The sequence below is a fragment of the Ruegeria sp. YTSA064 genome (genome assembly GCF_059610325.1).
This window is the reverse complement of the sequence record NZ_JBXWNK010000002.1, coordinates 1-54,988: the sequence shown is the minus strand read 5'-3', so window position 1 is coordinate 54,988 and position 54,988 is coordinate 1. Positions and strand designations below refer to the sequence as shown.

Here is a 54,988-nt window from a genome sequence, read left to right as displayed (position 1 = left end):
AACATCGTCCCGTGATCCACGCGGGACATATCATCATCGGCCCAGGTGTCCGTATGCGCATCGAATTGCAGCAGCGACATCGGCCCATATTTCTCGGCATAAGCTTTGAGGATCGGGAAGCTGACATAATGATCCCCGCCCAGCGTGACCGAAGCGACATCGGCCTTCAGAATGGTACGGATGTGGTCGGTCAGCGTGTCAGGAAAAGCCGGGATATTGGCATAGTCATAGGCCATGTCGCCATAATCCACGATGGCCAGCTCACTCAGAGCATCAAAAGGCCAGCCATAAGGCGCATCAGGCGATTGCAACGCACTGGCCTCGCGGATCGCACGAGGGCCGAGCCGGGTTCCCGGGCGGTTGGTGACGGCCTGATCGAAAGGCACGCCTGTTACAGCGATATCTGCCCCGGTCAGGTCTTTGGTATAAAGCCGCCGCAGGAATGAGGTCGCGCCGCCAAAGGTGTTCTCATAGGACAGCCCCTTGAGATCGGGGTTGGTGAACGCCTCATCCACCTGGTTCTTTGCATCTTCCAGTGCCATGTCTTTTCCCTGTCAGCCCAACGGCTGTGCCTTTTCGACGATCCGCGCAAAGAAGGACGCTCCGATCGGCGCGACGTCGTCATTGAAGTTGTATTTCGGATGGTGCAGTCCTGCGCCCTCTCCTTGTCCCATGAACAGATAAGCACCGGGTCGGGCCTGCAGCATATATGAAAAATCCTCTGCCCCCATCTCGCGTCCAGCATTATCCTTCACACTTTCCGCACCGGAAACATCCCGCGCCACTTCGGCCGCAAACGCGGCCTTGTCGGCATCATTGATGGTGGCAGGATAACCCTCTTGATACTCCAGTTTGGCCTCAACACCGTACGAGGCCGCCTGCCCTGCCACAATCTGCGCCATCCGTTCTTTGACCATTTTCTGCACTACAGGATCAAAGGTGCGGACAGTGCCGTTCAAATAAGCGGTGTCGGGAATGACATTGTTCACCGTTCCGGTGTGAATCTGCGTCACCGATACCACCAGATCGTCAAGCGCATAGTGATTGCGACTGACAATTGTCTGGATTGCCTGCGCCATCCCGCAGGCCGCCATCACCGGGTCTTTCGTTTCGTGTGGCATGGCCCCGTGGCCGCCAACACCTTGAATATGAATCTCAAACGTATCCACCGCCGCCATCAAAGGCCCCGGCGTGGTTTCGAACAGACCCTCAGGCCGACCCGGAGTATTGTGGATGCCATAGACCTGAGAGATATCGAACCGATCCATAATGCCTTCTTCGACCATGACGCCCGCGCCGCCACCTTCTTCCTCGGCGGGCTGAAAGATCAGCGCAACGCGACCCGCAAAATTCCGCGTCTCAGCCAGATAGCGCGCTGCTCCTAACAGCATGGTGGTATGCCCGTCATGACCGCACGCATGCATCATGCCGGGGTTCTTCGAGACGTAGTCAACGCCCGTCTCCTCGGTAATCGGCAGCGCATCCATATCGGCACGCAGACCAATCGTCGGACCCTCGCCCTGCCCATTGATGATCGCGACCATGCCTGTTTTGGCGATCCCTTCGTGCAGTTCATCCACGCCAAACTCGCGCAGACGCTCGGCCACGAATGCAGCGGTCTCATAGCATTCGAATTCCAGTTCGGGGATGGTGTGAAGGTGTTGGCGCCACTTGGCCATATCGGCGGCGTAATCGGCAATTCGGTTGACGACGGGCATCTGGGGTGGACTCCTGATCCTGACTGCGGGATGGATGCATCTGACACCGGAACGAAAGGGTTCGCAATGGCCGAAAATCCTCTGATCCACGATACCGATGCGGGTATCGAGCGTTTGCTGGAAATCATGCGTCGTCTGCGCGATCCGGAAACCGGCTGCCCTTGGGATATCGAACAGGATTTCGCCACCATCGCGCCCTATACGATTGAAGAAGCCTATGAGGTCGCTGATGCCATCGAACGCAAGGCCTATGACGAGTTGAAAGGGGAGCTGGGTGACCTGCTGTTCCAATCCGTCTTCCACGCGCAAATGGCTGAAGAGGCTGGGCATTTCACCTTTCAGGACGTAGTGCGCACCATGTCGGACAAGATGGTTGACCGCCACCCGCATGTGTTCGGTGACGAATCCCGTGACAAGTCCGCCGACCAACAGACGAAGGATTGGGAGACCATCAAAGCCGCCGAACGCGCGGGCAAAGAACAGAAAGGCGCACTGGACGGCGTCGCCGCCAACCTGCCTGCTTTGCTACGTGCGCATAAACTGCAGAAACGTGCCGCGCGTGTGGGCTTTGACTGGCCCGACGCCAGCCATGTGCTGGCAAAGATCACCGAAGAGGCCGCCGAACTGGAAGAGGCGCGCGACAGCATGGATGCCGATGCGCTGGAAGATGAATTCGGTGATCTGCTGTTCGTTATCGTCAACCTCGGCCGCCACTTAGGCATCGAACCCGAGGCTGCCCTGCGCCGCACAAACGCGAAGTTTACCCGCCGTTTCGAGAAGGTCGAAGCCCGGCTGGCTAAACGCGGAAAAACGCCCACCCAAAGCGATCTGGCCGAAATGGATGCGCTGTGGGATGAGGTGAAATTCGAGGAGCACCGCGCCAATGGCAAACTCCCGCCGGTGAATGCTCCGGCAGACACGTAATTCGGCTAGACAAGTCCCGCGACACTTGCGAGTGTCCCACCTTCACGGCCCTCGGAGACCCCCATGCCCCGTAAAATCATCATCGATACCGATCCCGGTCAGGACGACGCCGTTGCGATACTTCTCGCCCTTGCCAGCCCTGAAGAGATCGAGGTTCTGGGCATCACCGCCGTCGCCGGAAACGTTCCGCTGGAACTAACCGCCAAGAATGCACGCATCGTGTGTGAATTGGCGGGCCATACCGATATCCCCGTCTATGCCGGATGCGACCGACCGCTGAAACGCCCGCTTGTCACTGCTGAACATGTTCATGGCAAAACCGGGCTCGACGGTCCTGTTCTCCCCGATCCTGAAATGCCTCTGGCCGAAGGACACGCGGTCGATTTCATCATCGAAACCCTGCGCGCGCATGAACCCGGCACGGTGACGCTCTGCCCTCTGGGGCCGCTGACGAACATCGCCACAGCGTTCCAGAAAGCACCCGACATCATCGACCGGGTGCAGGAAATCGTGCTGATGGGAGGTGCTTATTTCGAAGTTGGAAATATAACTCCAGCTGCGGAATTTAACATCTATGTCGACCCGGAAGCGGCTGATATCGTGTTTAAATCCGGCATCCACATCGTGGTGATTCCGCTCGACGTGACTCATGGCGCACTGGTCACGCCCCATCGCAACGATGCATTCCGAGCATTGGACAGCAAGGTCGGTCATGCGGTGGCAGAAATGACCGATTTCTTCGAACGCTTCGACAAAGAAAAATACGGCTCGGAAGGCGCGCCCCTGCACGACCCCTGCGTGACCGCCTATCTGATCCGGCCCAATCTGTTCTCGGGCCGCCACATCAATGTTGAGATCGAAACCCAATCAGAACTGACTTTGGGCATGACCGTGGCCGACTGGTGGCGAGTCACCGACCGCGCACCAAATGCCATGTTCATAGGCGACGTGGACGCTCAGGGTTTCTTCGACCTGCTTACAGAAAGGCTTGCCCGCCTATGACTGCCGCACTCCGCCTCGCCCGTCCCGACGATCTGGATCGCCTGATGGCACTGGTCGCAGCGTTTCATTCGGAATCCGGCATCGCGCAGGATGACGAGAAGCGCCGCAACGCGCTTGCCCCTTTGCTGGATGGCATACCGCATGGCTGCATCTACCTGATCGGGCCGGGCCGAGCGCCGCTGGGCTATGTCATCCTCACATTCGGCTGGTCGGTCGAGTTTGGTGGCATGGACGCATTTGTGGATGAGATTTACATCCGCCCTGCTGTCCGAGGCCGGGGTATCGCAACCGAAGTGCTACACGATCTCCCCAAAGCGCTAGCCGAAGCTGGCCTGACCGCCCTGCATCTTGAGGTCGACCGCACCAACGAAACCGCGCAGAAGCTTTATCTCCGGTCGGGTTTCAAACCGCGCGAGCGCTACATGCTGATGAGCAAATTGCTCTAGCGCGATTCACCCCGGAAGATCACAGCGGGATTCACCATGTCCTGCACCGGATCATCCTGCGAGACCTCCATCCCCGTGATCGGATAGGTCCCCGGCTCCGAGCAAGCGGCCAGAAGCCCGACGGAAAGCATTGAAATTACAAGAAAGATCTTTGAAGCAGACATATTGTCCCCCTTTCTACAATACAGGCAGAATATCGGGGCTTGTTCCGCCGCAATAGGAACAAGTTCACACATAATGATTTTTATGTCGGAATATTCTAGCTTAGAGGCAATTCTTGTTGAACGTCTGTTCCATGGTTTTCAGTTGCCTTGGCACCCGCTTGGGCTGCGGCAGCGCGTTGAGCTGCTCGGTTATGTTCTCGCCGGTGTACCAGGAGTCGAACAAAAGGGCTTTGATGTCATCGTCCAGCACCGTATCGGCGACGTTATAAGTACACAGACATTCCTCCATCGTGATCTGCCCGCTGGGATCGCCTTCCACCATCTTCTGACACACTGCCTCTGGCGGTAGATCAGCCAACACCAACTGAGGCGAGATCAACAGCGAAACTGCACCCACGATGAGTTTAAGATGGCTCATATGACGTCCTCTCCCATCGACCACCCCGTGATGGCCTATCTCACACAGATTAGACGGAACGACGACAAGACAAAGAAAAAAATAGCCCCGGCGATGACGCCGAGGCCCATTCAAGTCCAAATGTAGAGACGCAGATCAGCGTTTCAGGATAGACGAACCCGCATATTCCGCGACCTCGCCCAGCGATTCCTCAATACGGATCAACTGGTTATATTTCGCCAACCGGTCCGAGCGCGCCAGCGAGCCAGTTTTGATCTGGCCACAGTTTGTCGCGACCGCCAGATCGGCAATCGTGGCGTCTTCGGTCTCGCCCGAGCGGTGCGACATTACGTTGGTGTATCGCGCGCGGTGGGCCATATCGACGGCACGAAGGGTCTCGGTCAGCGAACCGATCTGGTTCACCTTGACCAGCATCGAGTTCGCACAGCCACGCTCGATTCCTTCGGCCAGACGCGCCGGATTGGTCACGAACAGATCGTCGCCGACCAGCTGCACCTTGTCACCGATGGCGTCGGTCAGGGCCTTCCAGCCATCCCAGTCATCTTCGGACATACCGTCTTCGATCGAGATGATCGGGTAATCGTTGACCAATGCGGCCAGATAAGCGGCGTTTTCGTCGGATGTCAGCGAGATGCCCTCGCCCGCCAGAACGTATTTACCGTCCTTGAAATACTCCGTGGCCGCGCAATCCAGCGCCAAATGGATTTCCTCACCCGGCTTGTAGCCCGCTTTTTCAATGGACTTGAGGATGAAATCCAACGCCTCACGGGTCGAGGCGATATTGGGCGCAAAACCGCCTTCATCACCCACGCCGGTGGCCAGACCAGCGGCCGACAGCTCTTTTTTAAGCGTATGGAACACTTCTGACCCCATGCGCACCGCCTCGCGGATATTTGCGGCCGAGGTCGGCATGATCATGAATTCCTGAATGTCGATCGGGTTATCGGCGTGTTCTCCACCATTGATGATGTTCATCATCGGCACTGGCAATACACGAGCCGAAGTACCGCCTACGTAGCGATACAGAGGCTGCGTAGTGAAATCCGCCGCCGCCTTGGCCGTCGCCAGAGAGACACCAAGAATGGCGTTCGCACCCAGACGGCCCTTGTTCTCTGTCCCGTCGAGTTCAATCATCGCCTGATCAATGGCCACCTGCTCAGTCGCATCAAAGCCCACCAGTTCTTCGGCTATCTCACCGTTAACGGCAGCGACCGCTTCCAGCACGCCCTTGCCCATATAGCGGGCCTTGTCGCCATCACGCTTTTCCACTGCCTCATAGGCACCGGTTGACGCGCCCGAGGGCACGGCAGCGCGGCCCATAGTGCCGTCTTCCAGAATCACGTCCACCTCGACCGTCGGGTTACCCCGGCTGTCCAGAATTTCGCGTGCGTGGATGTCGATGATCGTGCTCATGATATGGGTCCCGATGATGCCAACAGTTGCATGCCTCATAGCAGCACGCGGCAAAAAGTAAACCGTTTCCGTTATCGCTAACACGTATATTTTTCGGCCTTTAGGGCTAACAGTTTGCTGTTTGCGCCAACAGGTAGCGGGTGCTTAGGCCACTGCCAGTGCCCGCGCCAGCTGACGTTCTCGAATGAAGGTATACAAACCTGATCCGATAATCAGACCTGCACCGGCCAGCGTCATGCTGTCAGGGCGTTCGCCGAACATCAGCATCCCGGCCATGATCGAAAACACCAACCGGGTATACCGAAACGGCGTCAGCGCTGAAGCTTCACCAATCCGCATCGCGGTAACGATGCCATAATAGCCTAATACGCCGAACCCGATGGCACCCAGATAAGGCCCGATCTGCGCAGGCTGCAGCGGCACGATGGGCTGTGCTGTGAACACCATCAGGGCCGCACCAGCCAGCGCCACTCCGATATAGGCCTGCAATGCGACGACCGACGAGGCTACACGAACATCCAGCCTGCGAGTGATCAGATCACGCGCCGCGATCGCAACAACCGCAACCAAAACAAACAGAGATTCTGGCTGGAAACCTTCGAGCCCGGGGCGAATGATCATCAAGACGCCGACAAAGCCAATGCCGATGGCGCTCCAACGACGCCAGCCGACCTGCTCGCCCAGAAACAGCGCAGCCCCCATCGTGACGAATAGCGGCATCGCTTGAAAAACCGCAGCTACGGTCGACAGATCGACCAATGACAAAGCGGTCACAAAACTCAGCGCTCCAAAAGCCTCGGTCCCTGCCCGAAGCAGTGGCAGCGGTTCCCACGCGACAGGGTCGAAAATGCGTTTACGTGTCACCAACGACATGATTGCAAACACGGTTCCGCAGAACAGACCCAACACGATCATGATCTGCCCGGTTGAGGCACTAACCGAAAGGTACTTGATGAACATGTCCTCAAGCGCGAAGGCTGCCATCGAGCCGATGATCAGCAAAATGCCGTTTACGTTGTTCATGCGCGTTTCCATTGGAATTGACCGCTAACTTGCGAGTCCTTCCAGCACAAAAATCGTAACCTTCACGACGTCGCAAGCAGTATTGTGACATGTTCGATGATTTCCCGTACGCCGACCAATCGATTTTCGTGATGAGTTAGTCTTTTTCCAGCGGTACGCCGTACAATTCCAAGCGATGGCCTTTCAGCTTATACCCAAGCTTGGCCGCAATCTTTTCTTGCAGTGCTTCAATCTCGGGATCTACGAATTCGATCACCTCGCCTGACTGCATGTCGATCAGGTGATCGTGGTGATCGCGCTCTGCGTCCTCGTATCGCGCGCGGCCATCACCGAACTCCAATCGCTCCAATATCCCGGCCTCTTCGAACAGCTTAACGGTGCGATAGACCGTTGCGATCGAAATCCCCGAATCCTCTGCCGAGGCACGGGCATACAGCTCTTCCACATCCGGGTGATCCTCGCTCTGCTGCAATACCTGGGCGATGGTCCGGCGTTGACCGGTCATGCGCAGGCCCTTGGCTTCGCAACGAGCGATAATCGTATCGGACATGGTGACCCCCGGAACTGTTCGAAACTCTGTCATAGTATGTCTGAGTGCCTTGCGCCACACAGGATTTACGCATCAGGCAGCGCGTCGCAAATCGGCCCAAACCGGCAAATGGTCAGACGCGATGTGCGCCGGTCGCGCATCGTGCACCCCATGCAATGCTGCCTCAAGCCCCTGTCCCACTGCGATCCTGTCCAGCGCGCCCAATGGCTGTGCAGCCGGAAAGCTGGGTACGGGCGGCAAAAACCTCATGTCCGGAGCCAGATGATCCAGAACCGGTTGTCGCGACCATTCGTTGAAATCGCCGGCCCAGACGGTGGGCATATCCTCAAGATCGGAGTCACAGCGCTTGATATGGTTGATTTGCTGGCGTCGCGACGCGGGCAATAATCCCAGATGCATCCCCATCACCCGCAAGGGCCCGATCTGTGTATCAAACTCGACCCGCACAGCACCACGCGGCTCCAGCCCCGGCAACTCGTGATGCCCTGTCCGGCGCACCGCAATTGTGTCTCCACGCCAGATGACGGCGTTGCCGTGCCAACCCAGACTGCCCGCACCACCCAGATCGACAATCTGCCAGCCGGCTTCGTCCAACATGAAATGCGGCAACGCGGCAGGGCGCGGTGGCAAACGTTTATCGGCCTCCTGCAGCACAACAATATCCGCCTGCATACTCTCAATAACCTGCAATATCCGCTGCGGTTGCCGCCGGAAGTCGAGTCCCACACATTTCTGAATGTTGTAACTGGCTAGACGCAGTGTTGACTGAAGGACCATGGGATTCCGATGTTTACTCAAACACTAAGAGTGCCACGCTCAGCGCCTAGTGCAACATGAAATTCCTGCAGGAACCAGATAGATTGCTTTGGTTCAATCACCACCAATCAACTTAAAATTGCTTTTACCACAATGCGCTCCACCAAAACGCAAATATCGTGTACACGTGCATCTCTATGGGTAAAGTGCCCGTAAAGCCAAACTAAGGATCAAACGTGAATACAACATTCGCCACCCTGGTAATCGCAGACATTTCAGGGAGCACCCCATTGTACAAAGCAGTGGGCGAAGGCGAAGCGCAGCGCCTTATCCAAATGGAGCTTGATCGGCTACGTCGCGTACTTGCAACCCATGGCGGCACACAAGTTGGCCAGAAAGGGGATGATGTTCTAAGCTTTTTCCTGGATCCAAACGCGGCGTTGAATGCAGCGATGGGTCTGATCGAACAGTCCTCGGAAACCTCACTGTCGGTGCATGTTGGTGTACATTGCGGGCCGATCGTCATCGCCGAAAAAGGTGTTTATGGCGAAGCGGTGAATGTGACCGCCCGTCTTGCCACAGCCGCCAACCCAGGAGAAGCCTGTGTCAGCAATGGCGTCGCGACGATGCTACAGGAAAACTTGCGCCAGATTCTCAAACCGCTTGGGCAACTCAACCTCAAAGGTTTGACAGAGCGGTTCATGGTCTATTCCTTGATGAACCCGGACATGGACCCGTTCACGCAAACCAGATTGCCACTGTCCCATGGCCGGACCGAAGATCACTGGAAGCCAGCGGAACGTTTGACCCTTTTGCTTAGCCATGGGGAGCGCTCATGGCGCTGCCACGAGAACGGCGAGCTGGCAATTGGCCGGTCACAAGATTGCGACGTCGTGCTGTCCCAACCATGGGTGTCGCGCCTGCATGCTGTTCTCAGTATCAAGGATGGCAAGCTGATCCTGTCAGACCGCAGCACATCCGGTACCTATCTGAAATCTGAGGCAGGTCGTGAAATCCAGCTCAAGCGCGAATCCGTAATGTTGGCAGACAGCGGCTGGATTTCTCCAGCGCTGCCCATTGAACAGTCCGAAACCTGCCTGCAGTTCGAGCTTTTGGGCCGCAGTCAGGTACCACAGAACGTGGCATGAACCACTTCGCTCTCGGATGGAGGGCGTGTCAGATCAACCGCATCGGACTGATCCTCGTAGGGTCGTGACAAAACGTCGTTCAAACGATGGAATGGCGCGTAATCTCCCTGAACGGCCGACTGTATCATCTGCTCAATCCGGTGGTTGCGTGGAATGAAAGCCGGATTTGCAGCACTCATTACAACGTCAGGAGTATCTTCGCGCTGCAACCGCGCGCGCCATCCTTCAGCCCATTCGTCATACGCGACAGGATCAGTGAACTGATCCCGCGCATGATCACCGCCCAGCGCACGAAACGTGTTGGTAAAGTCCGCCTGATTCTGCGCCATCCGCACCAGCAGGTCCGAGATCAGTTCAAGGTCTCCGTCCTCAGCTCGAACCAATCCGATCTTGGTCCGGAACCGCTTCAACCAATGCTCTTGCATCAGGTCAGGCATGGCATGGACAATTTCGGTAGCTTCTTCAACCGCCGCGTCTTTGTCTTCGAACTGCTGGATCAATGCAGTCGCCAATTGCGCCAGATTCCAGACCGCAATCTCAGGCTGGTTCGAATAGGCATAACGCCCCATCCGGTCAATCGAGCTGAACACCGTATTCGGATGATAGGAATCCATAAAGGCGCAAGGTCCATAATCTATGGTTTCACCCGCGATCGAGCTGTTGTCCGTATTCATCACCCCGTGAATAAATCCAACGCTCATCCACTGGGCAATCAGTCGCGCCTGCGCATCGCGTACAGCACGCAGCAATCCCATCGGACCTTGTGCGTCCGGATAGTGACGCTGAATAGCATAGTCTGTCAGCTTTCGCAGATGGTCCAACTGTCCTCGGGCGGCAAAAACCTGAAAGGTACCCACGCGCAAATGGCTCTGCGCCACGCGCGTCAGGATCGCACCGGGCATCGGACCTTCCCGTAACACGATCTCACCGGTCTCGACCGCCGCCAGGGCGCGTGTCGTCGGAATGCCCAGCGCATGCATCGCCTCAGACACGACATATTCGCGCAACACCGGCCCCAGCCAGGCGCGCCCGTCGCCCCGGCGCGAAAACGGCGTCTGGCCCGAGCCTTTCAGCTGAATATCCCGCCTGACCCCATCTGCGCCGATGGTCTCGCCCAACAGGACTGCACGTCCATCCCCAAGCTGGGGGTTATAGGTACCGAACTGGTGCCCGGAATACAGCTGCGCCAAGGGTTCCGCACCTTCCGGAACGATATTTCCCGCAAACGCCCGCGCCATCTCTTCAGCCTCATCGGGCGTTATCCGCAATAGCTTTGCCAGATTGGTATTAAACGCGATCAAATTCGGCGCGCGGACCGGTACAGGAGCCTGCCGCGCAAAAAACCCCTCCGGCAGGCGGGCGTAACTATTGTCAAAAGGGATCATCATGGTCATGCGGCAAACATATGCGCTGGTTACACAATTGCCATAGCGGATCATGCGACGCCGTGCATAATCAGCGCAATCGAACCCGAGGCCGCCATGAACCCACAAGACATCATCAATCACCTTGATCTGCAACCGCACCCCGAAGGAGGTTGGTTCAAAGAAACCTGGCGGGCCGACAATTCCGGCCGTGCCACCGGTACCTGCATCTACTTTCTGCTGACCGAAGATCAAAGCAGCCATTGGCACAAAGTCGACGCGACCGAGATCTGGCTCTACCATTCAGGCGCACCGTTGACCTTGTCGCTCAGCGCAACCGATGCGGGTCCGGCAATCGCTTACACGCTCACCCCGGACTTGGCCAACGGCGCACCCCAGCTGATTGTTCCCAAGGGGTATTGGCAAGCAGCGCGCAGCACCGGAGCTTACACATTGGTCAGTTGCACGGTATCCCCAGGCTTTGAGTTTGAAGGTTTCGAGCTCGCAGAACCCGACTTCGATATTCCCGCAAAATAATAATCACTGGACCCACAGGATTACATCCCAAAGGTATCCGCTTCTTTATCTGGCTCAAAATATCCCGGGGGAGGAAGCGCAGCGACCGGGGGCAGAACCCCCTACCCGCCAACCACCTCACCCCGCGCTGGCGACGACACGACGCCGCCTCCAACCAATGCACTAACCCCGGTTGTACCCGGACCAGATGTCGGTAAGCCCCGCGCTACCCGAACCGCAAGATAGGCAAATGCTTGGGCTTCAAGCATATCGCCGTCCAGACCAACCGCCTCAACCGGCCCTACTGGGCAATCCAGCGATACGCGCAGCATTTCCATCAACACCGGGTTCTTGCGGCCACCCCCCGTCACCAGAATGCGCGAAGGTGGCTTGGGGCAATGCTCCATTCCCTGCACAACACCTGCTGCACTCATGCCCGTCAACGTGGCGACCGCATCTGCATCGTTCAGTTCTTTCACCAGATCGATCATTTCCGAGAAGTCATTCCGATCCAGCGACTTGGGTGGCATACGATTAAAGAAAGGTTCGGCCAGAAACAGCTCCAGCGCACCGGTTTCGACCGTCCCACCACGCGCCAGCTCGCCATCCTGGTCCATCGGCAGGCCCAATCGCGCCTGCATCAGGTCATCTACCGGCGCATTGGCTGGCCCGGTATCGAAAGCCAGCAACGCCCCAGGTGCTTCGGGTCCATCAAATGACGGATCGACATAAGTCAGGTTTCCCACACCTCCCAGGTTGAGGAAACACATCGGCTCTTGCGCCCCAATCCACTTGGCGCAGGCAAAGTGAAAGAACGGTGCCAACGGTGCCCCTTCGCCGCCCAGCGCCACATCGTCGCTGCGAAAGTCCCAAACCACTGGTAATCCAAGGGCCTGCGACAGGCCCAAACCGTCACCCACCTGCAAAGTCCCACGCCCACGTGGTTCATGCGCCAGCGTTTGGCCGTGGAAGCCGATCAGGTCAACTTCTTCGAATTCAGACAGAACCTCGGCATGCGCGCGAGTTACCAATTCAGCTGCAGTATCGACTTTGGAGCCATGCCACTGCCCGAGCGCTGAGCGCAAGGTCTCACGCTCTTCCTCTGAATACACCCGGTAGGCAATTGGTCCAAAATCAAAAATTTCCTGCCCATCGGTTTCGATCACTGCCGCGTCGACACCGTCCAGAGAGGTTCCTGACATGGCACCTAACGATCTGATCGCTCCCGATTTGCTGATGACCCTGCCCACATCGACCTCATTGTTCCGTTCAAACACCCGTTCGCCGGGTTCTGGGCACAACCTGCACGGTAACGCCAAGCCAAGGCAAGACACATCAGGCGCGAGCGGCACTTTTCTTGGAAATGGTGCCTTTTCCTTGCCTCTGACGCCGCCTATACAGTGCTCCGCAGTAGTAACCCCGAGGGCACGATATGACCTACCACCCCAAATCGGATTTCATCGCCACGATGATCGAGCGCGGCTTTCTCGCCGACTGCACCGATTATCAGGGCCTTGACGACGCGCTGATCTCTGGGGTGCAGACGGCATATATCGGCTATGACGCCACGGCGCAGTCTCTGCATGTGGGTCACTTGATGAACATCATGGTGTTGCGCTGGCTGCAAAAGACCGGTCACAAACCGATCACCCTGATGGGTGGCGGCACTACGAAAGTGGGTGATCCGTCATTCCGCTCGGACGAACGCCCATTGCTGGGCCCCGAACAAATCGACGCCAACATCGCGGGCATGAAACAGGTGTTCTCGAAATACCTGTCCTATGATGACAGCGAGACCGGCGCGCTGATGCTGAACAATGCCGAATGGCTGGACAGCCTGAACTACCTCGATTTCCTGCGCGATATCGGACGGCATTTCTCGGTCAATCGGATGCTGAGCTTTGAATCCGTGAAATCGCGCCTGGATCGCGAGCAATCGCTGTCGTTCCTCGAATTCAACTACATGATCCTGCAGGCCTATGATTTTCTCGAATTGAACCGCCGGTACAACTGCGTTTTGCAGATGGGCGGCTCGGACCAGTGGGGCAACATCGTGAACGGCATCGACTTGACCCGCCGCGTCCTGGATCACGAAATCTATGGCCTGACCACGCCTCTGCTGACCACAAGCGATGGCCGTAAAATGGGCAAGTCGCAGGGCGGTGCCGTGTGGCTAAACGGCGATATGCTGTCGCCCTACGAATTCTGGCAGTTCTGGCGGAACACCACCGACGCTGATGTGGGCCGGTTCCTGAAAATCTTTACCGAGCTTCCGGTAGACGAATGCGACCGCATGGGCGCGCTCGCGGGATCCGAGATCAACGAGGCAAAAGTGCGCCTTGCAAACGAAATCACCACCCTGCTTCACGGTGCCGAAGCTGCGGCAACGGCCGAGGCAACCGCGCGCGAAGTGTTCGAAAAAGGCGGCGTTGGCGGAGACCTCCCGACCCTGACCCTCAGCGCTTCGGAACTGGGTGACGGCATGTCCATCGTTCAGTTGATCGTCAAATCCGGCCTCGCCAAATCCGGCAAAGAGGCCAAACGCCTGATCGCCGAAAACGGCGCAAAGCTGGACGATGCCCCGCTGACTGACGCAGGCCTAATGATCGACGTAGGCGCACTGTCATCGCCCATCAAATTGAGCGCAGGTAAGAAGCGCCACGCGCTGGTGAAACTTGGTTAATCCAGTCAAAGAACTGCTATCACGCATTTGTCCTTTGAAGAAAATGTTGCAGATCGAGTAACTCGATCTGCAATTTTTTTGCATTCACCCGACGAAGATCGCTTTAGGTTCGAAAGAGAAGATCAATTGTCAGAAACTGCTATCAGGCTGTGCCATTTCTGGTCGTTCAGCTCTTGTTTGTGAACTGCGTTGCCCGAAATAGTTTCAAAGTCTACCATGAGTATTGACGCTCGAAATTAGGGATATTGTGATTGTGTCTGTTCAGACAGGTTACCTGCTAATCGCCGATATCACCGGTTACACAGGATACTTGACCCGGTCTGAGTTGGAGCATGCCAACCCAATCATCCATTCTTTGCTTGAGGCAATTGTGATGGAACTGAAAGACCCGATGAAGTTGCGAGGCCTCGAGGGTGACGCCGTTCTCGCTTATTCGAGTGGACCGTTCCCTTCAGGTGAAACTTTCCTCAACATCTGTGAAAGCCTTTATCGGGCGTTTGCCGAACGCCGTCGGAACATTGTGCAGAACACAACTTGTCCCTGCAATGCATGTCGCAATGTTGCTGATCTCGATCTGAAGATCCTTGCGCATCACGGGAAATTTGAAGAGCTTTCGATTGGCCCGATGAAAGATATTTCCGGTGCTGACGTCATACTCGTGCATCGGATGGCGAAAACCGATGTGAAAGAGGATACAGGTATCCTCAGCTACGCGCTGTTCTCAGAAGACGCGTTCGAGGCAATGGGCATCGAGTCTGATCTCATGCAATACAGCGCTCAGTTCGAGCACTTTGGCGACGTACCCATGCGGGTCTACGACCTTGCTGCAGCCTGGCAACGATACCGTGAAGTCGCCGGACCTGTCCGCATTACAGACGAAGATGCAGTATTCACAACTCGGCACATGCTGAACGCACCCCCGGGAGTGGCTTGGGAAATGCTTACAGATCCCCAGCTGAAGATGCGCTGGATGATGTTGAAGGACGCCTACCGCGAAGGAGATGCATCGCGCACATCGGTCGGCGTTCGCTTGCACTGCATTCATGAAGCCGCACATTTTCAGATGCTGATCGTCGACTGGCAGCCATTCGAATATGTAACCGACATTCTGCACAACTCCTCCATCGAAGGTCTTACGAATATTGAGACTTATGAATTGGTCCCGACTGAAGAAGGCACCGAAATTGTATTTCGTATGGGCCGACTAACAGACTCTGACGGAAAACATCATCCGGCGGAGGAAGCTGCGGTGATCGAATTATTCGAAAGTTTTTATCCGGTGGCTTTTGGCATTCTCGATGAGATGGCGCTGGAGTTTAATCAAAAGAAACAAGAGTGATAACGCTGAATCTTTGACGGCATCTACGCACCTTAATGGGCTGAGAATATCGTACCATCATCGAACAAGATGCTATCTTTGCAATCAGGGTTGTTCACCTAGAGCCAGATTGTACCGGTTGCCCGCAAGGTGGCAGATGCGGGCCTGATGGTCACCGCGTCGGTGCTGCCAACGCCGATCATACAAAGTGCAGAAAAAAGTGGAACGGTGGTGAAACTGGGTTGATCTAGGTAAACGGCCACCTTTGGGCTTCCACCGATCTGCAACTGGTATTTCGGATTGAACAATTCGAACTGAAATATATTAGCGCCCGACTGGCAGAGGTGCGCTTTGAGTTCTAACTGGGCATTTCCTCGCGTCTAAGTCCACCAAAGGTGATTGACGTTCAATCGATGCGATTACCGCGTCTATGCAATGCGAGTTCATCGATCCGAGCCTCGATCAGATTCAGCATTTTAAGATACTCGATGCTCTCGACATCTTTGTAGGTATTCTCAAATTCTTCTTCGGACATGATCTGGGGAATATCTTCGAATCCTATGATGACATCATTTTCCGACCGGATCCCATGTATGAGTTCAGCCCAATCAGGGGCTGGTGTAGACATAAATTTGTTCGACATCCGAATTCCAGAATTGTTCGCCGCCAAGTCAGTGAAGTCGAAACCTCCGGACTTAACGGTGTCGTAGAGTTCCTTGAATTCTCCTACTGATACGGCAAAGCCACGGTTGCTTGCAGCTTGCAACGCGGCGGCAGTTGTGAAGTGTCGGCGACTGTCAATGCGTCCATTCAGAGTCAATTCACCACAATCAGCTTTCCAGTTATTGTCCTCAGCAAATTCACTTCCGACCATACCACCAACAATCAAGGTAAAATCTTTCGCGCCACAAATCAGTGTAAGGGCAATAATCGAGGACGTGTAAGCGTTCGCCACACCCTCGGATTGGCTTCCTTCGTGAGCGGCCTCTAGCATAAGCAGCAAGTAGGGGAGGTAACTTCCACTTGTCGGCAGTTCGCCGAGATCCATTGCTGAACGAAACTTCAAATAATAGCGGTCAATGTCTCCTGAGTCGGGCATGTCGGAACCACGCAAGCTCCCAAAAATCCCTCGCATTAGTCCGTTACTACCCATTTCGTTCATCGTCAGACGGAAGGCCACGTTGCCATCATGAATATGCATGCTATCCGCGACGTTCAGAACGATATCACCGAACTGCTCTCCTACAATTACATTACCGCCTATTCGCGCAACGCTAATTGCGAGACTTGGAGGGACTGTAACGGGCCCTAGTTGAACGCTTGAAAGCACAAAGGGGCCTTCAAATTCAGGTACAGATGCGCGCAGGTTCATCCATTTGTTAGTGTACGGAACCGGGACTGAGGCAATTCCATAAACGCTCTTACCATCAACACTGAGTTCGCCGCGAAATCCGGGAACGAAGCGCCCTCCTAGCTTTAAAACACTATTGAGTTGATCCTCGTTCGTAGTGAATGAAGCCGTTTCTGATAACTTTGGCTGAATAGCGGACCTCAGGCCTCGTACGAATTCACGCGCTTCTGTCACATCTTTAGAAGAAGGTGGTGCTCCTGCTTCGACTAGTGGAGCGTCCTCGACGACGACCAGGACAAACACAATCAAAGCCATCAACACTGCGGCAAATGAAATTATCGATATCTTTAGAAACCTGCGCAACATGCATAATCCACTCGGCCAACAACACTATTTAAGTATGCAAGCCCTCAAAAAAGAAATCATCTGAAATCGATGAACGCCAACCTGTGAAACGAATTTGGATAATGCAGCCCAAGCATCGGAAAATGCCAATGCTTAATTGGTCATGAGACTGTCAAACCTGAGACAACAATACCAACATCAATAACCTTCTTCGGATTGCCGCATTATTGACGACTCCCGGCGTCGTATTTCGCAACAGACTTTCGCATTCCTGCATGTGAGCCCCACCCTTTCCGTTCCACTCTGAACCGGAAGGAGGCACCATATGACCAGAACTGCCACTGCCACACGTACCGGAGGGCGCTCTGCCCGACGCGCCATCCGCACCGCTCCAAATTTCGAGATGCTACCAGGGCTGACCCATGGCTTACCGCTCTGCGAAGTGATGGACGGAACTCAGGTTGAACGCATCGATGCGGCATCGATGGAAATTCTGGAAAACGTGGGTGTCCAGTTCCGCGACCCCATCGCGCTGGAAGACTGGAAAAAGGCCGGTGCCAAAGTTGAAGGTGAACTGGTCTATCTGGATCGCGGTCTGGTGCGCGAGTTGATCGCGACCATCCCGTCAGACTTCACCTACCACGCGCGCGATCCGAAAAAGAACGTTCGACTTGGTGGCAAACACTCGATTTTTGTACCGATGACCGGCGCGCCGTTCCTGCGCGATCTGGACGATGTGCGCCGCAACCCGACGCTGGACGATCTTGCGATGTTCCACAAGCTCAGCCACATGTTACCCGCGCTTCATTCGTCGGCCCATCATATAGTCGAACCCTATGACCACCCGATCAGCCAGCGACATCTGCGGATCACCTATTCGTCGATGAAACACTCGGACAAGACCTTCATGGGCATGACCACCAGTCCCAAGAATGCCGAAGATGTCATGGAGATGTGCGCGATCCTGTTTGGCGAGGAGTTCCTTGAGGATCACCCTGTCACCACCGGCAACTGCAACGGCAACTCCCCGCTGGTCTGGGATGAAACCATGTTGGGCGCGATGCGGGCATTCTGTCGCCGTAAGCAGCCCGTGCTGTGCTCGCCCTTCGTTCTAGGCGGGGCCAACACGCCTGCCAGTGTACCCGCCACCGTGGCGCAGCTGAACGCTGAAGCACTCAGCGCGTTGGCCTATACGCAGGTGATCCGCAATGGCGCACCTGCGATTTACGGGCATTACCTGTCGACTGTCTCGATGAAATCTGGTGCACCGATGGCCGGCACGCCTGAGATCAGCCTGATGAACTTCATGATCGGACAGATGGCCCGATACTATGACGTACCATGGCGCACTTCGAACACGCTGGGTGGGGCAAAAACCTTTGACGCACAGGCGGGGTATGAATCCGCGACCACTCTTCAGGCGGTGATCCATGCAGGGGCGAACTATATCTGGCATTCGGCAGGCTGGAACGAAGCCGGGATGCACTGCTCGACCGCGAAGTTCATCGTCGACGCGGAACAATGCGCCATGGCCTATCGCATGGCCGAGGGCCCAAAATGGCACGATTTCGATCAGGCGGTTTCCGCCGTTGGTGATATCGGCCCCGGCGGGCACTATCTGGGGCACCCCCACACGCAGGACAATTTCCAAAGCGCGTTCTTCATGCCCGATATGTTCGACAATAACTCGATCGAGCAATGGCAGGCCGAGGGCTGTGTCGAAATCACCGAACGCGCCCTCAAACACGCCCGCAAGCTGTTGGCTGAGTACCAAGAACCGACGCTCGATATCGCAAAGAACGAAGAGCTGCTGGACTACATCGCACGGCGTGAACGAGAAATTCCAGCAGCCGATGAGTTGAATCAAACATACTGAGATACACTCCCCTGAAACTCACCCGCCCGAACTATTGGGCGGGTCTTTTCCATTCAGAGACATCGGGAAACACAAAACGTGAGAATTTCTGAAATCTACATCTACGGCCTTGATCTACCGGTGAAAAATGGCCCATACACCATGGCCCGCGCCCAGGTCTGGGCTCTGGATACAACTCTGGTCAAACTGGTTGCTGATAATGGTCTAGTCGGATGGGGCGAGACCTGTCCGGTCGGTCCCACCTATGCCGAAGCACATGCGGCAGGCGCACGGGCCGCGCTAGCGCAAATGGCACCAGATCTGCTGGGCGCTGAGGTCTCGCCGCTTGGCTTGCATCGCCAAATGGACGGCCTTTTGAACGGTCATAACTACGCCAAAGCGGCAATTGATTTAGCGGCGCACGATCTGTTGGGCAAACACTACGGTGTAAGTGTATCGACCCTACTGGGAGGTGCTGTAACCGACAAAGTGCCCTCGTATTACGCAACCGGCGTGGGCGCACCGGATGACATCGCCCGGTTGGCTGCGGATAAGCAGTCCGAGGGCTATCCTCGCCTGCAGATCAAGGTCGGCGGTCGCCCGGTCGAACTGGATATCGAAACCATCCGCAAAGTTTGGGAGGTAATCAGCGGCTCGGGCATGCGCCTTGCCGTGGATGGCAACCGTGGCTGGACAACGCGCGACGCGCTGCGTGTCAGCCGCGAATGTCCCGACATTCCCTTCATCATGGAGCAGCCCTGCAACACGATCGAAGATCTGCAGAAAATCCGGCCACAGGTTGGTCACGCGATCTACATGGATGAAAACAGCACCAGCCTGAACACCGTCATTACCGCGGCGGGCACCGGGCTGGTGGACGGGTTCGGCATGAAGGTCACCCGTATAGGCGGCCTGCACCCGATGCGCGCCTTCCGCGATCTGTGCGAGGCCCGCAACCTGCCCCATACCTGTGACGATAGCTGGGGCGGCGACATTATCGCAGCGGCCTGCACCCATATCGGTGCTACGGTGAAGACCGAATTGCTCGAAGGTGTATGGCTCGCTGCACCCTATATCGAAGGCAATTACGATCCCGAAAACGGGATCCGGATTGAGGGCGGGCATATCCGCGTTCCCTCCGCACCGGGGCTCGGCGTATCACCTGACGAAAGCCGATTTGGCGCGCCAGTCGCATCCTTCTGATTGGAGGCAGACATGGATTTCACAGGAAAAACAGCCCTGGTGACCGGTGCCGCCGGGGGTATCGGAGCCTCTCTCGTGCAGCGCCTGCGCGCAGCGGGCGCGCAAGTGGCGGTGGCAGACCGCTCGCTGGAGGGGATCGAAGCAGAAGCGCATTTCCCCGGTGATCTTCTTGACACGAGCTATGCCGACGCACTGCCCGCAAAGACCGCAGATGCTCTGGGCAGTCTTGATATTGTGGTCAACAACGCGGGCGTCATCACGCGCGGGGCAGTGACCGAGACTTCGGATGAGGATTGGGCCCTGTCGTTGGGCGTGAATGTAGAGGCACCGTTCCGCATCTGCCGTGCCGCCATTCCAATCATGGCCGCGGCAGGTGGCGGAGCAATCGTGAACACCGCGTCCTGCTGGGGCCTCCGACCCGGCCCGGATCATGCGATCTACTGCATGACCAAAGCGGCCATTGCCAGTCTCACACAATGCATGGGGCAGGATCACGCGCATCAAGGCATCCGCATTAACGCCGTTTGCCCCAACGAGGTGAACACACCGATGCTGCGCTCGGGCTTTGCCAAACGCGGGTTCGATCCCGATAGTGCTGTTGCCGAGCTTGGAAAATCAGTGCCGTTGGGCCGGATTGCCGAACCCGAGGATATCGCGGACGTGATCCTGTTTCTGGCCTCGGACGCCGCGCGGTACATGTGCGGTGCGTTGGTTGAAGTGAACGGAGGCAAGCCGGTGCAATGAACAGATTCTCCGGAAAAACCGCTCTCGTGACCGGCGGACGCAGCGGTATCGGGCGCGCCATCGCCCAGCGTCTGCGCGACGAAGGGGCCGATGTCTACACCGCTCAACGTGGGCAAGACGACGACTTCCCCTCCTTCCATGCGGATTTTTCAGACCCCGACAGCCCCGCACAGATCATCGAGCAGGTCGTGTTCGATGCAGGCCAGCTTGATGTGTTGGTCAATAACGCAGGGATGATGCAAGAGGCATCGATCGACGACATGTCATTGGTCGACTGGCAACGTAACCTGACTGTCAACTTAACCGCCCCGTTCTTGCTGATTAAGGCCGCTCTACCTCACCTGCGCAAGACTAAGGGGAGCATCGTCAATATCGGCTCGATTGAGGGGTTTGGCAGCAATCCCGGTCATACCGCCTATTGCGCCTCAAAAGCCGGGCTGCACGGGCTGACCCGCGCGGTTGCCGTCGACCATGGCGCAGAGGGCATCCGCTGTAATGCGGTGGCACCGGGCTGGATCGACACCGATCTCAACCTCGATTTCATCGACAGCATGGACGACCCCGCCGCGTTCCGCCGGGATATCGCCCGCATTCACCCGGTTGGCCGGACAGGTGATCCCCAAGAAGTGGCCGCACTGGTAGCCTTCTTGGCCGCAGATGAGGCCGGTTTTGTCACCGGTCAAGTCTATACAGTCGATGGTGGGCGGATGGCGAAACTCAGCCTGCCATAATTGGTCCCAGAGCTATTCAGCCCCGGATCGCCACTCTTTCCAGCGCATATACGCATTGGCACCGATGGATGCGAAGGGCTCGGGCGGCAACCGTGGTGGCATCGGCTGCGCCAGAAAATGATCGGCAATCTCGGATTCTTTCTGCAGCACAAGCTCTGCCGCACCCATTCCCTGCAAAGTGCCGCGCGCAATGCCCAGACCGTTCTGACAACACGCGGCAAAAACCCCCTGATCGACTTCGCCAAAGGCCGCCGAGCCATTGCGGCTGAGGCACAGCATCCCGGCCCAGCGATGTTCCATCCCCACATCGGACAATTTCGGAAACCGCTCCTGAAACTTACGGTCATGCACTTTGCCTGCCCGCTTCAAATGGTTCTCGTTACTGTGAATTTCAGGATGAAAGCTGGAACAGGTCCGGATCAGAATACGATCCCCATAGCTGCCCGAAACCCGCCGGACCGAAGTGCCCATTGGATCCGCAGGTGTCACCGACCAACGCGGCAGCCCGCCCAGCGTGGCAATCTGCGCTTGGCTTAGCGGCTCTGTTATCGATGCATAAAGGCAGATATGCATCAATCGCCGTTGATAAAAACCGAAACTTTCGATGTGCCCATTATTGGCCAAGACAATGCGCCCGGTCGACACCCGCGTCTTTTCGGTTTCGACCTCCCAGCCACTGCCCATCTTACTGAACCCTGTCACGGGTGAATTCTCAAACACCCCAATCTGTCCTGCAAGGTACGCGGACAGGGCACGGACGTAAGCAGCGGGCTGAATCATCACCGTTCCCGGCGCAAACAGACCCGAAGTGTAATGCAGACTGCCCGTCAGCGCCTGCATCTGATGCACGTCATACAGCTCGTAAGGCTCACCCAAGCGCGCCAGATGCGCGGCGTAATCGGCGTTGTGCCGGTCTCCAGCCGCCGTCGCAGCAGCATTGATCTTGCCACAGGGGTCGAACGACTCAAGCGACAGATCACACTCTTCTGCCACCTCCGATGCAAAGGATATGGCCTGACGGTTCAGCGCGATCGTGGCTCGGTCCGCCTCCAACCCATCGCTTGCATAATTGTCCGAAGCCAGATCATGCGGCAGATCGATCATGAAACCCGAGTTCCGCCCGGCCGAGCCTTCGGCAAATCGCCCGGCCTCCAGCACGACAACCTTCAGACTCGGATCAAGTTGATGCAGTCGCCGGGCCGCCGTCAGCCCGGCAAAACCACCGCCGATGATGGTCACATCGGCGGTCTGGTCTTGCTCAAGCCGGGGCAGCGATTGCTGCGGCGGCAGGATCGCATTCCATCCCGCCGCGCCGGTCTGCTGGGGCAACCGTTTGGCTGCGTAGCTCGTCAATCCACCGCCTCATCTTCGTCATCAGTCAGATCAATCCAGATGGTTTTCAGCTGGGTATACTGATCATGCGCATGGACCGAGTTATCCCGGCCACCAAACCCGGATTGCTTATAGCCTCCAAAGGGTGTGGTGATGTCGCCTTCGCCAAAGCTGTTGACCGTGACGGTTCCCGCCCGGATCGCCCGTGCGCCCCGGATGGCGCGTTTGGCGTTGGCCATGAAGATCGACGCACACAGGCCATACTCAGTGTCATTGGCAATGCTAATCGCCTCGTCAAAGCCAGAGACTTCGATCACCGACAAGACCGGGCCAAAGATTTCCTCGCGCGCCAGCGTGGCATCGTTTCCGGGCACTTCGACCACCGTGGCTTCGACAAAACCCTTCTCCGCCTTGCCGCCTATCAGCACGTTTTCGGCCTGCTCCAGATAGCCGCAAACCTTGTTGTAGTGGCCTTCACTGACCAGCGCACCCATTCGGGTTTCCGGGTCCAGAGGTTCGCCCACGTTCCAATGTTTGGCGTGATGGGCAATACGCTCCAACAACTCTGCCTTCACGTCCTTATGTACGATCAGCCGCGACGAAGCCGAGCAATTCTCGCCCATGTTCCAGAACGCTCCATTGACGACATGCGCCGCCACCCGATCTAGATTTTCCGCATCGTCCATCACGATGGCCGGGTTCTTGCCGCCCATCTCAAGCACCACTTCCTTGGCGTTGCTTTCGGCGGAATAGCTCAGGAACTTCTTTCCCGTCACGGTCGAGCCGGTGAAGGACACCATGTCGATGTCCATATGCCGCCCGATGGGTTCGCCCACCTCGGCACCACCACCGGGCACCACATTCAGCACACCGCGCGGCAACCCGGCTTCAGACGCCAGCTCCGCCACCTTTAACGCGGTCAGAGAAGTCTCGGTCGCAGGCTTCACCACAACGGAACAGCCCGCCGCCAACGCTGGCCCGATCTTCCATGCCAGCATCAACAAGGGGAAGTTCCAAGGCAGCACCAACCCGACCACCCCGATGGGTTCACGCACGACCATGGCGATGTGGTCATCACTGGCCGGTGAAACCTGATCATAAATCTTATCGATCGCCTCGGCATGCCACTTCAGACAGTGGATCGTCTCGGGCACATCCACGGTTTCGCAGTCATAGATGGTCTTGCCGCTATCGATGCTCTCCATCACCGCCAGTTCCCGCGCGTTGCGGGTGATCAGCTTGCACAGGCGGATCAGAACGTCCTTGCGATCCGATGGGTGCATCTTTGACCAACGCCCATCATCAAACGCTTCACGCGCCTTTTCAACGGCAAAATCCACATCCTCGACACCGCAGGCTGCAATACTGGTCAGCAGCGCGCCAGTGGCGGGGTTCACGGTCTCGAACACCTGTCCCGAGATTGCCGGGCGATAGCCGCCATCAATGAACGCGCCCGTCGGCAAATCCTGATGCGCAGCGATGGATTCGTATTCATCTTTCGTCAGCAAGCTCATGCCTCAATCCTCCGCCACGATATCTGCGATTTTGCGTTTTAGAATGCGCGTCACCTGTTCCAGCGCGCGTTTGTCATCTTTGTTCAGGCCTTTAAGGGGCGACCTGACCATCCCAGCATCGATCCCGTTCATGGTGACGCCATGCTTGATCGTCTGGATGAACTTGCCGCCTTGCTCCAGCACCCGCATCAGCGGCATCAGCGCGCTCATAATGCGACGGCCTTTGGCAAAGTCGCCCTCGATCACACAAGCCTGATACAGCGCCACATGCTCGGCGGGCAGAAAGTTCGATCCGCCGCAGACCCAGAACGGCGCTCCCCAGGCGAAAAACTCCAGCGCCTGATCATCCATGCCGCAGCCCAGCTGAATATGCGGATAATCCCGCGCCAGTAGGTGTACCCGGTTGATATCGCCCGAGCTTTCCTTGATGCCGCAGAAATTCCGGCTGCGGCCCACACGATCCAGGAACTCTTCCCCCATCATCGTGCCGGTCCTGTGCGGATAGTTGTACAGCATCACCGGCAGATCAGCCGCCTTGTCGATAGCCAGAGCGTTCAGCGCATTCTCACGGTCTGTCGGCACCGAATACGGAGGGCTGGCCAACAGGATCGCATCTGCGCCTAAGTCTCGCGCGCCTGAGGCCAAAGCTACTGAGTCGCCGGTCAGCATCGCCCCCGTTCCCACAAACAGAGGCACCCGCCCCTTCAGCTGTTCATGCGTAAACTGCGCCAGTTGCAGCCGTTCTTCGACGGTCTGGGCATAGTTCTCACCGGTCGATCCACCCGAGATCAACCCGTGCACACCCTGTTCGACCAGATAGTCGATCACCTCGGCCAGCGCGTCCCAATTCACACTGCCATCCGCCGCGTAGGGTGTCACCACCGGCGTGTAGATACCCTCGAATCTGAAGATCGGAGTCATGTGTCCCTCATGCAGATGTCTTGCCGGGGACCTGCCCCAGCGGAAAATCCAAACCCTCAGGCATCACGAACAGCTCAATCTGATCGCGTGACAGGGTCCAATGGTCGTCGGCAAGCTGCGCAGCAGCCGCCTCATCGCCCGCCTCGATGGCGGCGATGATGGCGTCATGCTGGTCGCTCGCCTCCGACAAGTTCTCGGCCATTCGTGCGGTCTGCGGGCGATAAAATGTCATACCGATCCGCGCATGGTCGATCAGCAACCGGTTGAACGATGGGGATAAATAGACATTCCCCGCCATCTCTCCGGTCACTTCGTGAAACCGGGTATTGGCCAGCGTCCGCTCCTCAGCCGAGCCTGTACGCAAGGCCTGCCGAAACGTATTCTGCGCCTCTTTCAACTGATCAATCTGATCAGCCGTCGCATTGGCCGCGGCCAGACGCAGCACCGCGCCATAGATCATCGGCGCAACCAGAAAGAAATCGCGCAACGTGGTATGAGACATCTCGGACACTCGAGCCCCACGATGGGTGCGCAAATCCAGGTACCCCTCACCAGCCAACTGCCGGAACACTTCGCGCAACGGCGTGCGCGACAGGCCAAAGGCCTGCGACAGCTGCGCCTCGTCCAGATCCTCTCCGGGGCTCAGGCGCAAGGTCAGAACCGACATCTTGAGATGTTCGGCCAGCGCCTCTTTCGGTGATCTGTGCTCGCCCTTCATCCCACGCCTTCCATTGCCGTTTTCGATTCGCGTATGCGTATCGTGGTATCTCATAAAAATACATGTTGTATACAGTTAGTTTTCGTGCAGCATGCCGATACATTCAGAAACGCCCTGATTCCGGTCCACCCCATGCACAAACCGCAACACTTCACTTTCATACTGGTCGAGGAATTCTCGCACCTCGCCTTCTCATGCGCGGTCGAACCGTTGCGCATTGCCAATTGGGTGGCGGGTGAAGAGCTCTACCAATGGTCCTTTCGGTCAGAGCACGGAGAGCAGGCGGTTTGCTCCAACGGATCGATAACTCTGGTACATGGCGGATTGCAGTCCGTGCCCAAATGCGATCAGCTGTTTGTTCTATCGGGCATCCATATGCGCAATCATGTCACGAAGCCGCTGCTGGCGACATTGCGCCGTGAACGCGCGCGTGGGACCAATATCGGCGCACTGTGTTCTGGTGCCTGGCTGCTGGCCGAAGCCGGGTTTCTGGACGGTATGCAGGCTGCAATTCACTGGGAATATCACGATTCCTTTATGGAGGCTTTTCCCGAAATCAACTTGGTTCGCAGCGTTTTTGTCGCTGACGAAAAACACATGACCGCATCGGGCGGCACGGCTACTGCCGATCTGATGCTGCACCTGATCGAACGGGATCACGGCCACGACATGTCCGTCGCCGTTGCCGATCAGATGGTCTATAACGCCGTGCGTAATGCCACCGCTGATCAGCGCGTCTCGCTGCAATCACGCAACGGGATGCGCAATGCGCATTTGGCCAAGGCGATCAACATCATGACCGAAAACATCCAAAGCCCGCTGTCGCCATCAGTCATTGCCGCCGATATCGGCATTTCGACACGACAACTCGAACGCCTGTTCGGAAAATTCCTGAACACTTCGCCCAAAAAATACTTCATGGAATTGCGCCTAGAGCGGGCTCGTAATCTGCTTTTGCAGACCGAGTCCTCAGTGACCGAGGTCGCCTTTGCCTGCGGGTTCGAAAGTGCCGGTCATTTCTCGCGTGTCTATCGTGCGACCTTTGGGATCACGCCCATGCAACAGCGCAGCAGGCTGGATTGATCAATACTGTGACTGGACAGCACCCCTTGCTTGCGATTATCTGAACAAGTGTTCAGATCAAGAAGAGGCCCTTCATGCAACTCTCAACCACAGCTGCAGTAATCACCGGCGGTGCGTCCGGCCTGGGTGAAGCCACAGCCCGTCACTTTGCCGAGAGCGGCGCACAGGTCACCATCCTTGATCGTGATGCCGAGCGCGGCCCTCAGGTCGCGGCCGAGATTAGTGGGTATTTTGCACAGACCGATGTGGCGGATGAGGCCTCGGTCGCTGCGGCCATTGCGCAGGCGAAGGACAAGATGGGTAGCATCACCGCGGCCGTGAACTGCGCCGGGATCGCGATAGGAGCCAAAACCGTCGGCAAAGACGGCCCCCACCCCCTGGACGCCTTCCAGCGAACCATCGACATCAATCTGGTCGGCACTTTCAACGTCTCACGCCTTGCCGCTGCCGAAATGGCAAAGAACGATCCCGAACCGGACGGCGCACGCGGCGTGATCATCAACACCGCCTCTATCGCCGCCTTTGACGGGCAAAAGGGTCAGGCCGCTTATGCGGCTTCGAAAGGCGGAGTGGTCGGCATGACCCTGCCCATGGCACGCGATCTGGCATCCTCTGGCATTCGCGTGATGGCAATCGCACCGGGTATTTTCATGACGCCCATGCTGGCTGGCCTGCCTGAAGAGGTGCAGCAGCAACTTGCAGCGGACGTCCCCAACCCTGCCCGCCTTGGCGATCCCCTTGAATACGGGCGGCTGGCCGGGTTTATCGTCGAGATGGGTTACCTTAACGGAGAAGTCATCCGCATCGACGGTGCCCTCCGGATGCGGTAAATCAATGCCATGACCGAGCGGCAGAAAATGGAGGCAGGCGACTGGTATCGCTGCCTTGATCCAGAACTCGATGCGTTGCGTGCCACCGCGCGCCGTGCTGTCCATGCCCATAACACTTGCCCGCCAGATGAAAGGGGCAATTTGGCTCCGGAACTCGCGGCGCTTCTTGCCCATGTCGGTCAGGATTGCTTTGTCGAGGCACCATTCCATTGTGCCTACGGAATAAACCTGTCTCTGGGTGATCGGGTTTATCTGAACGCTGGCTGTGTCGTTCTCGACACCGCGCCGGTGCGGATCGGCAATGATACGATGCTTGGGCCCACGGTACAGATCTACTGCGCCGAACACGCGAAAGACCCCGCCTTGCGCGCGCAAGGTCTGGAAATCGCTCACCCTGTGACAATTGGCGAGAATGTCTGGATCGGCGGTGGCGCAATCATCATGCCCGGCGTCACAATCGGAGACCGCGCCATCATTGGCGCCGGCAGTATCGTCACGAAAGACGTCCCACCAAGGGCGACCGTTGTCGGCAACCCAGCCCGCGCGATCTGACCTCACGCATGACCGCAAGCCATATGCCGAATACCTTGCACTTCTTCTTTTTCGTAGGCCCGGACCACAGAAAAACAATGAGCCGTGTCAAACACTTCTACGCCTGATTGAAGCTGTTTTGCTTTCTTTAGAGGTGTCACCTTCGCGGACAAAGTGTCCGTTTAGCCAAGATTGCTTTGCTGGTATGTTTCACACATTCGGCAGGTATTGATCAAGCAGAGCGTCCACGAGACCTTCTTGCAAGCGGTATCCTTTCTGCTGGTCTACTCGCAGAATGTCTTCCAATATCACAAACTGTTCCATGCCTGTTGTCATGGCCAAACGTAGAGTCAAGTCTTCGTAATCACTCCGTTTCATCGAACGGCGGACAGGTTCTAGGGCCTCGCCAAATGCTATCACTCTTCTGGCGCCGCGCATTTTGACAGTACCGTCCTGAAGTGATGCCTTTAGCGATTCAGCCAAAAACTGACGGAAGTAAGCCTCATGTTCGCGCGAGAAATCCAAATAGTAGCGCGCCACCGCGTGCACACGGCTTCGCACATCCTCAAGTCCTTCCAGCAATCCTGCAGTTGGAGTCACCTCTATGTCGAGGGTCGCATCCAAGGCCAAAACATTGGGGTCTGAGAAGTACCGGTACACTGTCGCGCGGCCAGTTTTCGCTCGCTCTGCGACTCTGGCAAGCGTCACGTTTTCTCCTTCGGACATAAGCTCACGTGCTGCCGACAGCAAGGCCTCTCTTGTTCTGTTCTTTTGATTGGTGCGAGGAGCCAAATCGCGCGTTCCTTAATGATACACTTGTCTCATGAGTAGATATATGTATCATAATGATGCATTCATCGAAGTAAAGGGAGCCGTTGAAATGACAGAGTCTCGTCCACGCACATATCACCTACTTGGTAATCTTCTGACGTTTCACGCGTTTCCTGCTGAAACCGGAGATCGCTGTACCATCGTCGAAATAAAGACCGCCCCGGGAGCGGGTGCGCCTCTCAATCATCATGCTGGCGAAGACGAGAGTTTCTATGTGCTCGAAGGAGAATTTGAATTTTTCCTGAACGGCGAAACGAGTAAGGTAAGCATCGGTGATTTCGTGAAAGTCCCGGACGGCGCCGTGCATGCGTTTACCTGTATTGGGCAAAGCCCAGGTCGCCTGTTATGCGTCAATGCGCCAGGAGCAATGCACGATACATTCTTCACCGAAGCGGGTGAAGCAATGCCAGACGGCACCACAGACATTCCCGCTCCTGACGGACCACCCGACATTCCGGCCATTATGGCGGTGGCCGAAAAGACAGGTATGACAATTTTGGCGCCACAAGGTGCGCCTGCCTGAACTTCATTTTTGAAACGGGAGCCCGCAAATTAGCGTTTCTGTTACGAGTTAGAGAAATGTGCTAAACCTGACACCCGGGACCAAACTGACATCGACCGCAAAGGGCTCAAAGCGGTTAATAAATCGTGTTCAATCCAGAAGCTCGGGTTTTGTACAACTCGGAGGATTTACCCATTTGACGGTGTTCAACTCGGACTCAACCGGATTCAGCCTTTTCTTCCAGCATCAGCCACTCTTCCTCGGCTGCTGACAGTTTTTCCTGTCGTTCGACCAAGGCGTCTGTCGCTTTCTGAAACTTGACCGGTTCGCGGGTGAACAGCTCGGGGTCCGACATCAGTTCCTCAAGCTTGGCGATCTCGGCCTCAAGGCGCGCGATCTCGGCAGGTAGCTTCTCTAGCCGGTGCTTTTCCGAGAACGAGAGGCCGTGTTTTGGCTTTGCCTCTTGCTTCACCTTCGGCTTTGAAGATTTTGTTTTATCTTCTTTTTTCTGAGCTATCTCTCCACGTTGCGCGATGTAGTCGGACCACCCTCCGGCGTAAACGGTTGCGCGCCCATAGCCCTCCATCGCGATGGTTGTGGTCGCAACCCGATCCAGAAAATCCCGATCATGGCTGACCAGCAACACAGTGCCATCATAGTCGTCCAGCAGTTCCTGCAGCAGATCCAGCGTTTCAACATCCAGATCATTCGTCGGTTCGTCCAGCACCAGAAGGTTTGAAGATTTTGCCATCAGCTTGGCCAACAACAACCGCGCTTTTTCCCCACCAGACAAGGACTTAACAGCCGCTCTTGCCTGTGCGTCATCGAACAGAAACTCTTTGAGATAGCCCACCACATGCTTGGGCTGCCCTCCCACCATCACCTGATCGGCCTTGCCAGACACCCGCATCTCAGGATCGCCGGTCAAGCTGTCCCACAAGCTCATTTCCGGATCCAACTGCGCACGCGCCTGATCAAATACAGCGATCTCAAGATTGGTGCCCTGCACCACAGATCCTTCATCAGGATCGACCTGACCCAGTAGCATTTTCAGCAGCGTTGTCTTACCCACACCGTTGGGGCCGACAAGGGCCACACGGTCACCACGCTGCACCAGAAGATCAAAGTTGCGCACGATCTGCTGAGATCCAAATGCCTTTGAAACGCCAGTGGCTTCGATGACCTTACGCCCGGATTTTGGACCAGATTCCAAAGCCATAGCGGCAGAACCCTGACGTTTGATCTGCGCTGCCCGCTCGGCTCGCAATGCCTGCAGCGCCCGCACCCGGCCCTGATTGCGCTTACGGCGCGCGCTGATACCTTCAACAGCCCATCGCGCCTCGGACTTGATCAAGCGGTTCAACTTGTGGCGCTGTTGATCTTCTTCTTCCCAGACCTTGTCGCGCCAGCTTTCAAAAGCCTCAAACCCCTGCTCCTGCCGCCGTACAACGCCGCGATCAATCCACAGAGTCGCGCGGGTCAATGCACGCAGGAAGGCCCGGTCATGCGAAATCAGAACGTAAGCCGCACGGGTCGATCCCAACTCACGTTCAAGCCATGCGATCGCTTCGATATCCAAATGGTTCGTTGGCTCGTCCAGCAGCATCAGATCTGGTGCCTCGGCCATTAGCTTTGCCAATGCCGCCCGCCGTCTTTCCCCGCCAGACGCAGTTTCAACCGGACGGGCGGGATCGAATTTTAAGCCTTCGCCAGCGCGTTCGACCTTATAGAGCTCGCCGGGCTCCAACCCGCTTGAGGCATAGTCACCAAGCGTCGAGAACCCCTGCATATCGGGATCCTGCTCCATGTAACCCACAGATTTACCCGGGGGGATGACAATATCGCCCTGATCGGCCTCAACCAATCCGGCCATTACTTTCATCAGGGTAGATTTACCTGATCCATTACGTCCGACCAGCGCAACGCGATCACCGGGCTGAATCACAAGGTCCAGACCGGAAAACACCGGATCCCCCCCGAAGGTCAGAGAGATACCGGACATCTGCAACAAAGGAATTCTCGCCATGCCCGCCAGCTAAACTGGCTGGGGCAAGGCGTCAACGCCCCTGTTTGACCTTTTGAATAATACCCATCTCACCCGGCCACGGCCCGCAGCAGGCGTTTGCGCGCAGCTGGAATTGCGCTGATTTCCAGCCCTGTGAACACATGCAGCGTGTTCATCTGGCGATCCACGACCGCGTGGTCACTGACCCAGCCGCCCATCATCAGATAGGTGCGCAGCAATGGCGGCATGCGCAGCATCGCCAGTTTTGCATTTGGTCTGCGACGCAACCGTGTGGCAAACCGAAAAACATCGGGCGCCTTGACCCTTGGCAACCACCGTTTTGGGGCCAAATGCTTGTCTTTGAGCATGGCAAAAGCATCCAGATACTCGACCGTCTCAGTCCCCGCAAAGGACGAGCAGCCAAAAAGCATCTCGACCCCGTTCTGGTCGACATATGCCGTCATTGCCCCCCAGGCGACACGCAAGATATCCGGATCGTGCCGGTCAGGATGAATACAGAAACGACCCATCTCGACCATTGGCCCAGTAAAGCCACGCAGCGCCGACAGGTCATAGAACTGAGCCGAATAACTGCGCCCTACTTCCTCACCGCCCTGCATCGTCAGCATGCGGAAGCAGCATACCAACTCTCCATTGGTGCTCATGTCCTCGATCAGCACGTGGCTGCAGTGCTCATCAAAAGCATCGCCATCCAGATCCTCGGTCGCGAAGGCCAGCGTCCGCAGCTTCTGTGCCTCGGCCACATCACACGCGGTTTGTGCTAAGCGCGCTTGATAACGACCCTTCTCCAACAAAACAGCCATGGTCGCATCCTCCTGCGGTGGCTGACCGGTCAATCATCTGAAACACTTATATAGTGCATGTGACCGTCATATGACCGCCACACCGCCCCTACACAGCTTAGTTACTGACTGACCCCCGGAATGTTCGCCGGATTGAAGTTGCCGATATTACCAAGAAGCTGACGCAGGAAGCCTTTGTCCTCAACATTGGAATCGGTCACACGGCGGTCGAGGACAATGACATAGCCATCTTCCAGACCAAACCGCTCGATATTGCGGACGACACCGCGTTGGTCGAAGCTGATTGCGACCAACTGGCGCGAAACGACCTCGGGCTTTTTCGGTCCATAGTGACGAATTCGAGACGCGACGTAGTAATAACCCGAATCCCGTACAACGCCAGATGCCGTTGGCGCACCGATCGTTTCTTCGACGCTTTCACGCGTGTCGACGCCGACCTTGATCTTGGCCAGATCCTCCGTCGGCGGCACATAGCCGTGATTCTTGAAGATCGGCGAACACGCGCCTGCAACTGCCAAACAGACAGCAAAGACAAGCGTTCTCGATGCTGGTTTCAGCCTGTTCACACCCTTCAACATTGACACCCTCTTGCCATGGCCCCTTGCGGACCCTATCCGATTACAGAAACCGGCGCTCCGGTTCAACACAGGAAAGACTCAACTATGAGCAACCAAACATCATTGCGGGTGGCTGACCTGCCCCAGAACGCTGCAACCCCGTTTGAACTGCGCCCAGATAGCGACACGCTTGAACCGATCAAACGGGAGCTCGGCCTGCTGGGGCTGCGCAAGTTGAGCTTTGTCGGGCAGCTAAGCGCCCAGGGCAAACGTGACTGGGTTCTGAAAGGTAAACTTGGTGCGACGGTGATCCAACCCTGCGTCGTTACGCTTGAACCCGTGACAACCCGGATCGACACGCCAGTCACTCGCGTGTTTCTGGCGGATTGGACCGATCCGGACGAGCCCGAATTCGAAATCCCAGAAGATGACGAGACCGAACCATTGGGCGCTGAAATTGATCCGGCGCAGGTTATGATCGAAGCGTTATCACTTGCGTTGCCGCAATATCCCCGCAAGGACGGTGCCGAACTTGAGCAAGCCGACTATACTGAGCCCGGAAAACAAGCGATGACCGACGAGGATGTCAAACCCTTTGCGGGGCTGGCTGACCTGCGGGATGCGTTGAAAAAAGACGAGTGACAGGCAAGGGATTTCCTGTCATAGCAGGCGGCCAGAAAAACCGCTTGAACATGACGAGAATCGCAGTATTTTCGCGCGCTCATTGGAATTTGGGTTGGACATTGCGGGGCAAGCCCCTTAAACGCGCGTCAAACCACGAGAAAACAAAGTACGTAACCCGGCTGACAGCGAATCTTTCAGCCCATATCAGACAAAGGTTGAGACCATGGCCGTCCAACAGAACAAAGTTTCCAAGTCGCGTCGCAACAACCGCCGCGCACACGACGCTCTGGTTGCTGCAAACCCGAACGAGTGCCCGAACTGCGGCGAGCTAAAGCGCCCGCACCATGTTTGTGCCTCTTGCGGCCACTATGACGATCGTGAAATCGTCGCTCAGGCCGACGAAATCGACCTGGACGAAGACGCGGCCTAAGCCTGATTGGACGCAGGCCAAGGCATGACGGATCAGCCCACGCAAACCGGACGGATCATCATCTCGGTTGACGCTATGGGCGGAGATTCGGGCCCTGCCGTCGTTGTGGCGGGCATTGCCAAGTCTGCGGACAAGAACCCGAAGATCGGGTTCATCCTGCACGGCCAGGAACAGGAATTGCGCAAGCTGGTTGCCAAACGACGTGTCCTTGATGGGCGCGTCGTTTTTCGTGATTGCCCCGACGTCGTCACGATGGAAGACAAACCCAGCCAAGTTGTGCGCAGCGGCAAGAACACATCGATGTGGTCGGCGCTGGAAGCGGTGCGCGCAGGCGAAGCGCACGGCGCGGTGTCCTGCGGCAACACTGGCGCATTGATGGCAATGTCGATGCTGCGGCTGCGCAAGCTGCCCGGCGTGAACCGCCCTGCTATTGCGATCTTATGGCCCTCGCGTAACCCGCATGGCTTTAACGTGATGCTGGACGTGGGCGCGGATGTGCGTGCCGATGCCAAGGATTTGCTGCAATATGCTCTGATGGGTGCTTCATACGCGCGCAACGGGATGGCGCTCAGCCGCCCCCGCATCGGCCTGCTGAACGTCGGAACTGAAGAGCACAAAGGCCGCGCCGAATTGAAAGAGGCGCACGCCATGATCTCGGACTTTGCCGATCAGGCGAATTTTGAGTTCGTGGGCTTTGTCGAAGGCAGTGATATCCCCGGCGATAAGGCTGACGTGATCGTCACAGACGGTTTTACCGGCAACGTTGCGATCAAAACCGGCGAAGGCACTGCGAACCTAATCGGTGATCTGCTGCGCGAGGCATTCAAATACTCGCCCCTGTCCCGCTTGGCATCGATTCTGGCGATCACATCGCTAAACCGCCTTAAAAAGCGGATCGATCCGCGCCGCGTAAACGGTGGCGTGTTCCTTGGCCTTAACGGAACCGTGGTCAAATCCCACGGCGGAGCAGACGCGACAGGAGTTTCGGCTGCGGTCAAACTTGCTTTCACATTGGCAGAATCCGGCTTTGCCGAAAAATTGGCGGCACGGGTTGCATCAACTGCCGCACTTGCACAAGATGCGGCCCATTCCGTGTCTCAATCGGAATAATAACAAAAAAGGCAGTACCCCAGCATGGCAGGCCGCTCAGTTGTTGTAGGTGTCGGACATTATTTGCCGGAGCGCGTTGTACCAAACGCCGAATTCGAAAAAAAGCTGGATACGACGGACGAATGGATTCGCACCCGGTCCGGTATCGAGCGGCGGCATTTCGCAGCCGAGGACGAAACCACATCCGATCTGGCCACCAAAGCGGCCGAGGCTGCGCTGGCCGATGCCGGACTGACGGCAGATGATATCGACGCGATTGTGCTGGCAACCTCGACGGCGGATCTGACTTTTCCATCGGCTGCGACTATGGTGCAGGCGCGGTTGGGTATGACCAAAGGCTTTGCGTTTGATGTGCAGGCCGTCTGCGCCGGGTTCGTCTTTGCACTTTGCAATGCCAACGCTCTGATCCTGTCTGGACAAGCGAAGCGCGTGCTGGTGATCGGAGCCGAGACATTTTCGCGAATCATGGACTGGACCGACCGGTCCACCTGTGTGCTGTTCGGCGATGGCGCAGGCGCACTGGTGCTGGAATTACAGGATGGGCAAGGCACTTCTGATGATCGCGGCATTCTTTCCACCGACCTGAACTCGGACGGGCGATACAAAGACCTGCTTTATGTTGATGGCGGGGTTTCGACCCAATCAACCGGTCACTTGCGGATGCAGGGCAATCAGGTCTTCCGCCATGCCGTCGAGAAGCTGGCCAAAACCGCCGAAGTGGCGCTGGAGCGAGCAGGCCTGACAAGTGACGATGTCGACTGGATTGTGCCGCATCAGGCCAATATCCGCATTATTCAAGGCACTGCCAAGAAGATGGGCCTGCCGATGGAAAATGTCGTTGTCACCGTGCAGGATCATGGAAACACCTCCGCTGCGTCGATTCCCTTGGCCTTGTCGGTGGGCAAGAAGAACGGCCAGATCAAAACCGGTGATCTAATTGTAACTGAAGCGATCGGCGGCGGTCTGGCATGGGGTGCGGTTGCCCTACGCTGGTGATGGGCGCAATCCGGCTTACGAAGCCGCCTGCAATTCATTGATATTGACAGTGAATTTCGCATCGCCATATGCTCGCTCATCAACAGGGGAAAAAGTATGGGCGATAAAACACTGACCCGAATGGATCTGAGCGAGGCCGTCTTTCGTGAGGTCGGCCTGTCACGCAATGAAAGTGCGCAGCTTGTCGAAAGCGTTCTGAACCACATGTCCGACGCGTTGGTGCGTGGCGAACAGGTCAAGATTTCGTCTTTCGGTACATTCAGCGTTCGGGACAAAACCGCCCGCATCGGACGTAATCCCAAGACCGGAGAAGAGGTTCCGATCCAGCCGCGCCGCGTGCTGACTTTCCGCCCGTCGCACCTGATGAAGGATCGCGTCGCTGCAGGGAACCGCAAGTAAGTTCAGGACAGTTTGGTTATGAGTAAGTCCCCCGACGCCTTTCGCACCATTAGTGAAGTTGCGGACTGGCTAGGAGTTCAGGCTCATGTTCTGCGCTTTTGGGAAAGCAAGTTTACGCAGGTAAAGCCGGTAAAGCGTGCCGGTGGGCGGCGATACTACCGCCCGAATGATATGCGATTATTGGGTGGCATCAAGAAACTGCTGCACGAGGATGGCACCACCATCAAAGGCGTACAGAGAATCCTGCGGGAACAAGGCGTTGCACACGTTGCTTCACATTCACCGAGCCTGGATGACAGCCCGCCCGTTTCGCCCCCGGATGACACGGTTGTTCCATTTACCACAGCGTCCTCGGGGCAGCCTGCGAACCAGATTAACATGGATCTCGGCGAACCCGGCCAAGCTCCGGCACCAATAAAACCCGACATTAGCGACCAACCCAAGCCGCAACTTGATGCAATGGACGCCGCTCCGCTTATGGGTGGAATAGCATCATTGGCATGGAACCGGGCAGAGTATGACGACAAGCTTCTGCACCAAATTGCACCGATTGCGAAAGACCTGCGCCGTTGGCTGGATCGCGTTGAAAACCGGGCGGCGGGATAGCAAAAAAGGCGATGATTTCCTCTTGCCCCTGCCGGGAAAGTCTTTATGAACACCTCAACGTCGGGCTATGGCGCAGCCTGGTAGCGCGTCCGTCTGGGGGACGGAAGGTCGCAGGTTCGAGTCCTGCTAGCCCGACCAAATCACACCGACGTTTATGGCACATAGGCCAGATCCCGCTCTGGCAGCAGAGGGGATCGAGATGACAGGTGTTTGCCCAAACCAGCAGCTTGAGGCGATGATCGCGCGTGGTGAGATTACTGCAAGCCCGAACATCATTCCTGCGCAGGTGCAGCCTGCCAGCCTTGATCTACGTTTAGGAACAGTAGCTTACCGGGTGCGCGCCTCATTTCTGGCAGGCGAAGGACGGTCTGTTGCAGATCGTCTAGCCGAGTTTGAAATGCACCGCATCGACATCACCGAAGGCGCGGTTCTGGAAAAAGGCTGCGTCTATCTGGTGCCGCTTATGGAATCGCTCGCCCTCCCCGATGAAGTCAGTGCGGCGGCCAATGCCAAAAGCTCGACCGGGCGACTGGACCTACTGACCCGTACTATCACCGATGGTGGTACCGAGTTCGATCGGGTCCCCGCTGGATATACTGGTCCTCTATATGCCGAGATCTGCCCGCGCTCTTTCTCGGTTTTGGTGCGCCCCGGAATGCGGTTGAATCAGATCCGTTTCCGCAAGGGTCAGGCTGTGCTGAGCGACGTCGAACTGTCCGCGTTGCATAGTCAGACACCGCTGGTCGATGGCCCAGCCGTGATTCAGGACGGTCTGGGATTCTCGGTCGATCTGCAGCTACCCGATACCGACCTAGTTGGCTATCGCGCCAAACCACACACCGGGGTGATCGATCTGGACCGGATCGGCGAATACGACCCGCAGGAATACTGGGAAGAGGTGCGCACCAAAGACGGACGCATCATCCTCGACCCCGGCGCGTTCTACATTCTCGTCAGCCGCGAAGCAGTGCATATCCCACCGATGTATGCCGCCGAAATGGCCCCCTATCTGGCCATGGTCGGCGAGTTCCGGGTGCACTACGCCGGTTTCTTCGACCCGGGCTTTGGTCATGCCGAAGCGGGCGGCGCAGGATCGCGCGGCGTGTTGGAAGTGCGCTGCCACGAGGCGCCCTTTGTGTTGGAGCACGGACAGGTCGTCGGGCGTTTGGTATATGAGAAAATGGCTGAGATGCCGACGCAGCTGTATGGCGCGGGCATTGCCTCAAACTATCAGGGGCAAGGCCTCAAGCTGTCTAAGCATTTTAAGGCCGTAGGCTAACAATCAAAATTTCATGAAGCGGCGCATCTGCCGAGTTACCTGTTTCATCTGCTTGGCGCTCTGCTTCTGGCGCCCAGCCGAATCGCGCATTTGACGATTCGCTTCGGGATCATTTTGGGTCTCTGACGGACCCGGTTTGCGACCGGCCCGGCGCGCCATATCAATACCCTTGTCGACCCCGCGGTTCACAAGGCGGCGCAAAACCTGACGCACGATCATGTCAATGATCCGATTGGCATTCATTGGTTCAACTCCGTTTCTCGCGCACTACAATAGGCATGTTCTGTGCCAACAAAAGGGCTGTTTGATCACTCTTCCTCGAACAGCTCGGTCTGATCTTCGTCTTCATCCTGATCCTGCCCTTCACCCAACGGCACTGTGCCTGGAGGCGGCCGGTTTTCCAACAGCCCCGCCGCGCGCAGTTCTTTCAGACCCGGAAGGTCACGGGCGTTTTCCAGACCGAAATGATCCAGAAACTCGGGCGTTACCACAAATGTAACTGGACGGCCCGGCGTCATGCGGCGGCGCCCCAACCGAATCCACTCCATCTCCAGAAGCTGATCGATGGTGCCACGCGAGACGGAAACGCCGCGGATTTCTTCAATCTCAGCCCTTGTGCAGGGTTGGTGATAGGCAACAATCGCCAGCGTTTCGATGGCTGCCCGGCTCAGCTTGCGCGTCTCAACCGTTTCTTTCTGCATCAGGAAACCCAGGTCGGGTGCGGTACGGATTGCCCATGCCTCACCCACGCGCACCACGCGCACACCGCGCCCTTCGTATCGTTTTTGCAGCGATTCAACTGCTTGTGCAGCATTGCTGCCATGGGGCATCCGCGCTTCGAGATCACCAATCGTCACCGGCTCGGCGCTGGCAAACAACACGGCCTCGACCATACGTTCCTGTTCGGCCAATGGCGGCGCTTCAAACAGAGTGCCGGTCTCTTCTGGGGCGTCAGTCACGTGTTTCGGTCCTCTTACGCAAATGGATCGGTGCAAATGTCTCGCTTTGCTTCATCTCCATATGTCCTTCTTTCACCAGCTCCAGCGAGGCCGCAAAGGTCGCAGCCGTGGCCGAGCGGCGGCGCACCGGATCGGCGTCCCAACCTTCGGGCAGATAGGTCTCCATATCCGTCCAAGCACCGGCAAAACCAATCAGCGGGCGCATACGCTCCAGTGCTTGTTCCATCGTGAAGACAGCATCGCGGTCCATCACAAAGGGTCGGAATTCGTCTCGGGTGCGGATGCGCGCATAGCCCTGCATAAGGTCTAGCAGCGTGGCAGAATAGGTCACGGTGCGGATACGGGTGACATCCTCGCCCTGCCCTCGTTTGAAGAAGTCACGACCCAGCTGATCGCGTGCCATCAGACGCGCGGCTGCATCGCGCATGGCCTGCAAGCGTTCCAGCTGGAATGCGAGGTGTGCGGCCAGTTCTTCACCCGAGGGGCCTTCGTCATCCGGGTCAGGCGGCAGCAACAGGCGGGATTTCAGAAAAGCCAGCCATGCCGCCATCACTAGATAATCCGCCGCCAGCTCAATCCGCAGCTGCCGCGCCTTTTCGACAAAGGTCAGATACTGCTGCGCCAGCGCCAAAACCGAGATTTTGCGCAGATCCACCTTTTGGGTGCGTGACAAGGTGAGCAGCACGTCCAGCGGGCCTTCAAACCCGTCGACGTCAACAATCAAGGCCTCGGCGGCCAGCCGATCTGCGACCGAGACCGGGTCTTCGCTGAAAAGGTTATCCTGCATATACCTGCCCGCCCATTAGGGCAGATAGTTCCGCTTCGGCGGCTTGGATGTCAAGTTCCCGTGGCGGCTGGCGTCGGGCCAACGCCCGATCTGCGCGGACCTGTGCCGCATCGGTCATTTCTCCAGCGGCTTCGAGCACCTGCGCGCGTTCTTCAAACGCCCCGTTGCAATGCAAGGCCACATCGCACCCAGCGTCCAAAGCCTGACGGGCCAAATCAGAGGGCGTGCCCTGCAAAGCCTTCATCGTGATATCGTCGGTCATGATCAGACCGTCGAAACCGATCCGCTCCCTGATCAGCGTCATCATTCCAGCCGAGATCGTCGCAGGCCGAGGGTCAATCTGGTCATAAACCAGATGCGCCGTCATCCCCATCGGCAAGTCGTTCAGCGCGCGGAAAGGTGCAAAATCTGCCTCGTCCAGTGCTCCCAGAGACAGGTCTACATGCGGCAGGTCGAGATGACTGTCGAGCGTTGATAAGCCATGGCCGGGCATGTGCTTCAAAATCGGCAGCACACCACCATCCAGATGGCCAATCGCAACGGCTCGCCCTATCGCAGAAACCTGTTTTGGATCAGACGCATAGCAGCGATTTTTAAGAAACGCATGGGTATCTTCACGTGCCAGATCGACCATCGGTGCGCAGTTGCTGTCGATGCCCAAAGCCAGCAGTTCATCCGCAATCAGGCGATAGCGCAGATACATCGCACGCTCAGCCTGATTACCAGCACGTGCGACATGGTCCAGTGGAGGCATCCATTCACGCGCCAAAGGTGCGCGCAGGCGTTGCACGCGGCCGCCTTCCTGATCCACGGTGATCAGGCAATTTCGGCCAACGGCCTCGCGGAAGTCCTCGCATAAGGCGCGGGTCTGGTCGGCGGATTCAATGTTGCGGGCAAACAGAATGAACCCGAACGGGTTCATCTCTTTGAATAATGCTTTCTCATCCGGCGTCAGGCGCAGCCCTTCGGCATCGGTGATAACCGCGCCAAATCTCACCGGACGGCGACCGGGATACAGTCTGCACCCTGCGCAACCAATGCGGCGCAGAACTGGCGTGAGTCGCTCAGATCATCAAACCCCATGACCCGCAAGCGATAGAAGGTGCGCCCCCCGCTTGAGGTTTTCTGGATAACGCGCTGTTTTCCATCCATATACTCACTGAACTGACCGTTCAAACGCGCCCATTCCGCCTGCGCCACGTCGGCGCTTTCATAGGCCCCAAGCTGAGCCAGACGCGTGCCTTTGGCCAGCGTATCCGGGTCAACATCCAAACCAACGGCAGCCTTTACGGCCGCGTTTATTGCGGCCTCGGTTGCACTGCTGGACGAGATTGTGCTGGGAGTTGCACGAGCTGGGCGCACATGCGGACGTAGCGAACGGCGCACTCCGGGCAGTGCTGCAATCTTCGGGTCAGGCTGTTGCGCGGCATAGTCCGCCGGATCAATCGCGGGCTCTTCCTCGGGGGTAACCAGCGACGCCAGCTGCACACCCTGCTCTTGCTCCTGCGCGGGCGCAGGTGCGGCGAGCCCTTGGGCCAAAGCCTGCATGACTGCCTGATCCGTGGCGGGCTCTTCAACCACATGTACGGCATTCGTCGCCTCAAGCGTCGCCATCGGTGTGTCTTCATCCGTCAGCGACACAGGGCGTGGTGCCAGAATGAGCCGATCTGCCGGAGGTGCAGCGGTTCCAACTGCGGCGACCGCATTCACCGCCAGCCCCTGGTGATCCGCAGGCGTACCGCCGGGATTTTCGGGTTGCACGCGCATCGGCCCGTCGGCGGCGCGCACAACCGGCACACCGCTAACGTCGCGCATGATCAGCTGGTAGCCCCAGACGCCAACACCTGCTACCAGCGCAAGTGACGCAACCGCGCCAAGCACGTTCACAATTCGACCAAGCCCAGCCCCTGCGCGCGGAGCATCGTCATAGCCATAGCTTTCGTCAGGATAGTCATACGCATCTGCAGAATGCGTTTGATTCGAGTAATGCATCTGCTCGGAGCTGTTCTGCCCCGAGTAATCGTAACGTGCCATATCCGCCTCACCGCCCGTTTCGCGCCTTACAAAGATGGCGCGCGGGTCATTTCTTGCCTACCTCGTACCGGCGGTTCGGGCGATATTGTTTACCGCATCTCCTGCGCCGGGGTAACGCCAAGAATACCCAAGCCCGCTGAAATCACAACAGAAACAGCGCGTGCCAATGCGATTTTCGATTGGCTTGTGGCAACATCGCCATCCTGGATAAAGCGCAGTTGGGTTTCGTCATTGCCTTTGTTCCAGAGCGCATGAAAATCCCCTGCCAATTCATAGAGATAGAATGCGACCCGGTGTGGCTCGTTGGTGCGCGCAGCGATTTCCACCAGCCGTGGCCACTCCGCTAGCTTCTTGGCAACAGTCAGCTCAGAGGCGTGATCAATCTTGCCCAGATCGGCCCCTTTAAGGGTCGGATCATCGGCCGCGATCCCGGCTTCGGCCGCGCGGCGCAGCACACTCATGACGCGGGCATGGGCGTATTGCACGTAGAACACCGGGTTCTCGCGGCTTTGTTCCAGCACCTTGTCGAAATCGAAATCCAGCGGCGCGTCGTTCTTGCGGGTCAGCATCACAAAACGGGTCACATCCGGCCCGACCTGATCGACCACATCGCGCAGGGTGACAAAGTTCCCTGCCCGTTTGGACATCTTGAACGGCTCGCCATTCTTCCAAAGCTTCACCAGTTGCGTCAGCTTGATATCCAACGGCACCTTGCCATCAGACAGAGCCGACACTGCCGCCTTCATCCGTTTGACATAGCCGCCGTGGTCCGCGCCGAACACATCGATCAACGCGTCAAACCCGCGGCTCACCTTGTCGTAGTGATAGGCGATATCGGGGGCAAAATAGGTCCAGCTGCCATCCGACTTCTTGATCGGGCGATCGACGTCATCCCCGTGTTCGGTCGACTTGAACAAGGTCTGTTCGCGCGGCTCCCAATCCTCAGGCTTTTTACCCTTGGGCGGCTCAAGCACGCCTTCGTAGATCAGGCCCTTGTCGGTCAAAGACTGCAGCGCCGCCTCAATCCGACCCGTGCCGTAGAGCGACTTCTCTGAGAAGAACACGTCCATCTCGACGCCCAGCGCCTTCAGGTCGGCGCGGATCAGGTCCATCATCGCGTCGGTGGCAAAGTTGCGCAGCTCTTCCAGCCATTCGCTTTCCGGCTTGTCGATCAGGCTGTCACCATATTTCTCTTTCAGCGCCTCGCCAATCGGGATCAGGTAGTCGCCAGGGTACAGACCTTCGGCAATTTCTGGGCTTAGACCATTCGCCTCGCGATACCGCTCATAGGCCGAACGCGCCAACACATCCACCTGCGCGCCACCGTCGTTAATGTAGTATTCGCGGGTCACATCATGGCCCGAATAGGCAAGCAGGCTTGCCAGCGCATCACCGAACACAGCCCCCCGCGTATGACCCACATGCAGCGGGCCAGTCGGGTTGGCCGAGACATACTCCACGTTGACCTTCTGACCATGCCCCATGGTCGAACGGCCATAATCGGTGCCCTTTTCCAGCACCGCAGCCAGCACGCCCTGCCAGACCGAAGGCGCAAGCCGCAGGTTTAGAAAGCCCGGACCCGCCACCTCGGCGCTGGTGATCCGGTCGTCTGCAGACAGCTTGCCTGCCAGCACATCCGCAATGTCCCGCGGCTTCATCTTCGCCGGCTTCGCCAGCACCATCGCCGCATTGGTCGCCATGTCGCCATGCGCTGCATCGCGCGGAGGCTCAACCGCCACGTTGTCAAAGCTCAATCCCTCTGGCAGCGCGCCTTCGGACTGCATCTGCGCCAGCGCGTCCAGTACAAGGCCGCGGATCTCGGAAAACAGGTTCATTTCGGATGTCCTTTTACTTGTCGCGGGGTTTAACACGCATCGCGGCAAGGTCAATGGACGCCCTTAGTTTGTACTTGGCATAACGCACAGGCCGGGTAGTTTCGGGCCTGACGCCACACACGCCCCGGAGATCCCCATGTACCGCGCTCTGCCCTTAGTCCTGCTTCTATCTGCCGCCATACCCGCATGGGCCGAACTATCGACGCCCGATGGTCACGTCATTCTGACACTGGGTAGCGCCGTCGATGAGACCAACCTGCCCGCACGAACAGAAAATGACGGTGGCCTGTTCGGTTACCTCGAAGTCACGCACGCAGGAGCAGCCGGGTTCGACGCAACCATGCTGGAGGGATTGGAGCAGATCAAGATCACTATCCCCTATGGCCCGCCAGAGAACCAGCGCGACTATATCTTTTCAGGCCCACGGCTGTCCGAAGTAATGAAGTTGGCCGGAGCAGAGGGTAAATCCGCCCTGCCCATGGCAATGGACGGTTATCAAGCGGAAATCCCTTGGCAAAGCATCAAAGCACACCAACCGATTGTAGCCACCCATGCGGACGGCGTGCCCATGGGAATCGGCGGCTATGGCCCCACGATGATCGTTTTTCCGCCAACTGATGACGTAGAATTGGCCCAGATACAGGCCAGCCAGCAAGTTTGGGCCATTGCCTATATCGCGATTGAATGATCTCCGGTCAGGCGGGCATGGTCCTGCAGCGCAAACCTGTCCGTCATACCCGCGATATAATCCGAGACGATCCGCGCCAACGCCGTTTCGTCAGCCGCCGCCTCGATATCGCCGTGCCAGTGCCCAGGCATCTGCTTCGGGTCGGCAAGATAAATCGGAAAGAGCTCTTCGACGACCTTGCTGACCTTGATGCGCACTTGCATAACGCTGGGTGCGCGATACATACGCGAAAACAGAAACGCCCGGATTTGTTTGAGCTGAGCCCATAACCCATCTGAGAACTGAATGACCGGATAGCCCAGATTCCGAATATCCTCGACCGATTGCGCCCCTGAGGAAGCGATCAACGCGCGCGACGTGTCAATAACATCCGAGACCATCACGCCGAAAACCCGCCGCAGCGCTTCATGGCGACGCCGGTATGGGTCCAGACCCGGATATCTGCGATCGACTTTTCCAAAACAAGCATCGATGATGGGAAGTTGCTGAATGTCGTCATCGCTGAACAGACCAGCGCGCAACCCATCGAACAGATCGTGATTGTTATAGGCTATGTCATCTGAAAGCGCGGCCACCTGCGCCTCGGCGCTTGCGTGTGTGTTGAGTTCGAGGTCATAGCCCTGATTGCACTCGGCCAGCGCCCATGGCAATTCGCCTACGACGGGACCGTTATGCTTGGCGATGCCCTCCAGGCATTCCCAGGTCAGATTGCAGCCGTCGAACTCGGCATAGTGACGCTCAAGTTTGGTTACGATCCGAATGGCCTGTGCGTTGTGGTCAAAACCGCCATAAGGCTTCATCAACGCGTGCAATGCATCCTCTCCCGTATGACCAAAAGGCGTGTGCCCAAGATCATGCGCCAGAGCGACCGCTTCGGTCAGCTCCGGGTTCAATCCCAAAGCGCCAGCAATCGTCCGCGCCACCTGCGCAACTTCGATTGAGTGAGTCAAACGGGTACGATAGCTGTCACCTTCGTGCTCAACAAAGACCTGTGTCTTGTGCTTGAGCCTCCGAAAGGCACTGGCATGAATGATCCTGTCGCGGTCACGCTGAAAGCATGAACGAAAGCTGCTCTCTTCTTCCGGCACCAACCGCCCCCGCGCGCGGCCCGGATCCGAGGCAAAACCCGCTCTGTCCAATGGTGTTGTCCTTGTCGCCTGTCTTCAGGTTTCATATATTGTACGATGCTAAGGAAATAAACCTTTGGAGACTGGCATGAATCTGCCCCCAACAGTTACAGAACGCGCCTTTGATCGCTTGGCCGAGATTGGCGCCGCAGATCAGGGCCAGGCCCTGCGCGTCGCAGTAGAGGGCGGTGGATGTTCAGGATTTCAATACGAAATTGCGCTGGATAAGCCTAAGGAAGACGATTTGGTTTTAGAGGGCAAAGGCCAGAAGGTTATCGTCGACTCGATCTCTCTGCCATTTCTGGAAAATGCAGTGATCGATTTCACACAGGAACTGATCGGTGCGCGCTTTGTTATCGAGAACCCCAATGCCACATCTTCCTGCGGCTGCGGTACATCTTTCTCAATGTAGCCAAAGTGGGAGCTTTGCCCCCACACCCCCAAGGTATTTCTAGCCAGACGAAGTGGGATCCGCTCTCTGACCGTTAAGGCCAGAGAGCTTCACCTGGCACGGTCATCGGCGCCTCCGCCTGTACCGCATAATCATTATTTTCAAGTATGGTTAAGAATCCGTTTCTTTATCTGGCCCAAAATACCTCGGAGCGCGAGGCAGAGTCTCGCTAGCCCGTTCTGTTCCTTGCCGTCAGGTGCAATCTGCGCGATAGGTTGCGGATGGCACCGGAGGATCGCGCATGAAAATCGCCACGTTCAACATCAACGGGATAAAAGCTCGGGCCGAGGCGCTACCGCGCTGGTTGGATGAGGCGCAGCCGGATGTCGTTTTGCTGCAGGAAATCAAATCGATTGATGAGAATTTCCCAAGCGAGATATTCGAAGAACGCGGATATAACGTGGAAACACACGGGCAAAAGAGTTTCAACGGCGTCGCAATCCTTTCGAAACTGCCGTTGGAGGATGTCTCCCGAGGCCTTCCCGGTGATGACGACGATGAACAGGCCCGTTGGATCGAAGCGACTGTCATCGGTAAAAAAGCTCTTCGCATCTGTGGGCTGTATCTGCCTAACGGCAATCCGGTGCCGGGGCCGAAATATGACTACAAGCTTGCGTGGATGGAGCGTCTCTATGAACGCGCGCGTGATTTGCTGGCCACTGAAGAGCCCGCGCTGATGGCCGGGGACTACAATATCATTCCGCAAGCCGAGGACGCAAAACGACCCGACGCCTGGCGCGAGGACGCTCTTTTTCGGCCCGAAAGTCGCGCTGCATTTCGAAAAATCTTGAACTTGGGCTTTACTGAAGCCTTCCGCGCTCGCACGCATGGTCCGGGTCATTATTCGTTCTGGGACTATCAGGCCGGTGCGTGGAACAGAAACGACGGGATTCGGATCGATCACTTCCTTCTGACTCCGCAGGCAGCAGATCTGATGCGCGATTGTCGGATCGACTTCGAGATTCGTGGGCACGAAAAACCTTCGGACCATGTGCCGGTTTGGGTCGATCTCGATCTCTGATGGCTTACGCCGTCGCGTCGTAGCTGTAGATCCATTCATAGCGCCGCGCCAAGCGTGGACCGATAGCCATCAAGGCGGCCTGAGCCGCCATCCTCATGGGTCCGCGAAGGTGGAAATTGCGCGCATTGGCTCCGGCGGCGGCAACCACTTGCCGTGCGCGAGGGCGACGGCACGTCTCGTACGTAGCAAGGGCTTTTTGTATGCCAGACTGCTCATCAAAAGACCGAACCAATACCCAAGCGTCTTCCAGCGCAAGACAAGCCCCTTGAGCCATAAACGGCAACGTCGGATGGGCTGCATCCCCCAACAGCGCAACACGTCCGTTCTGCCAGCGATCCGCGACGGGCCGGAGGAACAATGCCCAAACATTTGGTTCCTGAACCTGCTCAAGAATGTCCCCAACTAGTCCGCCAAAACTAGAAAACCGCGCTCGCAAATCCTCAGGGTCGCCGCGCCGGTGCCAGCCTTCTTCCCGCCAATCAGATCGCTCTTCAATCGCGACGACATTCATCAGAGTATGGTCGCGAAGAGGATACGTTACGACATGCCGTCCTGGTCCCATGGTTAGCACGGCACACGGCTTTCGGTCGCGCCGTGCCCAGGGGATCGTTGCACGCCAAGCAACCTGATGTGTGAACTTGGGTGCCTCGGGTCCATTCAATCCCGCACGGATTTTGCTTCGTCCGCCATCAGCAGCAATTGCACAATCAGCGCTTAATCTGGTGCCATCCTTCAGAACAATCTCAGCTTCAGAAGGATGCTTGAAAACCCGTGCAACCCTTGCACCCAATCGAAACTCGATACCTTCGCGAAGGGCAGCCTTGTGCAGTAGACCCAGCAAATCGGCACGATGATAGTAGTAGGTTGGACCTGAGACCGGAGCCGGTATCTCACTGACAGATCGCCCAGCCCGAAAATCGCGGAGTAACGTCCCGTAGGACTTTAAACCAGCCTCAGGCGGTTCGCCCACGACGTTTAAGGCCCGCAGCACTACCATTCCGTTTTCGCTGATTTGCAATCCAGCGCCAACCTCGGTCAATTCGGGAGCCTGCTCAATAACCGTGACCTTGGCCCCACGTTGCCGCAACGCCAGTGCCGCCGCCATACCGCCAATGCCGCCGCCAATAACGCAGAAATTCAGACCGTTAATGTTCATGGCTCTGCCATAACGCAAAAACGCCGGGGCGACAGGCCCCGGCGTTGATGTTTTATCTAGATTATCCAGCGATCAATCGTCGCGGTGGACCTTTTCACGGCGTTCGTGGCGCTCTTGCGCTTCCAAGGTCATCGTCGCGATTGGACGTGCATCCAGACGCTTCAACGAGATCGGATCACCGGTTTTCTCGCAATACCCGTATTCACCCTCGTCAATCCGACGCAAGGCCGAATCGATCTTGGCAACTAGCTTACGCTGACGGTCTCGCGTGCGCAGTTCCAGCGCGCGGTCGGTTTCTTCGCTTGCGCGATCGGCGACATCAGGAATGTTACGGGTGTTGTCCTGCAACCCTTCGATCGTATCGCGGCTGCCTGCGAGTAGTTCTGTCTTCCAATCCATCAGCTTGCGGCGAAAATACTCAAGCTGTCGATCATTCATGAAAGGCTCATCTTCAGCCGGTCGATAATCGTCCGGCAGAAAAACTTCCTGCTTCATATTTGCTCCCTCGGTATGGCCTGAAACGTCGGTTGCTGTTGTATTAGCTGACATTCGGCACCCCCTTCTGCGGAGCGTGTATCCGACGGCGCTGAGATTGTCACTACACAAACGTGTCGCTCGTCGCCGCGTCACTCCGCCTGCTCTAATAACGAGACTTGTAACAACAAAACCTTGTTTTTCTGTGGTTATCACATGGCGTTTTTCGGGCACCGATAGACGTCAGGCTAATCTGATGCAGGCGAATCGCCCGAGAGGGATTGAACTCACGGTAGAAATCATCTCAGCGCGACGCAGCGGCCCGGCTTGTAAAAATACCTGCCCCTCTGTAACCCGTGGAAAGCAAAAACCGCCCAAACACCAAATGAGGGGTCCCATGACCGCACGTTTCCAAGGCACCGCAGAATATGTTGCCACCGACGATTTGACCATTGCTGTGAATGCTGCCGTCACCCTGGAACGCCCTTTGCTGGTCAAGGGTGAACCCGGTACCGGCAAGACTGAGCTGGCGAAACAGGTTGCGGGTGCTTTGGGGCTGACGATGATCGAGTGGAACGTGAAATCCACAACCCGTGCACAACAGGGCCTCTATGAATACGACGCCGTCAGCCGTCTGCGTGACAGCCAGCTTGGCGATGAACGGGTGCATGAGGTGTCGAACTACATCCGCAAGGGCAAGCTGTGGCAGGCTTTTGACGCCGATGAAAAGGTGGTTCTGCTGATCGATGAGATCGACAAGGCCGACATCGAGTTTCCCAACGATCTGCTTCAGGAACTCGATAAGATGGAGTTCCACGTCTACGAGACCGGCGAGACAATCAGGGCCAAGAACCGCCCAATCGTGATCATCACCTCAAACAACGAAAAGGAACTGCCGGACGCCTTCCTGCGCCGCTGTTTCTTCCACTACATTCGCTTCCCGGATGAGGCCACGATGCGCCGGATCGTCGAGGTGCATCACCCCGGCATCAAAGACGCTCTGCTGACCACCGCACTAACCCAGTTCTACGAAATCCGCGAGACACAGGGGTTGAAGAAAAAACCCTCGACTTCGGAGGTGCTGGACTGGCTGAAGTTGCTCTTAGCTGAGGATTTAAGTGCCGAGGATCTGAAGCGCGACGGCGTTAATGCGCTGCCAAAACTGCATGGTGCGCTTCTAAAAAATGAGCAGGACGTACATCTGTTTGAACGGCTGGCCTTTATGGCGCGCAGCAAGCGGTGATCACGGCTTGTCATCGGTACGCTCGGATGTCAGCATTGCGTTAACGAAAAACCCGGCGACAATCGGGCCTCCAGAGCAGGAAACATGACAATGTCGACCCCCCCGACAATCCGCCCTTTGCGACCAGAGGATCGGGATCAATGGGCGGAGATGTGGCGTGACTACCTTGCATTTTACGAAACCGAGGTGCCGGATACGACTTACAAAAGCACCTTTGCAAGGCTCTTAGGTGATGATCCGAATGACTTTTCCTGTTTTGTCGCCGATCTGGATGGGCAGCTGCTCGGGCTGACTCACTACCTTTTTCATCGCCACGCTTGGAAAGAGGAAAGTGTCTGCTATCTGCAGGATCTCTATGCCCGCCCCGAAGCGCGTGGAACCGGTGTTGGACGCGCCTTGATTCAAGCCGTCTACGACGAAGCGGACAGGCAGAAAGCCCCCTCAGTCTATTGGCTGACACAGGAAAACAACCATACCGCGCGCAAACTCTATGACCGCATCGGCAAGTTGTCGCCGTTCCTGAAGTATCAGCGACCATGAGGCTTTTGGGCGCAACCCTCCTTCTGGCGGCGCTGTCTGCCTGCACGACGGTCGACCGGATCGAGACGCCGACCCGTACTCAGGTGATCGAAGCATCGCTGCCGCCGTCTAAATCCTTCGGTGCGGCCCGTCCCAGCCCGCCTGCCCGTTCGAACAAGAACATCGCAGCTGATTTCCTGTCGCTGCATTTCGCGCTTGAAAGCGGTGCGGAACTTCCGGTGTTTACTCGGTTCGACGAGCCGATCACGGTGCGCCTGACTGGGACACCCCCTCCAACGATGCAGACCGACCTGGGCCGGCTACTGACACGGCTGCAACGGGAGGCGAAGATCGACATCCGACAGATTCCAGAGGGTCAGGCGAATATCACCATCGAGGCTGTAAGCCAGAAACAGATCCGCCGCATCCTACCGCAGGCTGCGTGTTTCGTCGTTCCAAACTCTTCAAGCCTGGAAGAATACCGGCGCGACCGGCGGAAGAAGAAAAGCAACTGGACCGAACTTCGCAGCCGCGAGAGGATCGGAATTTTCATCCCCTATGATGCCAGCCCACAGGAAATTCGCGATTGCCTGCATGAAGAGTTGGCTCAGGCCCTTGGGCCGCTGAACGATCTCTACCGCCTGCCGGATTCTGTGTTCAACGACGATAACTTTCACACGGTTCTGACCGGGTTCGACATGTTGATCCTGCGAACGGCCTACTCGCCCGAGTTGCAGAACGGTATGACAATCGAACAGGTCGCGGCGGTTTTGCCCGGTGTCCTAAGCCGCCTGAACCCGCGCGGGGATCGCGTTGCACCGCAACCGGTAACCGAGACACCCCGCGCCTGGATAAACGCAGTACAGCGCGCATTGGGGGCTGGCGCGGGCACCGCCAAGCGGGTCAATGCCGCGAAGGAAGCGGCACAGATCGGGCAACAACAAGGCTGGACAGACCACCGCCGCGCCTACCCGCATTACCTGCTGGGGCGCATGGGGCAGTTCGACGACCCCGAAGCCGCGCAGAGGCAATACGACATCGCGAAGAAGTACCTGCGCTCCACACCCGGAACAGAGGTCCAGCGCGCCCATATCACAGCCCAGACTGCGGCATTTGCCTTGGCGCAGGGTCAAGGGGCGCAGGCGCTGCCCGAACTGAACAGTGCGATTGATGTCATGACGCGCTCTGAAAACGCCGCGCTGCTGGCGACTTTGTTGCTGCTGAAATCCGAAGCTTTGCGCCAGTCTGGGCAAATTGATCAGGCACGCAGCGTTCGGCTGGACAGTATCGGGTGGGCGCGCTACGGCTTCGGCTCGGAATTGGTGGCACGCTCGGTATCGCAAGACATTGCGCAAGCGGCCGCCGCAGGTACGGGTGGATAACGGCATATGGTAGTGGTTTTGGGCATGGCACTTTTAGGGGCTTTGCTGGGCGTTCGAACTGCGCGGAAACGCAATGGCAGCGGTGCAGATATGGCCCAGTATGCTGCCGGATACGGGATCGCTTTTGCGCTAATCGGACTGGTGATCTCGCTGGTTCTGGTGCGATTGGTCTAAAGATATGTTCCTGCCTTTCTTCGAGAACCTCCGAAACGCCGGTATTCCCGTTTCCTTACGCGAATACCTGACTTTTCTGGAGGGAATGAAAAAGGGCCTCGCCACCTACGATGTCGAATCTTTCTACTACCTCGCTCGCGTGTCGATGGTGAAGGACGAACGTAATATCGACAAGTTCGACCGCGCCTTTGCCGCTAGTTTCGAAGGCCTGGACGCAATCAGTTTTGAGCGGGTGCTCGAGGCCGTCGATATTCCCGCCGAATGGCTTGCAAAGATGGCTGAAAAACATCTGAGCGCCGAAGAAAAGGCCGAGATTGAGGCGCTGGGTGGTTTTGACAAGCTGATGGAGACACTGCGCGAGCGCCTGAAGGATCAGCAAGGCCGACATCAAGGCGGCAACAAATGGATCGGGACAGCAGGTACCTCGCCATTCGGGGCCTATGGCTACAATCCCGAAGGCGTGCGCATCGGCCAGAAAGAAAGCCGCCATCAACGCGCGGTTAAAGTCTGGGACAAGCGTGAATTCAAGAACATGGATGACACGGTTGAACTCGGCACCCGCAACATCAAGGTCGCCCTGAAACGCCTGCGCCGCTGGGCGCGTGAGGGCGCTGCGGAAGAGCTGGATCTGGATGGCACTATCCGTGCCACCGCCGAGCATGGCTATCTGGATGTCAAAACTCGTCCTGAACGGCACAACGCCGTTAAAGTGCTTTTGTTTCTCGATGTGGGTGGTTCAATGGACCCGCACATCAAGGTGGTCGAAGAGCTGTTCTCGGCCGCGCGGACCGAGTTCAAGCATCTGGAATACTACTACTTCCACAATTGCCTCTATGAAGGTGTCTGGCGTGACAACCGCCGCCGCTGGGATCAGCAGACGCCAATGCACGAGGTGCTGCGCACCTACGGTCCGGACTACAAATGCATCTTCGTTGGCGACGCTTCGATGAGCCCCTACGAGATCGCGTATCCCGGCGGCGCAAATGAGCACTGGAACCAGGAGGCCGGACAAGTCTGGTTGCAGCGCGCGCGCGAACAGTGGACATCGAACCTATGGATCAACCCGGTGCCCGAGAAGTATTGGGAATACACCCATTCGATCAGCATGATCCGCGAGATTTTTGAGGGTCGCATGGTGCCCATGACGCTGGCGGGGCTAGAACAGGGCATGCGGGAGCTGACACGTTAGGGCCGTTGGAATTCTGATTGACCGAAAACGGGAAACAATCAGGCTGAAACCTAATGATTCACACTCCAAAATGAGCACTCCGGAAACAATCTAAGCTAAGTTCCCCACCTCTCTCAAATCCATGATATACAGAGCAGGGTTTGAGGCTGGGGGGCTGAGATGACCAACTCCAAATTTCGCAATATCTTGACGTCTGTTTTGACGGTTACTTCGCTGGTTCTTGCATCGGGAGCTGTCGCTACCATTATGCTGGGTCCCGATGCGGCTTATGCCAAGAACGACAAGAGCAACGGTAACGGGAAGGGACCAGGCCGCAGTGGCGAAAAAGGAAAATCCGGCAAAGGCAATGACGGCACCAAGGGCGGCAAAGGAAAATCCGGTAAAGGCCATGGGGCCAAAAGCGCAGATAAAGATGCAGGTGGTGCCAAGTTCAATACTCGACGCTCAGGCAAAGCTTTTAGATTCAATAAAAATCAGAATGCAAAATCCCAACGGTCGGCCAAGAACAAGAATAAGGGACAGAACAGCAAAGTCCGGGAAACTACACTGGCGGGCTTTGGACGAGAGTTCAAACGCGATGTTGAGCAGCTGTTTGGAAAACGCACGCGATCGAAATCCAATACAAGTGCCAACCGGGTAAAGAAAAGTTACCGTCAAGCTTCCGTAGCTCCGCTCGAGCATTCCCCGCGCCCTGTTGCCCGTACGGATTATTATTCCAAGCGCCATGTCGACAAAAAACCTGGCGCGCGTCGTTACCGCGACCCGCTTGTCGCGGCGATCACCGATCCCTATGGCTCGGATAAGCTGCGTAACCTGAATGCGTCCAAGGCGGCAGCGCCGGCGTTCCGCAATGCCTCAGCCAACAGTAATGTGGGCAAGATCGCGACCTATCAGGCTGCAGCGGAAACCTACTATGACCTGCGCGATGACCTCTACGAGGCGCGCCGTGAACTGCGTGATCTGAACGAAAGCTATGATGGCCGCAGCAGCGAAGACATCGCTGATGACATCGCCGCGCTTGATCCTGCAGACCCGAATTACGAAGACGATCTCAATGCGCTTGAGGATGAACTGCGCGATGCTGAGGCCTATGAGGAGGCGCGTGACAATCTGCGCGCGGATGTGAGGGACCTGAGATACGAAACCCGCGACGCCTTGCAAGATGCGGAGACTGCCTTTTATGAC

General features: G+C 57.0%; 58 protein-coding genes, 1 tRNA gene and 2 pseudogenes (1 of these 61 cut by a window edge). 32 read left to right on the top strand and 29 right to left on the bottom strand.

Annotation, left to right across the window (positions count from 1 at the left end; genetic code table 11):
* Nucleotides 1–542 carry the 5' portion of an agmatinase gene (speB, locus tag AC2FI7_RS02790; RefSeq protein WP_010440467.1) on the bottom strand. 427 nt of this gene lie to the left of the window's left edge, so only the first 542 of its 969 coding nucleotides appear in the window; its start codon is at nt 540–542; its stop codon lies beyond the left edge, outside the window.
* Between the two features lie 12 nt (nt 543–554).
* Nucleotides 555–1,718 (bottom strand): M20 aminoacylase family protein, encoded by a 1,164-nt coding sequence (locus AC2FI7_RS02785; RefSeq protein ID WP_010440470.1) that lies wholly within the window; start codon nt 1,716–1,718, stop codon nt 555–557.
* A 66-nt stretch (nt 1,719–1,784) separates the two neighbouring features.
* Between AC2FI7_RS02785 and mazG the strand changes: the two genes are divergently transcribed.
* From mazG to AC2FI7_RS02770, 3 genes are all read left to right on the top strand, one after another.
* Nucleotides 1,785–2,642 carry a nucleoside triphosphate pyrophosphohydrolase gene (mazG, locus tag AC2FI7_RS02780; protein ID WP_037321041.1) on the top strand — a complete coding sequence of 286 codons (858 nt, stop codon included), beginning with the start codon at nt 1,785–1,787 and terminating at the stop codon, nt 2,640–2,642.
* 63 nt (nt 2,643–2,705) lie between these two features.
* Nucleotides 2,706–3,644: a nucleoside hydrolase gene (locus AC2FI7_RS02775; protein ID WP_010440475.1), complete on the top strand. Its 939-nt coding sequence runs from the start codon at nt 2,706–2,708 to the stop codon at nt 3,642–3,644.
* Nucleotides 3,641–4,090, top strand: a complete 450-nt coding sequence (locus tag AC2FI7_RS02770) for a GNAT family N-acetyltransferase (protein WP_010440479.1) — start codon at nt 3,641–3,643, stop codon at nt 4,088–4,090. Before AC2FI7_RS02775 ends, AC2FI7_RS02770 begins: the two co-directional genes overlap by 4 nt.
* Here the strand turns inward: AC2FI7_RS02770 and AC2FI7_RS02765 are convergent.
* From AC2FI7_RS02765 to AC2FI7_RS02740, 6 genes are all read right to left on the bottom strand, one after another.
* On the bottom strand, nt 4,087–4,254 hold the full coding sequence (locus AC2FI7_RS02765; RefSeq protein ID WP_010440483.1) for a hypothetical protein: 168 nt from the start codon (nt 4,252–4,254) through the stop codon (nt 4,087–4,089). The two genes, AC2FI7_RS02770 and AC2FI7_RS02765, sit on opposite strands and share 4 nt — an antisense overlap.
* Before the next feature lie 100 nt (nt 4,255–4,354).
* Nucleotides 4,355–4,672, bottom strand: a complete 318-nt coding sequence (locus AC2FI7_RS02760; RefSeq protein ID WP_010440485.1) for a hypothetical protein — start codon at nt 4,670–4,672, stop codon at nt 4,355–4,357.
* A gap of 135 nt (nt 4,673–4,807) precedes the next feature.
* A complete protein-coding gene (gene eno, locus AC2FI7_RS02755; RefSeq protein ID WP_170540248.1) occupies nt 4,808–6,085 on the bottom strand; it encodes a phosphopyruvate hydratase in 1,278 nt (425 codons plus the stop codon).
* Nucleotides 6,086–6,229: 144 nt separating this feature from the next.
* The gene (locus AC2FI7_RS02750) at nt 6,230–7,108 is read right to left on the bottom strand and encodes a DMT family transporter (RefSeq protein ID WP_010440493.1); all 879 of its coding nucleotides are present in this window, start codon (nt 7,106–7,108) and stop codon (nt 6,230–6,232) included.
* Nucleotides 7,109–7,244: 136 nt separating this feature from the next.
* Nucleotides 7,245–7,658 (bottom strand): Fur family transcriptional regulator, encoded by a 414-nt coding sequence (locus tag AC2FI7_RS02745; RefSeq protein WP_010440496.1) that lies wholly within the window; start codon nt 7,656–7,658, stop codon nt 7,245–7,247.
* A gap of 72 nt (nt 7,659–7,730) precedes the next feature.
* Entirely contained in the window at nt 7,731–8,435 is a 705-nt protein-coding gene (locus AC2FI7_RS02740; protein ID WP_029621850.1) for an endonuclease/exonuclease/phosphatase family protein, read from the bottom strand.
* Between the two features lie 269 nt (nt 8,436–8,704).
* On the opposite strand from AC2FI7_RS02740, the gene AC2FI7_RS02735 reads away from it, so the two are divergent.
* Entirely contained in the window at nt 8,705–9,562 is an 858-nt protein-coding gene (locus AC2FI7_RS02735) for an FHA domain-containing protein (protein WP_496815168.1), read from the top strand.
* Here AC2FI7_RS02735 and AC2FI7_RS02730 read toward each other — a convergent pair.
* Nucleotides 9,538–10,956 (bottom strand): protein adenylyltransferase SelO, encoded by a 1,419-nt coding sequence (locus AC2FI7_RS02730; RefSeq protein ID WP_029621851.1) that lies wholly within the window; start codon nt 10,954–10,956, stop codon nt 9,538–9,540. The two genes, AC2FI7_RS02735 and AC2FI7_RS02730, sit on opposite strands and share 25 nt — an antisense overlap.
* 87 nt (nt 10,957–11,043) lie before the next feature.
* Here AC2FI7_RS02730 and AC2FI7_RS02725 point away from each other — a divergent pair, with 87 nt between their 5' ends.
* Nucleotides 11,044–11,463 (top strand): cupin domain-containing protein, encoded by a 420-nt coding sequence (locus AC2FI7_RS02725; protein ID WP_496815166.1) that lies wholly within the window; start codon nt 11,044–11,046, stop codon nt 11,461–11,463.
* A gap of 101 nt (nt 11,464–11,564) precedes the next feature.
* On the opposite strand, the gene AC2FI7_RS02720 is transcribed toward AC2FI7_RS02725, so the two are convergent.
* On the bottom strand, nt 11,565–12,644 hold the full coding sequence (locus AC2FI7_RS02720; protein WP_496815164.1) for an anhydro-N-acetylmuramic acid kinase: 1,080 nt from the start codon (nt 12,642–12,644) through the stop codon (nt 11,565–11,567).
* A gap of 230 nt (nt 12,645–12,874) precedes the next feature.
* Here AC2FI7_RS02720 and tyrS point away from each other — a divergent pair, with 230 nt between their 5' ends.
* Both tyrS and AC2FI7_RS02710 read left to right on the top strand, forming a co-directional pair.
* Nucleotides 12,875–14,125: a tyrosine--tRNA ligase gene (gene tyrS, locus AC2FI7_RS02715; protein WP_010440507.1), complete on the top strand. Its 1,251-nt coding sequence runs from the start codon at nt 12,875–12,877 to the stop codon at nt 14,123–14,125.
* 253 nt (nt 14,126–14,378) lie between these two features.
* A complete protein-coding gene (locus tag AC2FI7_RS02710) occupies nt 14,379–15,464 on the top strand; it encodes a DUF2652 domain-containing protein (RefSeq protein ID WP_496815162.1) in 1,086 nt (361 codons plus the stop codon).
* Between the two features lie 385 nt (nt 15,465–15,849).
* On the opposite strand, the gene AC2FI7_RS02705 is transcribed toward AC2FI7_RS02710, so the two are convergent.
* Nucleotides 15,850–17,109, bottom strand: coding sequence for a YfiM family lipoprotein (locus tag AC2FI7_RS02705; RefSeq protein ID WP_496833236.1), 1,260 nt, complete (start codon nt 17,107–17,109; stop codon nt 15,850–15,852).
* A gap of 355 nt (nt 17,110–17,464) precedes the next feature.
* Here AC2FI7_RS02705 and AC2FI7_RS02700 point away from each other — a divergent pair, with 355 nt between their 5' ends.
* The 4 genes from AC2FI7_RS02700 (at nt 17,465) to AC2FI7_RS02685 (ending at nt 21,672) form a co-directional block, all read left to right on the top strand.
* Nucleotides 17,465–19,015, top strand: coding sequence for a trimethylamine methyltransferase family protein (locus AC2FI7_RS02700; RefSeq protein ID WP_496815158.1), 1,551 nt, complete (start codon nt 17,465–17,467; stop codon nt 19,013–19,015).
* Nucleotides 19,016–19,093: 78 nt separating this feature from the next.
* Nucleotides 19,094–20,197 carry a mandelate racemase/muconate lactonizing enzyme family protein gene (locus tag AC2FI7_RS02695; protein WP_496815156.1) on the top strand — a complete coding sequence of 368 codons (1,104 nt, stop codon included), beginning with the start codon at nt 19,094–19,096 and terminating at the stop codon, nt 20,195–20,197.
* A gap of 12 nt (nt 20,198–20,209) precedes the next feature.
* On the top strand, nt 20,210–20,941 hold the full coding sequence (locus tag AC2FI7_RS02690; RefSeq protein WP_010440523.1) for an SDR family NAD(P)-dependent oxidoreductase: 732 nt from the start codon (nt 20,210–20,212) through the stop codon (nt 20,939–20,941).
* Nucleotides 20,938–21,672, top strand: a complete 735-nt coding sequence (locus AC2FI7_RS02685) for an SDR family NAD(P)-dependent oxidoreductase (protein ID WP_010440528.1) — start codon at nt 20,938–20,940, stop codon at nt 21,670–21,672. Before AC2FI7_RS02690 ends, AC2FI7_RS02685 begins: the two co-directional genes overlap by 4 nt.
* 12 nt (nt 21,673–21,684) lie before the next feature.
* Here AC2FI7_RS02685 and AC2FI7_RS02680 read toward each other — a convergent pair whose 3' ends face one another.
* The 4 genes from AC2FI7_RS02680 to AC2FI7_RS02665 are packed head-to-tail and all read right to left on the bottom strand — an operon-like array spanning nt 21,685 to nt 26,211.
* On the bottom strand, nt 21,685–23,025 hold the full coding sequence (locus tag AC2FI7_RS02680; protein WP_496815153.1) for an NAD(P)/FAD-dependent oxidoreductase: 1,341 nt from the start codon (nt 23,023–23,025) through the stop codon (nt 21,685–21,687).
* Nucleotides 23,022–24,518, bottom strand: coding sequence for an aldehyde dehydrogenase (locus AC2FI7_RS02675; RefSeq protein ID WP_010440535.1), 1,497 nt, complete (start codon nt 24,516–24,518; stop codon nt 23,022–23,024). The genes AC2FI7_RS02680 and AC2FI7_RS02675 overlap by 4 nt, the downstream gene beginning before the upstream one ends.
* Before the next feature lie 3 nt (nt 24,519–24,521).
* The gene (locus AC2FI7_RS02670; RefSeq protein WP_496815151.1) at nt 24,522–25,439 is read right to left on the bottom strand and encodes a dihydrodipicolinate synthase family protein; all 918 of its coding nucleotides are present in this window, start codon (nt 25,437–25,439) and stop codon (nt 24,522–24,524) included.
* Between the two features lie 7 nt (nt 25,440–25,446).
* Complete coding sequence (locus AC2FI7_RS02665) at nt 25,447–26,211, bottom strand: GntR family transcriptional regulator (RefSeq protein WP_238528773.1); 765 nt, start codon at nt 26,209–26,211, stop codon at nt 25,447–25,449.
* Between the two features lie 78 nt (nt 26,212–26,289).
* Here AC2FI7_RS02665 and AC2FI7_RS02660 point away from each other — a divergent pair, with 78 nt between their 5' ends.
* The 3 genes from AC2FI7_RS02660 (at nt 26,290) to AC2FI7_RS02650 (ending at nt 28,622) form a co-directional block, all read left to right on the top strand.
* On the top strand, nt 26,290–27,240 hold the full coding sequence (locus AC2FI7_RS02660) for a GlxA family transcriptional regulator (protein ID WP_010440542.1): 951 nt from the start codon (nt 26,290–26,292) through the stop codon (nt 27,238–27,240).
* Nucleotides 27,241–27,314: 74 nt separating this feature from the next.
* Nucleotides 27,315–28,070 (top strand): SDR family NAD(P)-dependent oxidoreductase, encoded by a 756-nt coding sequence (locus AC2FI7_RS02655; protein WP_010440544.1) that lies wholly within the window; start codon nt 27,315–27,317, stop codon nt 28,068–28,070.
* 9 nt (nt 28,071–28,079) lie between these two features.
* A complete protein-coding gene (locus tag AC2FI7_RS02650) occupies nt 28,080–28,622 on the top strand; it encodes a sugar O-acetyltransferase (protein WP_010440546.1) in 543 nt (180 codons plus the stop codon).
* Nucleotides 28,623–28,811: 189 nt separating this feature from the next.
* Here AC2FI7_RS02650 and AC2FI7_RS02645 read toward each other — a convergent pair whose 3' ends face one another.
* Nucleotides 28,812–29,351 carry a TetR/AcrR family transcriptional regulator gene (locus tag AC2FI7_RS02645; protein ID WP_139056599.1) on the bottom strand — a complete coding sequence of 180 codons (540 nt, stop codon included), beginning with the start codon at nt 29,349–29,351 and terminating at the stop codon, nt 28,812–28,814.
* 130 nt (nt 29,352–29,481) lie between these two features.
* Here AC2FI7_RS02645 and AC2FI7_RS02640 point away from each other — a divergent pair, with 130 nt between their 5' ends.
* On the top strand, nt 29,482–29,955 hold the full coding sequence (locus AC2FI7_RS02640) for a cupin domain-containing protein (protein ID WP_037321051.1): 474 nt from the start codon (nt 29,482–29,484) through the stop codon (nt 29,953–29,955).
* 196 nt (nt 29,956–30,151) lie between these two features.
* Here the strand turns inward: AC2FI7_RS02640 and AC2FI7_RS02635 are convergent.
* From AC2FI7_RS02635 to AC2FI7_RS02620, 4 genes and pseudogenes are all read right to left on the bottom strand, one after another.
* Nucleotides 30,152–30,316 (bottom strand): annotated as a pseudogene (locus tag AC2FI7_RS02635) (hypothetical protein); the annotation flags it as partial.
* A 384-nt stretch (nt 30,317–30,700) separates the two neighbouring features.
* Nucleotides 30,701–31,936: pseudogene (locus tag AC2FI7_RS02630) on the bottom strand (ABC-F family ATP-binding cassette domain-containing protein); the annotation flags it as partial.
* Nucleotides 31,937–32,028: 92 nt separating this feature from the next.
* A complete protein-coding gene (locus AC2FI7_RS02625; protein ID WP_496815148.1) occupies nt 32,029–32,763 on the bottom strand; it encodes a GNAT family N-acetyltransferase in 735 nt (244 codons plus the stop codon).
* 101 nt (nt 32,764–32,864) lie between these two features.
* Complete coding sequence (locus AC2FI7_RS02620) at nt 32,865–33,341, bottom strand: outer membrane protein assembly factor BamE (protein WP_010440559.1); 477 nt, start codon at nt 33,339–33,341, stop codon at nt 32,865–32,867.
* Nucleotides 33,342–33,425: 84 nt separating this feature from the next.
* On the opposite strand from AC2FI7_RS02620, the gene AC2FI7_RS02615 reads away from it, so the two are divergent.
* From AC2FI7_RS02615 to AC2FI7_RS02580, 8 genes are all read left to right on the top strand, one after another.
* Entirely contained in the window at nt 33,426–33,962 is a 537-nt protein-coding gene (locus AC2FI7_RS02615) for a YceD family protein (protein ID WP_010440562.1), read from the top strand.
* 205 nt (nt 33,963–34,167) lie between these two features.
* A complete protein-coding gene (gene rpmF, locus AC2FI7_RS02610) occupies nt 34,168–34,374 on the top strand; it encodes a 50S ribosomal protein L32 (protein ID WP_010440565.1) in 207 nt (68 codons plus the stop codon).
* A 24-nt stretch (nt 34,375–34,398) separates the two neighbouring features.
* On the top strand, nt 34,399–35,484 hold the full coding sequence (gene plsX / locus AC2FI7_RS02605) for a phosphate acyltransferase PlsX (protein ID WP_010440567.1): 1,086 nt from the start codon (nt 34,399–34,401) through the stop codon (nt 35,482–35,484).
* Nucleotides 35,485–35,508: 24 nt separating this feature from the next.
* Entirely contained in the window at nt 35,509–36,480 is a 972-nt protein-coding gene (locus AC2FI7_RS02600) for a beta-ketoacyl-ACP synthase III (protein WP_480872708.1), read from the top strand.
* A gap of 96 nt (nt 36,481–36,576) precedes the next feature.
* Nucleotides 36,577–36,879, top strand: a complete 303-nt coding sequence (gene ihfA, locus AC2FI7_RS02595; protein ID WP_008755922.1) for an integration host factor subunit alpha — start codon at nt 36,577–36,579, stop codon at nt 36,877–36,879.
* 18 nt (nt 36,880–36,897) lie between these two features.
* Nucleotides 36,898–37,485, top strand: a complete 588-nt coding sequence (locus AC2FI7_RS02590; protein WP_010440574.1) for a MerR family transcriptional regulator — start codon at nt 36,898–36,900, stop codon at nt 37,483–37,485.
* A 61-nt stretch (nt 37,486–37,546) separates the two neighbouring features.
* Nucleotides 37,547–37,623: transfer RNA gene (locus tag AC2FI7_RS02585), tRNA-Pro, on the top strand.
* A 61-nt stretch (nt 37,624–37,684) separates the two neighbouring features.
* Nucleotides 37,685–38,764: a 2'-deoxycytidine 5'-triphosphate deaminase gene (locus AC2FI7_RS02580; protein ID WP_010440577.1), complete on the top strand. Its 1,080-nt coding sequence runs from the start codon at nt 37,685–37,687 to the stop codon at nt 38,762–38,764.
* A 3-nt stretch (nt 38,765–38,767) separates the two neighbouring features.
* Here AC2FI7_RS02580 and AC2FI7_RS02575 read toward each other — a convergent pair whose 3' ends face one another.
* The 6 genes from AC2FI7_RS02575 to argS all read right to left on the bottom strand — a co-directional run bounded on the left by AC2FI7_RS02575 (nt 38,768) and on the right by argS (nt 44,379).
* Nucleotides 38,768–39,007 carry a hypothetical protein gene (locus tag AC2FI7_RS02575; RefSeq protein WP_010440578.1) on the bottom strand — a complete coding sequence of 80 codons (240 nt, stop codon included), beginning with the start codon at nt 39,005–39,007 and terminating at the stop codon, nt 38,768–38,770.
* 65 nt (nt 39,008–39,072) lie between these two features.
* Nucleotides 39,073–39,723: an SMC-Scp complex subunit ScpB gene (scpB, locus tag AC2FI7_RS02570; protein ID WP_010440580.1), complete on the bottom strand. Its 651-nt coding sequence runs from the start codon at nt 39,721–39,723 to the stop codon at nt 39,073–39,075.
* Nucleotides 39,716–40,510 (bottom strand): segregation and condensation protein A, encoded by a 795-nt coding sequence (locus tag AC2FI7_RS02565; protein WP_010440582.1) that lies wholly within the window; start codon nt 40,508–40,510, stop codon nt 39,716–39,718. The genes scpB and AC2FI7_RS02565 overlap by 8 nt, the downstream gene beginning before the upstream one ends.
* A complete protein-coding gene (nagZ, locus tag AC2FI7_RS02560) occupies nt 40,500–41,507 on the bottom strand; it encodes a beta-N-acetylhexosaminidase (protein WP_010440583.1) in 1,008 nt (335 codons plus the stop codon). The genes AC2FI7_RS02565 and nagZ overlap by 11 nt, the downstream gene beginning before the upstream one ends.
* Nucleotides 41,504–42,544 (bottom strand): SPOR domain-containing protein, encoded by a 1,041-nt coding sequence (locus AC2FI7_RS02555; protein ID WP_010440585.1) that lies wholly within the window; start codon nt 42,542–42,544, stop codon nt 41,504–41,506. The genes nagZ and AC2FI7_RS02555 overlap by 4 nt, the downstream gene beginning before the upstream one ends.
* 89 nt (nt 42,545–42,633) lie before the next feature.
* Nucleotides 42,634–44,379, bottom strand: a complete 1,746-nt coding sequence (argS, locus tag AC2FI7_RS02550) for an arginine--tRNA ligase (RefSeq protein WP_010440586.1) — start codon at nt 44,377–44,379, stop codon at nt 42,634–42,636.
* A 136-nt stretch (nt 44,380–44,515) separates the two neighbouring features.
* Here argS and AC2FI7_RS02545 point away from each other — a divergent pair, with 136 nt between their 5' ends.
* Nucleotides 44,516–45,067: a putative pterin-binding protein gene (locus AC2FI7_RS02545; protein WP_496815142.1), complete on the top strand. Its 552-nt coding sequence runs from the start codon at nt 44,516–44,518 to the stop codon at nt 45,065–45,067.
* Here AC2FI7_RS02545 and AC2FI7_RS02540 read toward each other — a convergent pair.
* Nucleotides 45,049–46,206 carry a deoxyguanosinetriphosphate triphosphohydrolase gene (locus AC2FI7_RS02540; protein ID WP_010440591.1) on the bottom strand — a complete coding sequence of 386 codons (1,158 nt, stop codon included), beginning with the start codon at nt 46,204–46,206 and terminating at the stop codon, nt 45,049–45,051. The two genes, AC2FI7_RS02545 and AC2FI7_RS02540, sit on opposite strands and share 19 nt — an antisense overlap.
* Before the next feature lie 76 nt (nt 46,207–46,282).
* Here AC2FI7_RS02540 and AC2FI7_RS02535 point away from each other — a divergent pair, with 76 nt between their 5' ends.
* Nucleotides 46,283–46,606, top strand: a complete 324-nt coding sequence (locus AC2FI7_RS02535) for a HesB/IscA family protein (RefSeq protein ID WP_010440593.1) — start codon at nt 46,283–46,285, stop codon at nt 46,604–46,606.
* Between the two features lie 280 nt (nt 46,607–46,886).
* A complete protein-coding gene (xth, locus tag AC2FI7_RS02530) occupies nt 46,887–47,666 on the top strand; it encodes an exodeoxyribonuclease III (RefSeq protein WP_010440595.1) in 780 nt (259 codons plus the stop codon).
* 4 nt (nt 47,667–47,670) lie between these two features.
* Here the strand turns inward: xth and AC2FI7_RS02525 are convergent, their stop codons facing one another.
* Together AC2FI7_RS02525 and dksA are read right to left on the bottom strand one after the other, a co-directional pair.
* Nucleotides 47,671–48,822: an FAD-dependent oxidoreductase gene (locus tag AC2FI7_RS02525; protein WP_010440597.1), complete on the bottom strand. Its 1,152-nt coding sequence runs from the start codon at nt 48,820–48,822 to the stop codon at nt 47,671–47,673.
* A 72-nt stretch (nt 48,823–48,894) separates the two neighbouring features.
* On the bottom strand, nt 48,895–49,317 hold the full coding sequence (dksA, locus tag AC2FI7_RS02520; protein ID WP_010440598.1) for an RNA polymerase-binding protein DksA: 423 nt from the start codon (nt 49,315–49,317) through the stop codon (nt 48,895–48,897).
* Between the two features lie 376 nt (nt 49,318–49,693).
* On the opposite strand from dksA, the gene AC2FI7_RS02515 reads away from it, so the two are divergent.
* The 6 genes from AC2FI7_RS02515 to AC2FI7_RS02490 all read left to right on the top strand — a co-directional run.
* The gene (locus AC2FI7_RS02515) at nt 49,694–50,539 is read left to right on the top strand and encodes an AAA family ATPase (protein ID WP_010440600.1); all 846 of its coding nucleotides are present in this window, start codon (nt 49,694–49,696) and stop codon (nt 50,537–50,539) included.
* Between the two features lie 90 nt (nt 50,540–50,629).
* Nucleotides 50,630–51,079 carry a GNAT family N-acetyltransferase gene (locus tag AC2FI7_RS02510; RefSeq protein WP_010440602.1) on the top strand — a complete coding sequence of 150 codons (450 nt, stop codon included), beginning with the start codon at nt 50,630–50,632 and terminating at the stop codon, nt 51,077–51,079.
* The gene (locus AC2FI7_RS02505; protein WP_496815138.1) at nt 51,076–52,440 is read left to right on the top strand and encodes a DUF2927 domain-containing protein; all 1,365 of its coding nucleotides are present in this window, start codon (nt 51,076–51,078) and stop codon (nt 52,438–52,440) included. Before AC2FI7_RS02510 ends, AC2FI7_RS02505 begins: the two co-directional genes overlap by 4 nt.
* Nucleotides 52,441–52,446: 6 nt before the next feature.
* Nucleotides 52,447–52,614 (top strand): hypothetical protein, encoded by a 168-nt coding sequence (locus AC2FI7_RS02500; RefSeq protein WP_010440604.1) that lies wholly within the window; start codon nt 52,447–52,449, stop codon nt 52,612–52,614.
* Between the two features lie 4 nt (nt 52,615–52,618).
* On the top strand, nt 52,619–53,803 hold the full coding sequence (locus AC2FI7_RS02495) for a vWA domain-containing protein (protein ID WP_010440605.1): 1,185 nt from the start codon (nt 52,619–52,621) through the stop codon (nt 53,801–53,803).
* Nucleotides 53,804–53,962: 159 nt separating this feature from the next.
* Nucleotides 53,963–54,988, top strand: a 1,026-nt coding sequence (locus AC2FI7_RS02490) for a hypothetical protein (RefSeq protein WP_496833234.1), incomplete at its 3' end; no start/stop codon positions are given.

What these genes read in the sequence shown, in the direction of transcription:
- AC2FI7_RS02615 (WP_010440562.1), top strand. Translation starts at nt 33,426, where the DNA reads ATGAGCAACCAAACATCATTGCGGGTGGCTGACCTGCCCCAGAACGCT.
- AC2FI7_RS02590 (WP_010440574.1), top strand. Translation starts at nt 36,898, where the DNA reads ATGAGTAAGTCCCCCGACGCCTTTCGCACCATTAGTGAAGTTGCGGAC.
- AC2FI7_RS02575 (WP_010440578.1), bottom strand. Translation starts at nt 39,007, where the DNA reads ATGAATGCCAATCGGATCATTGACATGATCGTGCGTCAGGTTTTGCGC.
- AC2FI7_RS02675 (WP_010440535.1), bottom strand. Translation starts at nt 24,518, where the DNA reads ATGAGCTTGCTGACGAAAGATGAATACGAATCCATCGCTGCGCATCAG.
- AC2FI7_RS02650 (WP_010440546.1), top strand. Translation starts at nt 28,080, where the DNA reads ATGACCGAGCGGCAGAAAATGGAGGCAGGCGACTGGTATCGCTGCCTT.
- mazG (WP_037321041.1), top strand. Translation starts at nt 1,785, where the DNA reads ATGGCCGAAAATCCTCTGATCCACGATACCGATGCGGGTATCGAGCGT.
- xth (WP_010440595.1), top strand. Translation starts at nt 46,887, where the DNA reads ATGAAAATCGCCACGTTCAACATCAACGGGATAAAAGCTCGGGCCGAG.
- AC2FI7_RS02565 (WP_010440582.1), bottom strand. Translation starts at nt 40,510, where the DNA reads ATGCAGGATAACCTTTTCAGCGAAGACCCGGTCTCGGTCGCAGATCGG.
- AC2FI7_RS02555 (WP_010440585.1), bottom strand. Translation starts at nt 42,544, where the DNA reads ATGGCACGTTACGATTACTCGGGGCAGAACAGCTCCGAGCAGATGCAT.
- AC2FI7_RS02600 (WP_480872708.1), top strand. Translation starts at nt 35,509, where the DNA reads ATGGCAGGCCGCTCAGTTGTTGTAGGTGTCGGACATTATTTGCCGGAG.
- AC2FI7_RS02725 (WP_496815166.1), top strand. Translation starts at nt 11,044, where the DNA reads ATGAACCCACAAGACATCATCAATCACCTTGATCTGCAACCGCACCCC.
- AC2FI7_RS02620 (WP_010440559.1), bottom strand. Translation starts at nt 33,341, where the DNA reads ATGTTGAAGGGTGTGAACAGGCTGAAACCAGCATCGAGAACGCTTGTC.
- AC2FI7_RS02665 (WP_238528773.1), bottom strand. Translation starts at nt 26,211, where the DNA reads ATGAGATACCACGATACGCATACGCGAATCGAAAACGGCAATGGAAGG.
- AC2FI7_RS02535 (WP_010440593.1), top strand. Translation starts at nt 46,283, where the DNA reads ATGAATCTGCCCCCAACAGTTACAGAACGCGCCTTTGATCGCTTGGCC.
- AC2FI7_RS02500 (WP_010440604.1), top strand. Translation starts at nt 52,447, where the DNA reads ATGGTAGTGGTTTTGGGCATGGCACTTTTAGGGGCTTTGCTGGGCGTT.
- AC2FI7_RS02700 (WP_496815158.1), top strand. Translation starts at nt 17,465, where the DNA reads ATGACCAGAACTGCCACTGCCACACGTACCGGAGGGCGCTCTGCCCGA.
- dksA (WP_010440598.1), bottom strand. Translation starts at nt 49,317, where the DNA reads ATGAAGCAGGAAGTTTTTCTGCCGGACGATTATCGACCGGCTGAAGAT.
- AC2FI7_RS02740 (WP_029621850.1), bottom strand. Translation starts at nt 8,435, where the DNA reads ATGGTCCTTCAGTCAACACTGCGTCTAGCCAGTTACAACATTCAGAAA.
- eno (WP_170540248.1), bottom strand. Translation starts at nt 6,085, where the DNA reads ATGAGCACGATCATCGACATCCACGCACGCGAAATTCTGGACAGCCGG.
- AC2FI7_RS02495 (WP_010440605.1), top strand. Translation starts at nt 52,619, where the DNA reads ATGTTCCTGCCTTTCTTCGAGAACCTCCGAAACGCCGGTATTCCCGTT.
- AC2FI7_RS02545 (WP_496815142.1), top strand. Translation starts at nt 44,516, where the DNA reads ATGTACCGCGCTCTGCCCTTAGTCCTGCTTCTATCTGCCGCCATACCC.
- AC2FI7_RS02765 (WP_010440483.1), bottom strand. Translation starts at nt 4,254, where the DNA reads ATGTCTGCTTCAAAGATCTTTCTTGTAATTTCAATGCTTTCCGTCGGG.
- AC2FI7_RS02785 (WP_010440470.1), bottom strand. Translation starts at nt 1,718, where the DNA reads ATGCCCGTCGTCAACCGAATTGCCGATTACGCCGCCGATATGGCCAAG.
- AC2FI7_RS02685 (WP_010440528.1), top strand. Translation starts at nt 20,938, where the DNA reads ATGAACAGATTCTCCGGAAAAACCGCTCTCGTGACCGGCGGACGCAGC.
- AC2FI7_RS02745 (WP_010440496.1), bottom strand. Translation starts at nt 7,658, where the DNA reads ATGTCCGATACGATTATCGCTCGTTGCGAAGCCAAGGGCCTGCGCATG.
- AC2FI7_RS02625 (WP_496815148.1), bottom strand. Translation starts at nt 32,763, where the DNA reads ATGGCTGTTTTGTTGGAGAAGGGTCGTTATCAAGCGCGCTTAGCACAA.
- argS (WP_010440586.1), bottom strand. Translation starts at nt 44,379, where the DNA reads ATGAACCTGTTTTCCGAGATCCGCGGCCTTGTACTGGACGCGCTGGCG.
- rpmF (WP_010440565.1), top strand. Translation starts at nt 34,168, where the DNA reads ATGGCCGTCCAACAGAACAAAGTTTCCAAGTCGCGTCGCAACAACCGC.
- AC2FI7_RS02730 (WP_029621851.1), bottom strand. Translation starts at nt 10,956, where the DNA reads ATGACCATGATGATCCCTTTTGACAATAGTTACGCCCGCCTGCCGGAG.
- AC2FI7_RS02660 (WP_010440542.1), top strand. Translation starts at nt 26,290, where the DNA reads ATGCACAAACCGCAACACTTCACTTTCATACTGGTCGAGGAATTCTCG.
- AC2FI7_RS02770 (WP_010440479.1), top strand. Translation starts at nt 3,641, where the DNA reads ATGACTGCCGCACTCCGCCTCGCCCGTCCCGACGATCTGGATCGCCTG.
- AC2FI7_RS02775 (WP_010440475.1), top strand. Translation starts at nt 2,706, where the DNA reads ATGCCCCGTAAAATCATCATCGATACCGATCCCGGTCAGGACGACGCC.
- AC2FI7_RS02510 (WP_010440602.1), top strand. Translation starts at nt 50,630, where the DNA reads ATGTCGACCCCCCCGACAATCCGCCCTTTGCGACCAGAGGATCGGGAT.
- AC2FI7_RS02525 (WP_010440597.1), bottom strand. Translation starts at nt 48,822, where the DNA reads ATGAACATTAACGGTCTGAATTTCTGCGTTATTGGCGGCGGCATTGGC.
- tyrS (WP_010440507.1), top strand. Translation starts at nt 12,875, where the DNA reads ATGACCTACCACCCCAAATCGGATTTCATCGCCACGATGATCGAGCGC.
- AC2FI7_RS02655 (WP_010440544.1), top strand. Translation starts at nt 27,315, where the DNA reads ATGCAACTCTCAACCACAGCTGCAGTAATCACCGGCGGTGCGTCCGGC.
- AC2FI7_RS02720 (WP_496815164.1), bottom strand. Translation starts at nt 12,644, where the DNA reads ATGTCAGGAACCTCTCTGGACGGTGTCGACGCGGCAGTGATCGAAACC.
- AC2FI7_RS02690 (WP_010440523.1), top strand. Translation starts at nt 20,210, where the DNA reads ATGGATTTCACAGGAAAAACAGCCCTGGTGACCGGTGCCGCCGGGGGT.
- AC2FI7_RS02760 (WP_010440485.1), bottom strand. Translation starts at nt 4,672, where the DNA reads ATGAGCCATCTTAAACTCATCGTGGGTGCAGTTTCGCTGTTGATCTCG.
- AC2FI7_RS02515 (WP_010440600.1), top strand. Translation starts at nt 49,694, where the DNA reads ATGACCGCACGTTTCCAAGGCACCGCAGAATATGTTGCCACCGACGAT.
- AC2FI7_RS02505 (WP_496815138.1), top strand. Translation starts at nt 51,076, where the DNA reads ATGAGGCTTTTGGGCGCAACCCTCCTTCTGGCGGCGCTGTCTGCCTGC.
- plsX (WP_010440567.1), top strand. Translation starts at nt 34,399, where the DNA reads ATGACGGATCAGCCCACGCAAACCGGACGGATCATCATCTCGGTTGAC.
- AC2FI7_RS02640 (WP_037321051.1), top strand. Translation starts at nt 29,482, where the DNA reads ATGACAGAGTCTCGTCCACGCACATATCACCTACTTGGTAATCTTCTG.
- AC2FI7_RS02750 (WP_010440493.1), bottom strand. Translation starts at nt 7,108, where the DNA reads ATGAACAACGTAAACGGCATTTTGCTGATCATCGGCTCGATGGCAGCC.
- AC2FI7_RS02670 (WP_496815151.1), bottom strand. Translation starts at nt 25,439, where the DNA reads ATGACTCCGATCTTCAGATTCGAGGGTATCTACACGCCGGTGGTGACA.
- AC2FI7_RS02580 (WP_010440577.1), top strand. Translation starts at nt 37,685, where the DNA reads ATGACAGGTGTTTGCCCAAACCAGCAGCTTGAGGCGATGATCGCGCGT.
- ihfA (WP_008755922.1), top strand. Translation starts at nt 36,577, where the DNA reads ATGGGCGATAAAACACTGACCCGAATGGATCTGAGCGAGGCCGTCTTT.
- AC2FI7_RS02705 (WP_496833236.1), bottom strand. Translation starts at nt 17,109, where the DNA reads ATGGCTTTGATTGTGTTTGTCCTGGTCGTCGTCGAGGACGCTCCACTA.